Consider the following 44,635-nt stretch of genomic DNA (forward strand, 5'->3'; position numbering starts at 1 on the left):
GCAGGATTTTCATGGAAAAACCGAGACCTTCAGGTTTGATGATGGTTTCGCGGGTCAGGGTTAAATCGAGCGCGAATCTTTGAGACGGAATTTCAGCGGATTGAATGCTGAATTCCGAAAACAACAGCACCAAAAGAACAAGAAAGCCGACTTTTGTCCGCATGAGTCAATTTTAACGGGAAAACACAGCGGTTGTCAAAAGAAATTAAAGTTAAAAATCTGCGATTCTGGAAACAAATTCCGGGTGTACCACGAACGGGTTTCGGTTTTTCTGGTACTGGGCGATCTTAGCGTCGCGCTGAATTTCATAGTCATCCGGCGGATCCTGCTCGTTCCAGGCTTTTAGTATCTTTTCTTCCTGGTCGTCCACAGGTTTGTTGTATCTGATTGCAAAATAAAAGGTAGCTCTTGCGATATCGCCTTTTGAGCTATCCCTAGGTTCGAAAATGTGATTGGCGTATTTGCTGCCGCCCACGCTCCAGGTGGCCTGGGAATCAGGCACGATTCCGAATGGATAATTGGCGCGGACGTTATTGGCTTTGGAGTCAGTGGGCAGAAGATGATGCATATCTGATTTGGCGATCCCGGTAGCGCCTTCGGATTGTGGCCAGACGTGTTCAATGTTCATTACTGTGTCAGGGGGAAGGGTACTGGTTACGATTACCTGCTTGCCTTCGTAATAATCAGTCACAACGCTGTTGGTGTTATCAACTGTGGTGAAGATGATCTTGCGGGCATTTGTGTATGAAACTGAAGTGTAGCTGCGGCCGGTGATTTCGTTGAGTTTGCTTTTCAGGGCTTCGTCTTTGAGACCTGAGCATTCCGAAAATTCATCGCTTGTAACTGCAAGCGGTGTGCTGTCTATGGCTGCTCTGCTGGATTCAAGGGAAAAGAAAACCAGCTGATCGAGTTTTTCCTGAAGCGGAACTGTTTCTGAAAGCGTCAACTTTCCTGATTGAACAAGTAATTCCAGCTGAGAACTGATCTCAGTCTGGAGTTTCAGTTTGTAGCTATCGTTGAAAAATAGTGAGGGATCGGTTTTCGCTGCAGGGTCTGCATTGAGGGAGATTGAAATCAGGATCACTGCGATGATGGTTTTTACTTTGATACTCACAAACATACATTCTCCTTGATACTATAAACTTCATTACACCATACATAATTTTAATCCGGAAACAGACCAGAGTCAAGCAAAGCCGTGTTACAAATTGTTACAAATATGCATTCTAAAAACGATTGACCTGCAACCGATTACGACTATTCGAATTAAAACATTAATCCGAATGGATACGCGTTGCAGCATTTTGTAACTGGAATCTCAATCCCGAATCATAAATGATTGGAACAAGAAAAGGACAATAAGTCCAAAAAAAACTGGAGGAAAAATGAACAAATGGAGTCAGAAGGTGTTGTGCCTAATGCTGGGAGTGATCATGATGTCCGCTGGAATAGTCCATGCCGGGACTTTCACCAGCATAGTAAACGTCACTGTCTGGAAAACCGCGGCCCCGGCCGACACTACTTTCTACACCTATCTTCAGGGAACTTTCGACAGCGAGAAGCAGGCCCTGGAAGCAGCCAAAGCCAATACAGACGCTGCAGTGGATGCTGCAGTAACTCAGGCTATGGTATTGCTCAAGGCAGATGCCGCTGATCTGCAGTATTCTGTAACTTATGCTGCCTCTTTCAGAGCCCCCAAAGCCGCCAGAATGCCGAGCCATCAGCCCGGAGACACCTGGAACAACAACAATCAGCCGGTACATCAGCCGAGCGATAACTGGAATAACGAGCAGCAGCAGTGGGAAAACGGCATCAACCAGTTCCTGAACGGTACGGATGATCAGAACAACGGGAATTGTGGATTCAAATATGAATATCTGAAGGGCCTGTACGACACCGCCCAGCAGGCGCTGGCAGCAGCCGAAGCCAATCAGGCAGCTGCGATCGAAGCCGCCACTCCACAGGCAGTGAAGCAGCTTCACGCTACCGCAGACAAACTGACCTTCACCTGCGCATTCTCAGCAGTACCCAAGGGAACCCCTGACCTGATCCCGAACAATGGCATTAATGGCGGATATCACTATGTTTACAATCACGGGCCGTTCGCCAGCCTGGTGACTGTCTTTGCCAAACTGAAGTAATACTCAGTCCTCTCCTGAACTCAAAATACTTTTGAGACCCGCAAGGGTCTCTTTTTTTTGCTGACCACATCCTCAATCAAAGAAAAAAATAATTATAAATGATCCCGGTCAGGTTGACTGTCGCATGGGCGGCCAGGCAATATCCCAGGCCTTTCCTGATTCTGAAGTAGCCGAGCAGATAGCCCAGATAAAAAACCACCAGCAGCTGACGGAGCGAATAAGGATGGGTGATCGTGAAAATCAGTGCGCTGAGGATGATCGACAGCAGCGGTCTTTTGAACAATTCGTTCAGCGAGTCGATGATCAGACCTCGAAACAGAAGCTCTTCAGCCAGAGGTCCCAGCAGCACTCCCACGATCAGCATGAAGAGGAATTCCGCCGTTGTCTTCGGGATCAGGTAAGCCGGTTCAGGTTCCCGGAACAGGTGCTGGAGTATCAAAAAGGTTGAAACAGAGAACGTGAGCCAGCAGGTCAGATTGAAGAGCCGGCAGATCCTGATCCTGAACTGGGGAAGATATCTTGCCAAGTCACCACTGAATGAACAGAAAATGACAATGCAGAGGCTGCCTGACAGCGAGGAAATGAAATATGCATAAGTTCTGGTAATGCCGGGCAGGAAAAATCCAGGCAGACCTCCTGCCAGCAGGCATAAAAACCAAAGCAACAGCAGTAGAAGGGTCCTGGCCAGACAGTCATTCGAATTAGGCAAATTTGATCCCAGTATTCCGAGAGGCTTTTTCAATCATTTTTTCTGAGAGCCGGTTGGCTTTTTTCGTGACAGAGGCTTCCCTGATATTCACTAATTTTCCGTTTTCCACTACGATTTTCCCGTTGACTATGGTGTACCGCGCAACATGCGAAGCCCCGGCGAAGACCAGGGCTGCAACTGGATCGTTGCTCGACCCGGCATACCAGATCCTGTTCAGGTCGAAAGCCGCGAGGTCAGCGGCAGATCCTGGTTCCAGCCTTCCAAGTTCAGGCGACTGGAAAACTCCGGCCCCGCCTTGTGTGGCTATTTTCAAAGTGTCGTAAGCCGTGATCGAGTCCACACCCCATTTCACTCGATGCGAGAGCAGGCACTGGCGCAATTCACCAAGCATGTCCGAACTGTCGTTGCTGGCAGAACCGTCCACTGCCATGCTGACCGGGACACCGGCTTTCAGCATCTGAGGCACTGGTGCGATGCCTGAACCGAGGCGCATGTTGGAAGTGGGGCAGTGGGCTACTCCAGTGCCGGTTTTGGCCATTTTATTGATTTCCCTGTCATTAAGATGCACACAATGCGCGAACCAGACATCAGGACCAAGCCATCCTACGGATTCCATATAATCCACCGGACGTTTGCCGAATTTCTGCAGGCAGAACTGCTCTTCGTCGATGGTTTCGGCGATATGGGTGTGCAGTAAGACTTTTTTATGTTTGCGGGCGAATTCAGCCGTTTCTCTCAGGCTTCTGGTGGTGATGGAGAAGGGAGAACAGGGCGAGAGATTGATCCTGGTCATGGCGAAGGGTTTAGGATCGTGATATTTCCGGATCAGACGCGCGCAGTCAGCCAGGATAACTTCTTCAGTCTGGATCACATCATCAGGTGGAAGTCCGCCATCTTTTTTGGAGAGAGTCATGCTGCCGCGGGTTGGGTAAAAACGGATGCCGAGCTCTGCTGCGGCCTTGATTTCAGCATCGATCAGCTGCGGGCCGGCTTTCTTGGGAAACAGATAATGGTGATCTGTGGAGCAGGTGCAGCCGGTGAGGAGCAGTTCGCCGAGTCCGACTAATGCCCCGTAGTAAACGCTTTCCTCATCGATTTCCCGCCAGGCTTCATAGAGGTTGATCAGCCAGTCGAAAAGCTTGGAGTTCTGCACTAGCGGGATATTGCGGAACAGAGTCTGATAAAGATGATGATGGGTATTGATCATGCCAGGGATCACGACCAGGTTTTTTCCATTGATCACCCGCTCGACTGGGTCTGTGATTTCAGGAGCGATTTTCTTGATTTTATTTCCTTCGATCAGAATCGAATGGCCTGTGAGAATCTCATCTTTCTGATTCATGGTGACAATTTTCCAGGCGTTTTTTATCAGAATGCTCATCTCCCCTCCCCCAGGGCTTTATTGATAGTCAGTTTCATTAAATTTTAAATATTACAATCCACTACTATTTTACCAAGCCGCCCTCCCGAGCGCCATGGCTTGAAAAAATCAACTTCACACACAGGGTAAAAACCGCTATTTTCAGAAGAAACATCCATGCTGACGGTGGATTGGAGAGGAAAACAACGGAAGCAGCGGCTGCAGTGAGATACCACAGAAAAGGGCAGAGCGGAAAAAAATCAAAGTCCAGGCTGCGGAATTCCCAGGCAGCCAGCCAGGCGATTCTAACCAAAGACGAACAGAGCATGGATAGAATCGGAGCTTGCAGGCCGAAGGGGATGAAATGAAAGCCAAGGTAAATACAGAAAGCTCCTGCGATCATGTCTCCTGTTGCCACAATCAATTCCCTGTCAGGAGAATCTGCAGCCTCCGCCGTTTTCTGATAAAAAATCGAGAGCAGGAAAAAGGCCCCGAGCAGGGCGGTGATGGTTGAAGCGCTGGAATAATTCTCTGAAATCAGGCTGAAGAATTCGCCTGAAAACAGGATGATTGCGAGATGAACTGAAAAAAGCACAGGGAAGAGCTTGAATTGCCTGTCTGCTTTGATTTCCTGCATGACAGGCAGGATCCCCGCCAGCAGGAAAGCGCTGAAATAAATCCCGGTATTTTTCAGCGTCAGAAATCTGGAAACCAGAAGTATCCCGGAAAATGTCAGAGCCCAGTTCCCGAGCGCGCCAGGAAGTGCTGAAAATCGGGGGAACATCCCGATTTTTCCGAAGCGGAAACCGAGCAGACCGTGCCGGATGTAAACGAAAGCGGCACAGGCAGAAGAAAAAAGCGCAGCGCAGATTCCGCCGGCCAGCCAGGCATAAACACCCAGATTCCAGCCTGCCAGCAAAACAATAGTTACTGCTACTCCGGCAATCTTTCCCCAATGAAACGCGGATTGCCCGGATTTATCCAGCCTGGAAACCAAAGTTAAGATCGGAACAATGAAATAAAAGGCATACGGTAATGCCTGGATTTTCAGATATTTGGTGCCAAAGAATGAAAAAACAAAAGCCGCAAGAATCGCGCCTGAAATACCCCAAAACAGCCTGGACCAAAAACAGGTTGAAAATTCAGGCTTATTTTTTTCGGAGATTTCTAAGCCGGGCTGGCAGAACAATCCGGAAAGCAGAGCTGAGATGGAGTAAAAAACCGCGATCATCCCGAATTCCGCAGGCGACAGGTAGCGGATGTAAAAGGGAAGCAGAAAAAGGTCTGAAAACCAAAGGCCAGGGAAAGTTTTCAATTCTTTGATCCTTGTTTAGAACAATGTATAGATATATGGAGCCACAGCCGATCCCTGTGAAAGCGCGATCAGCACTCCCAGGAGCATCAGCATGCATACGATCGGCAGCAGCCAGTACTTCTTGCGCACCTTCAAGAAATCCCAGAATTCCAGGGCAATCGAAAATTTACTCATATTTCCCTCTAATACATTTTATCATAATTAACCGGGTTGTCCTTTTTTTCGATCCAGTAGCTTGAAGCTTTCAGGTCTCGCTTCAAGCTTAGCGGATCGCGGCCAGTGAATCTGGCGATGATCCCCAGCGGAGTGACTACGAGGAAAAAAATGAGGGTGAGAATCAGGCGGGAGATCAGCCAGCCGGCTGCCAGGGAAACTGTCATCCAGGCTTGATGGATGCCTGTCAAAGACAGGGGGGCGAGCAAACCGCAGAGCATCACAAGCATGCTCAGACTCTGGGTTACGATTGCAATTGCCTGATGGTGTCTGAAAAACAGCAGCCCGCTGACTATCATCAGGCCGCAGCCGATCAAAAGAGAGAAATTTCTCAGGGATTCGATTGAATTGTCCAGGGATAGAAGTTCCTTCCTGATTTCCTTAATCCAGTTCATAGACTGTTCTCCAGTCAAGGTTGTCTAAAAACTCCGGCTGAGATTCCTTGTAAAGCACGAAATTTTCCAGCACCAGCACGTCGATCCCTGAGCGCATGAAGCATTTATAAGCATCGAGCGGGGAGCAGACAATGGGTTCCCCGCGCAGATTGAAAGAAGTGTTGATTATCACCGGGCAGCCGGTTTTTTTGAAAAAGGCTGAAATCAGGGCATAGTAATCCGGATTGTCAAGCCTGTTCACGGTCTGGATCCTGGCGGAATAATCCAGATGAGTTACAGCCGGAATGCTTGACCTCACCGCATTCAGTTTGTCGATCCCCAAAAGTTTCTGTTCTGATTCGGTGATCCGACACCGCCTGCCCTGCAGTACATCTGCGGTCAGGAGCATATAGGGGCTTTCCCGGTCGAGATCAAACCAGTTGGAAGTCTCTTCGGCAAGCACTGAGGGAGCGAAAGGCCGGAATCCTTCCCGAAACTTGATTTTGAGATTCAATTTCTTCTGCATTTCAGGATTTCTGGAATCTGCGATGATGGAGCGGCTGCCAAGGGAACGCGGGCCGAATTCCATCCTGCCGTTGAACCAGCCGATCACCTTGCCCTGGATCAGCTGTTCGGAAATCAGGTCAGGCAGATCATTTCCCGCTGCAACATACGGGAGTTTGCGTTCGTCGAGAAATTTACGGATAAAGTCCTGACTATAGGCAGGACCGAGGTAGGATCCTTTCTGCAGATCCCCGTTCTTTGCCGGGGCCGGCAGCCCCAGGTAATGATGGTGAGCAAGAAAAGCCGCTCCCAGCGCTCCGCCGGCATCACCGGCAGCAGGCTGTATCCAGATGTCATCGAAAATACGGGAGCGGAGCAGTTTCCCGTTGGCCACGCAGTTCAGGGCTACGCCGCCTGCGAGGCAGAGCTGCTTCTCCCTTGTCGATTTTTTGACATGCCTGGCCATCCTCAGCATGATTTCCTCTGTGACTTCCTGGATCGAGCGGGCCAGGTCCATCTCCCGCTGAGTGATTTCCGCTTCCGGCTGCCTGGGTTTTCCCCCGAAAAGAGAAGCGAATTTAGCGTTTGTCATGGTGAGCCCGCTGCAATAATCAAAATATTCCATGTTCAGTCTGAACGAGCCGTCTTCTTTCAGGTCCAGCAGATGATCGTAAATCTGTTTTACAAATTTCGGTTCCCCGAAAGGAGCCAGTCCCATGATCTTGTATTCTCCTGAATTCACCTTGAAGCCGCTGAAAAATGTGAAAGCTGAATAAAGGAGCCCCAGGGAATGGGGAAAATGCTGTTCAGACAGGATTTTCAGGCGGTTGCCTTCGCCGGTCCCGAATGCGCTGCTGGCCCATTCGCCGACCCCGTCCACAGTCAGAAAGGCCGCCCGTTCGAAAGGGGAGGGGAAAAACGCGGAAGCCGCGTGTGACTCGTGATGCTCGGCGAAGAGAATCCTTCCGCAGTATCCAGTTTCCCTGCGGATCAGGTCAGACAGCCACAGTTTCTTTGAGATCCATGGTGGAATTGAGGTCAGGAATGAAGCTAGTCCGGCGGGAGCGAAGCAGAGGTAAGTTTCCAGCAGCCGTTCAAATTTGACGAACGGTTTGTCGTAAAACGCGATGGATTCAAGTTCAGCCGGAAGGATGCCGGCTTCAGAAAGGCAGTATTGGATCGCATTTTTCGGGAAATCATGATGATGCTTGATCCGGGTGAAGCGCTCTTCCTGGGCTGCAGCCACAATCTTTCCGTCAGCCAGCAGGCAGGCGGCAGAATCATGGTAAAATGCGGAAATTCCCAGTATGTATTTATTGATCATTTGATAAGTAATTTATCAAAATCAGGCCGGAATTCAAAAGTTTCTCCAATCTGCCAGTTGAATTTTCCGACCAGGATGGGATAAAATTGGTCCTGCTGATAACACGAAAAGGGAGTTTTGCCGAAGGTGCCACTAAAAAAAATTTCAATTTCCACAAAAGTACGGATCGGGATCGGGGAACCGCTGACACTGATTGCCGGACCCTGTGTGATCGAACCGGATGAATTGATTCTCAGGACTGTGGGACTGGAGCTCAAGAAAATCTGCCAGGATCTGGGGATCAACTTCATTTTCAAAACTTCATACGACAAGGCTAACCGTTCCGCCGGTGATGCCTATCGGGGACCGGGTCTGGAAAAATCACTGCCCATCCTGGAGAAACTGAAGAAGGAACTGGAAGTTCCGCTGCTGATAGATATCCATCAGCCGTCTGAAGCGAAAATAATCGCAGCCGTGGCTGATGTACTGCAGATCCCGGCGTTTCTATGCCGCCAGACCGACCTGCTTACTGCCGCCGCGGAGACGGGCAAAGTCGTGAATCTCAAAAAAGGGCAATTCCTGGCCCCCTCGGATGTCAGGCATGCGGTGAAAAAAATCGAAGCCTGCGGAAACCAGCGGATTCTGCTTACTGAACGGGGCGCAAGTTTCGGCTATCATAACCTGGTAGTGGACATGCGCTCGTTTGAAATCATGAAAAAAACCGGATATCCAGTGATTTTCGACGCCACACACAGCGTGCAGCTGCCTGGCGCAGGTGAGTCAGGGACCGCAGGTGAACGTGAATACATCCCGCTGCTCGCGAAAGCAGCCCTGGCTGCAGGAGCCAATGCCCTGTTCATGGAAGTCCATCCCGAACCTGACAAAGCCCTCTGCGACGCATCCAACCAGTTCAGGTTGAGTGAAATGGATAAGTTGTTAAGAAAACTCACGGAGATATACAGGGTGGTAAACAGTGATTGAGCTGGCAAAATCAGTACTGGAAAGCGAATCGCAGGCCATTCTGCGGCTACGCGGTTTCCTGGACGGCAGATTCAATGAAGCGGTCAAAATGATCGACGGATGTGAGGGCACCCTGATCGTCTCTGGAATGGGGAAATCAGGATTAATCGGCCGCAAGATATCTGCAACCTTCGCGTCCCTGGGAGTTTCTTCGGCTTTCATGCACCCCGCCGAAGCCATTCATGGCGACCTGGGAATGATCCGTGAGAAAGACGTGATCCTGGCGCTTTCCAACAGCGGAGAGACACAGGAAGTGATCCGGCTGGTGCCTTTCATCCGCAGACTTGGCGGCAGAATCATCTCGCTGGTCGGCAATCTGGATTCATTTCTTTCCAGAAATTCGGATCTGGCGATTTACTGCGGCGTGGAAAAGGAAGCCTGCCCGCTCAATCTGGCGCCCACTTCATCCACTACCGCCATGCTGGCCATGGGTGACGCCCTGGCGATCGCAGTGGCACGGGTCAGAAACGTCCAGGAGCAGGATTTCGCCAAGTTCCATCCAGGCGGAAGCCTGGGCCAGAAACTGCTGAACCGGGTGCGCGATGTGATGCATACAGGTGACCGCATACCACGCGTAAAATCCAGTCAGCCCCTCTCTGATGCGCTGATTGAGATAACCAACAAAGGTTTCGGATTCACGCTGGTGACTGAAGGAGCGGATCTTCTGGCTGGAATTCTCACTGACGGCGACCTCCGGCGCATCCTGCAGAGCGGAAAATTCGAACTGTCAATGCCGGTTTCCGGATACATGTCCAGAAAACCCAAGAGTATCAAAGGTGAAACTCTGATCGCAGACGCCCTGGAGATGATGGAAAAGTTTTCCATCACTGCCCTGGTCGTTGTCGAGAGAGACACTCCGGAAGGGATAGTGCACCTGCACGACCTGCTGGGGCGGGGGAATATCAGGATTGAATTGTAAAATGTAAAGGTGGAGAATGAAGCCTTCCGGCATGGCAGCAAAATACAAGAAAATCAAAGCCCTGATTCTGGATGTGGACGGGGTTCTCACGGACGGATTACTGTATTTCAGCGATGCCGGTGAGTCGTTCAAGGCTTTCAACGTTCAGGACGGGCTCGGCATAGCAGTCTGGCGCTCAGCCGGATACAAAGTTTTCATCATCACCGGAAGAAAATCCCGGATCGTCAAGCGCAGAGCGGATGATCTTCAGATCGACGGAGTATTCCAGGGTGTCGGCAACAAACTGGAAGCACTCAAACTGATCTGCCGGCAGCACGAACTCAACCTTCAGGAACTCGCCTATGTCGGAGACGATCTGAATGACCTGTCTGCCCTCCTCTGCTGCGGCGTCTCGCTGGCCCCGCGCCAGGCTGTCCCGGAAGTCAAAAACCGTGTGGATCATGTGCTGGCCCGTGCAGGCGGGTCTGGAGCCGTACGCGAAGCCATCGAGCTGATTCTGAAAAAAAAGGGAACCTGGGACAAAGTGCTGGAGCATTTTGAAACCGGGCCGGAAGAGAGGACTGGGAAGTGATCGATCTGCTGACTGAAATATACGGCTGTTTGATTAAACAGCTCCCCCCAGGGCTTGACCCTGCCGTGATCTGTGAAATACCCAAGGCTGAGTTCGGAGATCTGGCAATCCCATGCTTCGTGATGGCCAGAGAACAGAAAAGAAAACCTCAGGAAATAGCTCAGGATCTGATGTCCAGAATGACGACCGATCCCGATATTATGAATTTATGCACCCTGTCCGTTTCCGGCGGATACTTGAATTTCCGTTTTAACGATCTCGTACTTTCCAGGGCGATGATGGAGCAGAACAGGCGTGGCACTGAAATAGGTTTTCTGCCACAGAACGGGCAGCGGGTGGTGATCGATTTTTCCTCACCCAATATTGCCAAGCCTTTCAGTATCGGGCATCTCCGCTCCACTTCGATCGGCAACTCCCTTTCCAGGATAATGACTGCTTCCGGATATGAGGTGATAGGAATCAACCATCTCGGGGACTGGGGAACTCAATTCGGCAAGATGATCTGGGCCTTTCGCAGATGGGGCGACGGGCAAAGACTGGAAACAGAGGGAATCAGATATCTGCTCGAACTTTATGTTAAATTCCATTCAGAAGCCGAACTGGATACCTCGCTTGAAGAAGGAGCCAGGGAAGAATTCAGGAAACTCGAAAACAATGATCCGGATAACCGGATGCTCTGGAAAAAATTCATTGAGATCTCGCTTTCCGAATTCAGGCGCATCTATCAGCGGCTGGGGGTTGAATTCAGCTATTATCTCGGCGAGAGTTTCTATGAGGACAAACTCGCTTCAACAGTGCACAGGCTCGAGGAGCAGGGAATCCTGGTAGAAAGCGAGGGCGCCCTGGTGGTGATGCTGGACGACAAGAATCTGCCGCCGGCCCTGATTAAAAAGAGCGACGGGACCACTCTCTATCTTACCCGCGACCTGGCTTCAGCGCTTTACAGGCACGAATTTCTGCAGGCCGACAAACTGGTCTATGTGGTTGGTTCAGAGCAGAAGATGCATTTTCAGCAACTCAAAGAAGTGATCAGGAAGCTTGGCTGCGACTGGGCCGATCAGGTGGTGCATGTAGACTTCGGACTGTTCCGCTTTGCCGGGGAAAAAATGTCCACCCGCAAAGGCAATGTGATCTTCATGGACGAAGTGATGAATGAAGCGAAGGAAACAGTGCTTCAAATAATAGAGGAAAAAAATCCGAATCTTCCTGACAAAGAGGAGATCGCCGAATCAGTCGGTACTGGAGCGATCATCTTCGGCGACCTGGTCAACGAGCGGATCAAGAATGTGGTGTTCACCTGGGAGAAAATGCTGAATTTTGAAGGCGAGACCGGTCCTTACGTCCAGTATGCCCAGGCACGCTGCCGGAGCATTCTGAGAAAGGCCGGCACCTTCGAGAAGGGTGTGCTGCCTGATCAAATCAATGAATACGAACGGGAACTGTTAAGAGAGATTTTTCTATATACTTTAAAAATCAGCAAGGCTGCCCTGCATTACAAGCCCCACTTCATCGCAGAGGCCGTGATCCTGATCTCCAGAGCCCTGAATCGATTTTATGCCAACTGCCCTGTAATCAAATCAGAAGGCAGATCACGCGATTTCAGGCTGGAACTGATCGAACTGACTGCGAATGCTCTCAAGGGCGGGTTGTATCTTTTAGGCATCAGGGCTCCGGAAGAAATGTAGCAGGCTGTTGAAAAACGCCCATTTGCTTCGTTGTTTAGAGGCTCTTACAAATTGTTTGTTAGAGCCTCTTATGTCTTGCATCTGGTCGTTTTTGAGCAGCCTGTCTATGAAATGACTTAAATTACTTGGTTTCCGCTTGAACAGCGACCGGGGTCAGGCCGGCCCTGACATGTTCCCCTTCGAACACGACCAGGGAAAAATGCTTGGGCACTGTCAGCTGGCAGCCTGAACCGAATTTGATCATCCCGATTTTCTGCCCCTGGCGGATTTCTTCACCCTGGCTTACCCAGCAGACTATCTTGCGGGCGAGGATTCCGGAGATCTGCCTGACAGTAATGGAAAAATTTTCGTTCTTGATCACTGTAGTGTTACTCTCATTCTGTTCGAGAGCTTCCTTTTTAAAGGCCGGCAGGCATTTTCCAGGGACATAGTTTAAGGATTCGACCTGGCCTCTGCAGGGAGCGCGGTTGATGTGCACATCGAACGGGGACATGAAAATGTGCACCAGCCAGCCGTCATCCTGCTCTTTGATCATTGTGATTCTGCCGTCAGCCGGGGAGTAAAGGATATTGTCGTCTGCAAGGGTTTTGCGTTTGGGATCGCGGAAAAAATACAGAATGAAGATGGCGATCAGCCCAAAGATATTTCTGAAAATAAGGCTGAGCCTGGATTTTCCGAAAGCGGACAGGAACAGGAATCCCGCAATCAGAGGCAGGGAAAGTTTGATCCCTTCGCGGTTGATCATCGCTGCCTCTTGATCAGGTCTTTGCCAAGATACGGCCTTAAAACTTCAGGGACTGAGATCGATCCGTCTTCCTGCTGGAAGTTTTCCATCACTGCGATCAGGGTACGGCCGACGGCCAGTCCGGATCCATTGAGAGTATGCACGAATTCCAGCTTTCCGGTGGATTCCCTGCGGAAGCGGATATTGGCGCGCCTGGCCTGGAAGTCGCCGAAATTGCTGCAGGACGAGATTTCACGGAAGCGTTTTTCTGAAGGCAGCCAGACTTCGATGTCATAGCATTTCTCCGCGGAAAACCCCATGTCGCGCGAGCAGAGCAGAGAAACTCTGTAAGGGATCTGGAGCTTTCTGAGTATTTCCTCTGCATCGCTGAGCAGGCTTTGATGCTCTTCTTCGGATTTTTCAGGCAGGGTGAACTTGACCAGTTCCACTTTATTGAACTGATGCTGCCTGATCAGGCCCTTCATATCTTTGCCATATGAACCTGCTTCGCTTCTGAAGCACGGAGTATAGGCGCAGTATCTGATCGGAAGCTGCGAACCTTCCAGAATTTCATCGCGGTGGAAATTGGTGACCGGCACTTCCGCCGTGGGAGCGAGATAGAGATCCCATTTTTCGCATTTGAAGGCATCCTCCGCAAATTTCGGCAGCTGGCCTGTGCCGAACATCGATGAACCGTTGATGAGGAACGGTGGCAGGGTAAGGCGATAGCCTTTGCTCATCTGCTGGTCGAGCATGAAGCGCATCAGCGACCATTCCAGCAGCGCCAGATCGTCGAACAGGATGGAAAAACGGGAGCCTGAAATCTTGCCGGCCCGGTCAAAATCCATCATGCCGAGCTTTCCGCCCAGTTCATAGTGGGGCAGGGGCTCGAATTGAAAGACTGCAGGCGTGCCATGGCTCCTGACGATCTGATTGAAAGACTCGTCGTCGCCTGGTGGAACGTCCGCAGCTGGAATGTTTGGGGTGCTCACCAGCAGGGTGTTAAGATTCTCCTCAGTCACCCGCAGCTCATCGGTTTTCTGTTTTTCCTCTTCACCCAGTCCCTGCATTTTCCCTATGATCGGAGCAGTGTCGCGTCCTTCTTTCTTGCACTTTCCGATTTCCTTGCTGGCCTCGTTTTTCAAGCGCTTGATCTCTTCCACCCTGTAGAGAAGGTCGCGCCTTTTTTTGTCCAGATCCATGATCAATTCAAGCAGCGGGACCTTGATTTCAGGTGCAAGCGAGAGAGCTTCAGCGACCGGGATTTTCTCTTCATACAGGCCACGCTTGAGCCAGCCCAGCTTGAAACGCTCGGGGTTTTCCCTGATATCTTTGAAAGAATGCATGGCAGACCTCTTTACAGTAATTAAGATAATCTTACCAGACCAGGCGAAATGGAAGCAACTGTGGCAAACAGAAGTGAACAGTGAATAGTGATCGGTGATTAGTACGGAATATCTTTTCCATTCACTAATCACTAGAGCCCATTTCATAAGTCTGCATCAGTCGCGTTCGGAGCTCCAAGGTTCAAAAGCTAGGCGCGGTGAGGAAGGAAATGTGGTGCATTTACGACGAGCCGCAACGAAGCTTTTGAATTTTGCAGCCCGAACCCGGAGGGTTGCCAGCACCAGACTGCGCATTTCTTCGTTATCCGGTCTTGATGATGCGCCGCATCAACTGCGACCGGATGGCCTCGAACTGCTTGTCTGTGCAAGGCAACGCGACGATGCAGACTTATGAAATGAGCTCTAATCACCAGTCACTTCTCGTTTGCATTAATCTGCTGGTATCAATATCATAACTTTCAGCAGGGGTGTTCTGATCCGGCTTCGGCCGGGCAGGACTGAGAGTGTCGTAAGACCAACCCTAAGAACCTGATCTGGATAATACCAGCGTAGGGAGCATGATCCATCAATTTCTTCATGCTCTCCTTCGCAAATCGAAGGAGGCTCCATGTTAAAAGAATCTCTGATCAGCAAGGCAATCATTTCCCGCTATTTCCAGAAGCTGCAGAACTGCCTGGAACTGGATGTGGCGATCGCAGGAGGAGGGCCATCCGGCCTGGTTGCAGCCAGATATCTGGCTGAAAGCGGACTGAAAACCGCTCTGTTCGAAAAAAAGCTCTCTGTCGGAGGCGGCATCTGGGGTGGAGGAATGCTGTTCAACGAGATTGTGGTGGGAGATGAAGGAAAAAACATCCTGGAATCAATGGGAGTAACCACAGAGCGATATCAAGCCGGATATCATACTGCCGACTCAGTGGAAGCCACAGCGGCCCTGGTATTTCAGGCCAGGAAGGCCGGGGCCTTTATTTTCAACACAATTGCCGTGGAAGATCTGATTGTCAGGCACGGCAGGGTCTGCGGCTTTGTGATCAACTGGACTCCTGTGGAAATGACCGGGCTGCATGTGGATCCGCTGGCAGTCGAAGCGAAAATCTGCCTGGAAGCTACCGGGCATCCGCTGGAGATCCTGCAGACGCTTGTCCGGAAAAACGACCTGAAGCTCAATACTCCTACCGGCAAAGTGATGGGCGAGCGCTCGATGGAAGCTGAGTCAGCTGAAGCCCTGGTGGTGGAACATACCGGCGAAATCTTCCCAGGTCTTTTTGTTTCCGGGATGGCAGCCAGCGCGGCCTATGGAGCTCCCAGGATGGGGCCGATTTTCGGCGGGATGCTGCAATCCGGGAAAAAGGTGGCTGAATTGATCATCCGCGAGCTGAAAGGGAAAAAAATGGAGGTTTGATTGCTGCAGATCATAGACGCAAATCTGAATCGGCTTCAGGAAGGGTTACGGGTGATTGAAGAATATTACAGATTCCTGGCTCCTTGTGATGCCGCAGGAGGGGAACTGTACCGGCTGAGGCACAGAGTGGCTGTTCAGGCTGAAAAAATCGGATTTTTACCTGCCAGGAACACCCAGCTTGATCCTGGGAAAAATAGATCAGGAGGCAATCGAAAAAGCCTGGCCAGGGTTGTGACCGCCAATTTCAAACGCTGTCAGGAAGCAGCCAGAGTACTGGAAGAATATTGCAAAGTCTGCTCCTGCAACAGTGGATTCTGGCAGAAAATACGCTTCAGCCTTTACGAAATTGAATCGGGTTTCAGGGTAAAAACTTTGATCGACAGGGAGCTGTATCTGATCCTGACCCCGAAGTACTGCAGGGAAGAACCTGAACTGATTGCAGAAAAAGCCTGCCGCGCAGGAGTTGAAATCATTCAATTCAGGCCTAAGCACTGGCCTGATGCCCGCGCCCTGGAGTCTGCCGTCAGAATCAGAAAAATCACTGAAGCATATGGAGTGACTTTTCTGATCAATGACCGGCCGGATCTGGCGATGCTCTCCTGCGCTGATGGAGTGCATCTTGGCCAGGACGACATTCCTGCTGCCGAAGCCAGGAAAATGCTTGGTTATTCCAGGATAATCGGGTTATCAGTCCACAGCATCGCTCAATTGAAATCTGCAGGGGGGGAAGCCGATTACCTGGCTCTGGGACCGGTATTTTCCTGCCTGAGTAAAGAAAAGGCTGAGCCGATTGTCGGACTGCAGGCATTAAATGAAGCAGGGAAACTGGATTTAACTGTTCCCTTGTTTGCAGTCGGAGGAATTTCTGAGCGAAATTTTGAAGAGATTTACAGCCTGGGTCAATTCAGGCTGGCATTCATGACTGCTCTCAGCATGAACATAGATCCTGTGAAATGCATCAGGAAAATTCGAAAAATAAGGAGAAAGTATGAAAGCAAAAGATAATTCGCAGGAAAATGCCCTGAAAAAGATCGCCGTGAAAGAGAATCTTGATTTTCAGACCTTGAAAATGAATTTTCTGGCTGGATCAGTAGTTTATCTGAAAAACCGCCAGCGGCAGATTGAACCTGTGGGAATCGGAAAAAATCTTCCGACCAGGGTTAATGTCAATCTGGGCACTTCCGGAGACCTGAATTGCATTGAAGACGAGTTTTTGAAGCTGGAAGTATGTGAAAAATACGGCGCTGATGCCGTAATGGATCTTTCCACAGCAGGAGACTTGAAAAAAATCAGGCAAGAGATTCTGAAGCGGTCCTCGATCCCTTTAGGGACAGTGCCGATTTATGAGGCATATCTAAAGGCACAAAAAAAGTACGGAGATTTTGCCCTGATGCAGGCGGCTGAAATGCTTGACATTGTAGCCGGCCAGGCCGATGAAGGTGTGGATTTCATGACCGTTCACGCTGGCGTGACGCTGGAAACTGTCAGAAAACTCGAGCTAAAGAGGCGGCTTTTGGGGATCGTCAGCCGCGGAGGCAGTTTTCTGTCGTACTGGATGTCCAAAAACAATGCTGAAAACCCTTTTCTGACTCATTTTGACGAACTGCTGGAGATCATGGCCGGCCGGAATGTAGTGCTAAGCCTGGGCGACGGGTTGAGACCAGGCTGCATTTTCGACGCCACCGACAGGTCCCAGATTTCAGAACTTCTGCTGATGGGGGAACTCAGGGACAGGGCCATCGGGAAAGGAGTGCAGGTGATGATCGAAGGGCCGGGGCATGTCCCGCGCTCTGAAATTAAAGCCAACATGGAACTTGAAAAGAAACTCTGTGGAGGCGCGCCGTTCTATGTGCTTGGTCCGATACCGGCCGATGTCGCCCCCGGTTACGACCATATCTGCGCAGCTGTGGGAGGAGCTCTCGCGGCTGCGGCTGGAGCGGATTTTCTCTGCTGTGTCACTCCTGCGGAGCACCTGAGGCTGCCTGACCTTGGCGACATCCGCGAAGGATTGATGGCTGCAAGGATCGCGGCACAGATCGGAGACCTGGAGAAGGGTGTCCGGAAAGCCTGGGATAGGAATCTCATGATGGATCAGGCCAGAGCGGCATTTGACTGGAAAAAACAGGAGAAATTCGCCCTTGATCCTGTGAAGTTCAGGGATTACCGTGAAAGCGTGCAGCTTGCCGACCGCGAGACCTGTTCGATGTGCGGTGAACTCTGCGCGCTGAAGATATATGGAAAATCAGGCGGAACAAAAAATAAGATCTGATATAATGAATTCATGCCTTTTAAATGCCGGTGCCCGCACTGCAGTTCGGAATTCCATATTTTTAATTTCCGGGAAACTGATTTTCTCTGCCCGGTCTGCCGGAAAAAGATTCTCTCCCGGAAATTTGACAGGGAGAAAGTCAAACAGCTTCCCTGCAGAAACTGCGGGGCTTGCTGCAGATTCGTGCCTGAACTTACAGCTTCGGATCTTGCGAGATTCAGGAAGAAGTTTCCTGAGCCTGATGAATATTTGTACGAAAAGAAGGGGAAGCTCTACTTCTATCTTCTGGATGAGAACAGTCAGCGCAGGCTGAGCAGCACCAAACTGGCAGGCTGCTACTGTATTTTTTTCGACCGCAGGACAGGGTTCTGTGCGATCCATACCTTCAAACCAGCGCAATGCACTGCTCTGGAAGCGAGCTTTGCCTGCAGAGGCGAGCAAAAGCCGGAAGTGGATTTTTCGAAAATCTGATATAATGCTGCCATGGAGACTCCGGCAGTCATCGCAGAAAACATCAGGAAGATCCAAGCTGTAATTGCCGCTTCAGCGAACCCTGAGGCGATTCTGGTTGCGGTCTCTAAAAACCAGACAGTGGAAGCCATCAAGGCCGCTTATGATTGCGGGATCAGGGATTTCGGAGAAAACCGGGTGCAGGAATTCCAGTCGAAATACCCGGTTCTGCCGGCAGACATCCGCTGGCATTTCATCGGGAGCCTGCAGAAGAACAAGGTCAAATACATCTGCGGCAAAGTGTTCCTGGTGCACTCAGTGGACAGTCTCAGCCTTGCCTGCGAAATCGACAGACGGGCAGGCCAATCCGGCTTGACTGTGAAAGTGCTGCTTGAAGTCAAGACTTCCCCTGAAGAAGGGAAACAGGGTGTGGAGACCGCTGCTGCCCCCTTGCTGGTCTCTGAAATCCTGAAACTCGAACATCTCGATTTTCAGGGATTGATGACAATGGCTCCGTTTGTTGAAGACAGGGAACCGATCATTTCCTCTTTCAGGGCTTTGAAAAAAGTTAAGCAGATTATTGAAGATACGGGAGAGACTGCTGTAAAATATCTTTCAATGGGAATGAGCGACGATTTTCAGATCGCTCTCAATGAAGGTACCAGCATTATAAGAATCGGACGTGGAATATTCGGTGAAAGGAGAGGGTAAGTGAACAAGTTTCTCAAAAAAGTCTGGGATTTTTTCACTTTTGAGGATTATGAAGAGGATGAGCAGGAGGAACCTGCCGAAAATAAACCCGCTCCACCGAAGCTCAAGCTCGAAGTCAGCGTGCTTGCGATTGCCAATTATGATGAGGTGGTCAAGATTACTACCAGGCTCAAGGAACAGCAGGGAGTGATCGCTGATCTGTCCAGGCTGACCTCAGACGAGCGCAAAAGGGCGATCGATTTCGTCTGCGGTACGATTTATGCCCTCAACGGCAACCTGCAGAAACTTTCCGAAAACACTTTCTTTTTCGCTCCCTCCTTTGTCAGTTTCAAAGTTGAACGGGGAAAACCGGAAGAAGAAATCTTCGGTAAGGATTGATGGAAAGGCTGATCGTAGCGGTATTTATCAGCTTCCAGGTGCTGATCGGGATCAGAGTGGTCCTCTCCTGGCTCGGCCAGGAACGGGGGAACAGTTTTTCCGATTTTGTCCATGATTTCACTGAACCATTATTATCCCGCCTGAGAATTGTACTGCCCATGAACGGCATGGGGATCGACCTTTCCCCGGTGATCGCCTTTTTTCTGCTGAATCTCCTGATGGAGGTTGTGATCAATCTCCTGAGGATGGGATGAAGTGCAGAGATCCAAAATGTTGAATGCTGAATGCTGAATTTTGAATGGAGAAAAAATCAAGATGGCGTGTCAAATCTGTAATTTAAAATTCAAGATTCAACACTTGAAATTCTGCCTTTCAATCCGGCTGCAAGACATCATGAAAAGGAAGACGATATGATTACCCCAATTGAACTGTCCAGGATCAAGTTCAATCAGTCGTTCCGGGGTTATGATGTCCACGAGGTGGAAGAATTCATCATCCGCATCTCCCAGGATTATGAGAAGCTTTTCGCTGAAAACCAGGCTCTTAAAAAGAAGCTCGGCCTGATGGAAAACAAGCTCGCAGGCTATGCGGAAATGGAAACAAACCTGAAAAAGACCCTGGTTTCAGCGCAGAAAACCTCGACCGAAGTCCGGGAGGACGCTGTCCGGAAATCCGACATCATTCTGCGCGAGGCTGAATTGAACGCAGAGCGTGTAGTGGAGGAAGCCAGGCAGGAAGCCAGGGAACTCACCAACAAGATCAGGATGCTGAAGCGGCAGAAAAAACTGGTGCGCGACGAACTCCTGGGCGTGATCAAGCGCTATCATGACCTTCTGGAGACTGAAGATGACGAACGCAAGGAAAGATCTTAAAACCTTTTATTTCGAAGATGGGACCCTCTTTCTCCTCAATCAGTTGAAACTTCCCCTGAAAATCGAGTACATCCCCTGCAGAACCGTGAAACAGGTGGCACGGGCGATCAGGAAAATGATCGTCAGAGGGGCTCCTGCGATCGGTGTGACTGCAGCCTATGGGATGGCTCTGGCAGCACGGGAATTTGAGGGTAACCGCGCCTTTGTAAAAAAAATGGAGCGCTCAGCCGAGCTTCTGCGCAGCACCCGGCCGACAGCCGTGAATCTGGCCTGGGCGCTGGAGCGGATGAGAAAACTCTATTCCAACTCAGCATTGCCTTCCTTGGAGATAGCGATACTGATGCTCAGGGAAGCGGTCCGGATCGATTGCGAGGATCTGAGCCTCTGCAGAAAGATCGGCGCAGCAGGTGCTGAACTGATCGCCCACGGTGACGGGATACTGACCCACTGCAATGCCGGGGCTCTAGCCACAGCCGGCTGGGGGACGGCTCTGGGAGTGATCCGGTCAGCCCATGAATCCGGGAAAAAGATCCGGGTTTTCATCGATGAGACCAGACCTTATCTCCAGGGAGCCAGAATCACGGCTCTGGAAATAATGAAAATGGGGATCGAATGTTATCTGATCTGTGACAATATGGCCGGATATATGATGAAAAAAGGTGAAATCCGGAAAGTGATTGTAGGCGCAGACCGCATCGCGGCAAACGGGGACACTGCGAATAAAATCGGCACTTATTCCCTGGCTGTGCTGGCTTCGTATCACAACATCCCGTTTTTCGTGGCAGCCCCTGTCTCCACTTTTGACCTGACCTTGAAATCAGGCGAGCTGATTCCGATCGAAGAGCGGCCGGAGTGCGAAATCACCACTATCAGAGGGAAGAGAATCGCTCCCCTGGGCGTGAAAGTCAAAAATCCGGCCTTTGATGTGACCCCGGCAGAGCTGATCAGCGCGATCATCACAGAGCACGGGATTGTAAGGCCGCCTTTTCAGGGCAAACTGGCCAAACTGGAACCGGTTCTAAAGTAAAAGAGAGAGCTTTTTTAGTGCTCTCTCTTTTTCAGGAGGGTAACCGAGTAATAGTGTTAAGTTAGACCATCAATCATGGCGCTTGTGTCATGTCTCCAGTACTGATTGAGCGCGAGCCGCTTTCCACAACTGCAGTAGACCAGGTGGTAACCTGGAAAGTATGGGCTTCGGTTGTGGTGACGGTCGTACTGTATGAATATGGGGGTGCTGTAGTAGTATCCCAGTACATGATCCAGTCAGGTTTGATCTCAGTGTCTACCTGATCCACATTGAACCCTGAGACATGCGCGTCATTCATAGCATCAACGTCAGCACCCAATGCCGTCGTCCACTGCAGCTGAACCAGTCCGGATGCCTGATGGTATGTGGCGGAAACAAATACCGGCGCAGGTGGAGCAAGCAGGAGCGTGAAGGAACGCCACTCAGACCAGGCGGTTGGAATATTGTGGGCTACAGACCCTGCAACTCTCCAATAATAAGTACATCCACGGGTGAGCGACACTGTTCCGGTATAGGTTTTATTGATGGCAATCACGTTATTCAACAATACATCAGTAAATTGCCAGAAAACAGATTTTACAATCGAACCGTTGACTTCAGGAGTGGAAGCCAGTTCCAGCACATACTGATTGCAGCCTGAGCTCATTGACCAGGAAAAGTTCGGATTCAAACTGGCTATGTAGCTGCCGTTTTCAGGCGAGATCGGCTGTGGCGGCGTCATCTTCCTCTTCACGAATCTAAAGACCGAACTGGGGGACTTCCATGAGATTACTTCAGCCCTTACACACCAGAAATACCGGGTGTTTTCCTTGAGCGCAGGGATATTTCCCGTATAAATACCGAGAGTGCTGGAATTGTAAACCAGAGGTGTGTCCTGATTGATCTGGGAGTAAATAATAGATGTCGAGTTTTTGATGATTGACTGCCAGACGATCGGGTCTGAGGGTTCGTACGAATCATCATTGTCGACATCTTCTGCAACGACCAGTTCGTATTTCGAGGCTCCGCTGACTGATTCCCATGAGAAGATCGGAGTTTCCTCATAGACTTCGCTGGTGTTGGGAGGGCTGACTAGATTAGGAATCGTAGCCACTGAATTCTGGGATGCCGGGAAAATTTCCACAAGTGTTGTTTCGCCTGCTTTGACGTTGATATCGTCCCCTGCCACATTTTCCTGGAGCCCGGTGGCATTGTTGAGGATGCTGAGCTTGATCCTGTAATGCGTCTTCATCTGATATTCTTCGGTCGACCCGTCCGGGTGCATCACTTTTTTTATGTATTCGACTGTTTCAGGCAGATTCTCAAATTTGAAGTTTCCTGCAACATAGCCCTTTGGGGGAAGAATAATCTGCATGGTTGGGGTGCTGGAGACTTCGAGCCCGTCTTGAGTCAGATAATTGGACAGGACGATTTCTTTGACATTGGCTGCTGCTGACGGCAGATCATTGTTTCCATTGTAATGTGCGCTGATCACGCCCAGGTTGGTGGACAGGTTGTTATAGACTTCTGCCGTGAAGAAAGTATTTTCATTCTGGATCTGAAGCAGGAAGTCCTTCTCCATGTAACCGGCTTTATTCATTTTAACAGTATAGACGTCGCTGACCATGCTGCTGACCATGAAATTGTATGTCAGAATCGAACCTGAAGTTCCGAATGTCACTTCTTTAGTTTCGGATTTTGTCTGAGCCTGATAGATCAGAGACGAGTTGTTCACTGAAGTCATCTCAATCATCACTCCGTTGATCGGAATGCCGTAATTATCGGTGACTATCCCGTAAACATCCGCATATTTCTGAGCGGTCTGGGTGCTGGTGGTCGTGGTGTTGGTGACTGTGGTGGAAACCACTCCCGGACTAGAGGTGGCAGTCGTGAATTTGCTGGCCAGCGTATCTTTTCCATCCCCGTTGCAGCTTGCGATTATGAACGAAAGAACTCCGAGCAGTGTAAAAAACAGAAGCTTCCGCATTTCCCCTCCTTAAAAGTTCATGCTCAGCCCGAACACGGTCTTGCTGCCGCCGGAAATCGGGAGGAGAGCAAGGTTGTCGGCTTTCTGGATCACGTCCATATCAATGGCGAAATTTCCTTCGGAATATCTGAGCCCGTAACTGTAAAAATCCCCGTTGAAATCCATCAGGGCCTGCAGATTGTCGGACAGTTTGAAGCTGCTTCCCGCCAGGAAGAAGCCTCTTTGAGAATCGCTGGAGTTGGCACTGCCGAAATGCGCGAAACAATTCTTTTTTCCTGTATTGATGCCGCCACCCAGGGTATAAGAGCATTTGGGAGTGTCCTGACCCCAGGCGAAGTAATATGAATTTTTGTACTTAATGTCATCCTTAAGCGAAGAAGTGTCCAGAATGCCGCCCAGGATAAAATCTTCCTTCAGCCTCGCCTTGAAGCTGAAATAAGGGTCGAGGTTAGACATTCCCGAAAGGGTGGTGAAGCATTTGGTTGCCCCGAATTCGAAGTTTTCATTGAATCCATAGTTGAATTTCATGTATTCAGCCAGGCGATCTTTGCCCTGGCTGGAAGGATAATATACATGCATTCCGGCATTGCAGGTCTGGGTGTTGAGCAGTTTCTGGGTGGGAACTGTGATGTATCCGCAAGGACCGATCACTGTGGCGAAGACATCCCCGCCGCTGACCGTGGCTTCTTCCTCTGAGGGCTTTATCTCTTTTGTGGCAGCTGCCTTTTCCATCTTTTTTTGACCGGGCTTCTGCAGATCCGGTTTGCCCTGCTCTGGATTGTAGTTCTTGAATCCCATCTGTTCCAGCACTTTTTCCTGATCATTATTGACCTCGCTTCCCAAAACCAGCGTGGCGATCAGGCTGAGAAGCGCTAAAAAGACGAATTTTTTCATATTTTCTCCCGGCAAGAGTTCTTTTAAGGAATTATCGAAAAAAGCGAGAAAATCCTTAACTATTTCCGCCGGATTTGACTGAATACCGCTTTTCAACTAGAGTTTAGGCATGAATGTACTTGGCGTGGAAACCTCCTGTGATGACACTTCCCTGGCTCTGGTCAGGGATGGACGGCTGGTCGGCTGCCTGACTTCTTCACAGACAGTCACCCACCAGCGTTTTGGAGGGGTAGTTCCGGAAGTGGCTTCCCGCGAGCATCTGAAGGAGATAATTCCCCTTTACCACCGTCTGCTTTCTGAAACCGGCGTCCTGACTTCAGATCTGGACCTGATCGGCGCTACTTTCGGCCCCGGCCTTTCAGGATCGCTGCTGGTGGGTGCCCAGTTCGCCTCAGGCCTCTCAGCCCATCTTGGCTGCCCCTGCCTGCCGGTGAATCATCTGGAAGGCCATGTTTTCTCAGTATTCCTGGATGGTTCGCCGCTGCCTGCTTATCCCTGGCTGATCCTGCTTGTTTCCGGCGGGCACACGGCTCTGATCCTGGCTCTGGGTCCTCACAGTTACCGTATGCTTGGCGAAACGATCGACGACTCGGTGGGGGAATGTTTTGATAAAGTGGCCCGGTTTCTTTCGCTGGATTATCCCGGCGGCCCGCAGATCGAACAGAAAGCCGAGGGCGGGGCGGTTCTCTATCAGTTCCCCCAGTCTTTCCTGAAAGAAAAGGATTACAGATTTTCTTACAGCGGGCTCAAGACTGCAGTCTGCAGCTTCACTGAGCGGAACAGTTTCCGGTTGAATGACATCTGCTGCTCTTTTCAGACTGCCGCGATCAACCCGCTGCTTGTCAAAATCAAGCAGGCCCTGACGGAATTTTCAGCAAAAGTCTTGCTGATTGCGGGAGGGGTGTCTGCCAACAACTTTCTGCGCAGCGGTTGTCTGAAGATCGGAGAAAAGCATGGAATTCAGGTCCTGATGCCTGAGCGGAAATGGGCGATGGACAATGCCGGCATGATCGCGCTGGCGGCTTACCACATCCATAAATCCGGAAAAGGACTGCAGCGGCGAAGCATCGATCCCGGGTGGACCCTTTGCTGAACGCGAGATTCAGGTACTGCGTGAACCTGGAAAATATAGTAGAATAATTACATCAATCTTGAAAGGTTTTCTGAGATGGGTAAAATCATTCGCCTGAACGACGAACTGATCAATAAGATCGCAGCAGGCGAGATCATTGAACGTCCGGGAAATGTAGTCAAGGAACTGGTGGAAAATTCCCTTGATTCAGAGGCTTCCAGGATCTCGATCGAGATCAAGGATGGCGGCTCCAAAGTGATTCAGGTCGCTGACAACGGCTGCGGGATGCAGGATGAAGATCTGCTGCTGGCCTTTGAGCGGCATGCCACTTCCAAACTGGGCAGCGAGGAAGATCTTTACAGGATCAACACTCTTGGTTTCAGGGGTGAAGCGCTTCCATCGATCGCAGGTGTCTCCAAACTGGATGTATACAGCAGGGAGCATACTTCCACACTGGGAAATTATCTGCGGATCGAGGGCGGACAGCTGAAAAAGATTCAGCAGATGAGCTGTAATGAAGGCACTTCAATCACAGTCAGAGATTTGTTCTATAATACTCCTGCCAGAAAGAAGTTCCTGAAATCCGCACATGCCGAGAGCCACGGGATTCTGGAAATTCTGCTCAGATATGTGCTTGGATTTCCAGAAGTGGCTTTCACACTTGTCAACAACAGCCGGGTGCAGCTCAAAACTGCAGGCAACCTGAGCCTGCAGGAAGTGCTGGGAATCGCCCTTGGCAATGAAGTCCGCGACAATGTCGTGGAAGTTAATCATGCTGCCGGAGATTATCCGCTGAAAATAAGAGGGTTCGTTGGAAAACCGAATCTGAGCTATCCCAGAAGCGGCAGTATTTATTTCCTTGTGAACAGGAGATACATACGGAGCAATTTTCTGCTGGCCGCTCTGCTGGAAGGATACCGCGGTTACCTGATGGTTAATAAATATCCAGCCGCCGTATTGTGCCTCGAAATCGCCCCAGAACATTTCGACATTAATGTCCACCCGTCAAAGCTTGAAATCAAGTTTGTCCATGAAAAGACAATTTTCGGCGAAATCGTCAAAGCCGTTTCCCTGGCACTGACCTGCAGTCATTCTTATAATCCGGGCGGCACTTTGGAGCGGGAAAGGATTGAACTGACAAGAGAAACGGGGCCGGTCACAGGGTCACTGTTTCCTGAGGACAGGCCAAATAATTCCGGCGAAGCCGTGTTCCCTTTTTCGCTCAGCCCGGAATTCAAGCCTGAAATTGTCAGCGAACGTTTCAATTTTTCAGAAGCCAGGATCATTGGACAGTTCAATAACTCTTATCTCCTGTGCGAATGGAAAGACGAACTGATCCTGCTCGATCAGCATGCTGCTCACGAGAAAGTCCTGTTCGAAACATTGCGGGAAATGTATCTGGTCGGGTTGACTTCCCAGCCACTCTTGATTCCTGTGGTGCGGGAACTTCCCCCACCCGCTAAGTACAGTCTGCTTGAACGAAGGGAAGCGTTTGCCAAAGTCGGGATTCAGTTGGAGGATTTCGGAGGCAATACCATCAGGATCACGGAAATTCCTGCCTTTGTAAATCAAAAGGAAGTCGAACAGTTGTTTGAGGTGATGAAACAGTCAGGTTCAGACAATTACGATTTCCTGAAAGAAGAGCTGATCAAAAAGATTGCCTGTCACAGAGCGGTCAAGAACGGCGATCCCCTGCGGCCGGACGAGATGATTTCACTGCTCAAGGGGTTGGAGAAGCTCAAAAATCCATTTTTCTGTCCCCATGGACGGCCTGTGATGATCAGAATCGGGGTCCGTGCACTGGACAAAATGTTTCGGAGGATTTGATGAAACGAATCTTTATCCTGCTGCTTCTCTTCACTTCAATCTTCTGCCATGCGGATGGAATCATCGTGATCCCGGACAGGATCGACACCGAACCACCTTATCTCAAGCTGGAAAAGCACCTGGTGGATGTGCGGATAGTGGAAAATCACGCCACAACTTCGGTGGACGAGATCTTCAGGAATCCCACTAACCGGCGCATCGAAGGACTTTACATTTTTCCGCTTCCAGTGGGCGCAAGCATCAGCGAATTTTCTTTTGAAATCGGTGGAGTGCTGCAAAAGGGCGAGATTCTGGAGCGAGAGAAAGCAAGAGCGATTTTCGAGGAAATAGTCAGGAAAATCCGTGATCCTGCTCTGCTGGAATTTTACGGGCAGGGTTTGTTCAAGGTCTCGATATTCCCGATCGAACCCCGCGAGGAAAAGCGGATTGTACTGAAATATAACGAGATTCTGAAGGGTGATGCCAGGACTTTCAGGTATTTCTATCCTCTGAAGATCGAACACAACGCCGGGGACAATATCCCGCTTTTGAGGATCAGCCTGGATGTGAAGCAGAAGAGACGCATCGCAGGACTGTATTCCCCTGAATTCAAGCTGGACCGGGTTGATGTAAAAGGCGGGCTTAAAGCCTCTTTCGAAGCCCGGAATTTCGAAGCGACTCACGATTTCACGGCATATTTTACTCTGGGCGAGGAACTTTCCTCCTCACTCATTTCCTATCGGGAAGGAGCGGACGATTATTTTCTGCTGAGCATTTTCCCGCCTGATCAATCGAATGTTCAGGCAGTGACCAAGGAGATCATCTTCGCACTGGACACTTCCGGCAGCATGGTCGGGAAAAAACTTGACCAGGCTCGGAAAGCACTGAATTTCTGCCTGAAAAGTCTGAAGGCCGCTGACAGCTTCAACCTTCTCACCTTTGCCACTTCGGTGAAAGCCTTTTCAGAAAAGGTACTGCCGGCCGATCCGGAAAACATCAAGAATTCCTGCGAATTTCTGGACAAAATCAGTTCCCTTGGAGGCACCAATATTTCCGGAGCCCTGGAGCAGGCGCTGAATTCTTTTTCCAAAGCTGAACTTCCCCATTATCTTGTTTTTATTACAGACGGCGAACCGACCCTTGAATTGACGGAACCAGGTGAAATCCTCAGAAAAACCAAGGAACTCAATCAGATCAGATCCAGGATTTTTACACTGGGTATCGGAGCTGATCTTAATTCATACCTTCTTGATAATCTCTCCTCTGATAATGGCGGGGCGAGCGATTATCTCTCCGAAGAGGAGGAAATGGAACTGAAGATTTCATCTTTTTATCAGAAGATCAGTTCCCCGGTTCTCACCGGGATCTCACTTTCCTTCAAACCTTCAGATGTAGAACATTACCCCGGTGCAATTCCTGACCTTTTCGCGGGCAGCCCCATGCTGCTTGTAGGGAAGTGCCAGAAGTGCAGCAAGCTGGCGCTGGTCTTGAACGGCAGGCATGGCGATGAAAAATTTACCGGCGAATATTCGTGGGATCTTGGCGGATCCGACATGGAAGAGAGCTTTCTGCCTCTCCTTTACGCACAGAGAAGGGTAGCCTATCTGCTGGATCAGATCAGGAAAAACGGCAGCAATCGCGAACTAATCGATGAAATCAAAAAGCTCGCCCTGAAATACGGGATTGTCACTCCGTATACCTCATTTCTGGTGGTGGAAGACCAGAAATTCGAGCGGGAGCGTGAAGTGCTTCAGTCCAGGATGGATGCGACAGGGGCAGGAGCGGTAGCCCTCAGCAAGAGCCTGAACGAGCTTTGGGGAGGCGGAATTGCCGGTGAGAGCAGAAAGGAAGCCGAAAAAATAGGCATCAAGGCTGTCGGGGGAAGGACTTTTATTAAAAAGGGTGAATTCTGGCAGGACACACAGTACAAAGAAGGCCTGAAAGAAATATTGATCAAAGTATTCAGTTCGGAATATTTTGCCCTGATCAAGGAAAACCCCTCGCTGGCAGCGTTCCTGTCTTTAGGAGACAAGATGATCCTGGTGGTTGGCGAGAAGGCTTATCGCATTGAATAACCTGATTCCCGTAATACTGGCAGCTGGCGAGTCCAGGCGCATGGGAAAACCTAAAATTCTTGCTGAATTGGCAGGCAGAAGATTCGGTGACCTGATCATTGATAATCTTAAATCAGCAGGATTTCAGCGGATTCTGCTCGTACTGGGCTGCGATTACGATTTGTTGCATCCGATTTATTCCAAGCTCGATCTGGATCTGGTCAGGAATGAGGATTTTCAGGCAGGTCCGCTTTCATCCCTGAAGAAAGCGTTGAATTTCCTCGGGGATCCTGTCCCGATCATGCTTTATCCTGTCGATCACCCGCTGGTCAAAGTGGATACTCTGATCCGGCTGAAAGAAGTTCACGGGGAAAATCCTGACCTGATCCTGATCCCCACTTACAAGAAAGAAAAAGGACACCCTGTGGTTTTCGGGAAAGGGTATTTTGGTCCACTTCTGGGAGCTTCGCTTGAGATTGGTGCCAGAGAGGTCGTCTGGAAAAATCTGGAGAAAGTGCTCACAGTTGAAATCAATGACCCTGGTGTGGTAAAAAACATTAACAGACCTTTGGATTTGTGATGGATTTATTATAAGCAAGCTAGAACCTGTAGTTTTAAGCCCTACAGGAAATTTCGGAGGGCTAAAGTGGCTGACTGGTCCAATGTGAATGTGGAAAGCGCTGAGCTGCGAAGGCGCAAGCGCACCCAACGGGTAAAAGTCGAAAAAAAAGAAAAAGAGCAGGAAAGCAAGAAAAAGCAGTTCCGCCTGATGATGCTTTCTCTGACGATTTTCCTGTTCGTGATCATCGGCTTCAGCATGATGATCTATTTTAAAGCTTCGGCGAGCAATCAAAAAACTACAGTAGAGCGCATGTGCGGGTCGTTTGAAGGCATCATCGGCAAAGTGGAACTTTTCAAGAAAGACACGGGATTTTACGATAAACTCGACCCGAACCAGAAGTTTGCAGAGAATGACAAACTCAGGACCAGCGACTCCGCGGAAGTCGTTGCCAAGTTTCCTGATCTTAGCTATGTCAAGCTGTTCGGGCAGACTGAAATTGGATTGACAGGCATTTCCCTGGCTGAATCCGATAATCCTGAATACTCGGCATTGAATTTAAAGATAGATTTTCAGAGCGGGGAACTGGTGGTCTGCCTTCCGAAAGGCAAGGGCGGGATGGAGATCAATACTCCGCTCGGTAAATTAGTACTGGAAAACCTGGTCCGAACCATGGTCAAGATTGACAGTATCCATGCCTCTGATGATTTCAAAGCCAACCACCCGATCCGGATAGTTGTTCAGAGCGGGGCCTTGAAATTCACTGATAAACTCGGGATCAAGGATATTACACTTAAAAACTTTCAGGAAGTCTATATCTGGGACCAACAGGGACAGCTCAGAAGCAGCAAGCAGAAGGAAATCAACCCTGCAGCCGAGCGGTTCTGATTCTTCTTTTTTAACATTCGTTTAACTGGAATATCTTGCCTTGCCGGGCATAAAATGATATGTTTTAATTCGATTTCGAGGAGGTTATTATGGATTACGGCGATACATTGAATCTTCCCAAGACCGATTTTCCCATGAAAGCGAGCCTTCCTGAACGCGAACCTGAGATTCTGAAATACTGGAGCGAGATAAAACTTTATGAGAAGGTCATGTCCAGAAACCGCCTGAATCCCAAGTTCATTTTCCACGACGGACCTCCTTATGCCAACGGACACATCCATATCGGAACTGCCTTGAACAAGATACTTAAGGACATAGTAGTCAAGTACAAAAGCCTGCGTGGCTTCCATGTGCCGTATACACCCGGCTGGGATACCCACGGCCTCCCGATAGAACTCAAGGCCATGGAACAGCTCAAGGGAGAAACTGATCCTCTGAAGATCAGGAAAACATGCAGAGAGTATGCCTCTAAATTCCAGAAAATCCAGCAGGAGCAGTTTGTCAGGCTGGGTACGCTTGCCGACTATGCGAATCCATATCTCACTTTCCTGCCTGAATACGAAGCAAAGGAACTTGAAGTATTCCTAAGGCTGGTTGAACGTGGCTTTGTTTACAAAAACCGCAAGCCGATACACTGGTGTCCCCATTGCGTCACTGCGCTCGCCGAAGCAGAGATTGAATATGAAGACCACAAATCCCCCTCGATTTTCGTGCGATTCAAGCTGAAAGACAGCTTCCGTGACCTGCCGGCTGAAACCTACTTCGTGATCTGGACCACTACGCCCTGGACACTTCCAGGTAATGTGGCGATCTGCCTGCATCCGGACTTCGACTATGTTTCTTTTGCCTATGAAGGCGCTGTCTACATAGTAGCTGAAGGACTTTACAGCTCATTCCTGGCGGGAGTGAACTTTGAACCAGGGAAAGCACAGATCACGGGTAAATACAAAGGCAGGGACCTGGAAGGGCTGAAAGCAGCCCATCCATTTATTGAACGTGAATCCCTCGTGATCCTCGGGGGGCATGTGACCCTGGAGACAGGTACCGGATGTGTGCACACGGCACCCGGCCATGGATCTGAAGATTATAGCGTTGGGCAGAAATACAATCTGGAAATTATTTCTCCGGTGGATGAACGCGGCAGGTTTGACGACGGTTTTCCTTCTCTGAAAGGGAAGCATGTCGAAGCCGCCAATCCGGATGTTGTAAAGATCCTGGCAGAAAAATCGGCATTGCTTGGATCTGCTGAAATTGTCCATCAATACCCACACTGCTGGCGCTGCAAGAAGCCTGTGATTTTCCGTGCCACCCCGCAATGGTTCATCCGCGTGGAAGAAGGAAACCTCAGGAATGATGCTTCGAAGGCCTGCGAAACAGTGCGCTGGATCCCGGAAATAGGGTATACCCGCATCACTTCAATGATCGCCAATCGTCCGGACTGGTGCATTTCCAGGCAGCGTGTCTGGGGAGTGCCGATCCCGGCTGTATATTGCGAGTCCTGCGAAGAGGCCATCCTGGACCCGGGAATCATCGGCAATGTGATCGCCAGGGTAAAAAAAGATGGCTGCGACTGCTGGTGGACCGAATCTGCTGAAAGCTTCATCCCCAAAGGATTCAAATGCCCGAAATGCGGTGGAATCAAGTTCCGCAAGGAGCGGGACATCCTGGACGTCTGGTTTGATTCGGGAACTTCTCACTGGGCGGTGCTCAACCAGTGGCCGGACCTGTCCTGGCCTTCAGATCTCTATCTGGAAGGTTCAGACCAGCACAGGGGCTGGTTCCAGACTTCGCTGCTGACTTCGATGGCGGCCTTTGACAAACCGCCTTACAGGAATGTGCTTACCCATGGTTTTGTAGTGGACGGGGATGGCAGGAAGATGTCCAAGTCGCTGGGGAATGTGATTGCCCCCGAAGAAATGATAAAGCAATATGGAGCAGATGTGCTCAGACTCTGGGTGGCTTCCAGTGACTATCAGGAAGACATCCGGATCTCCAAGCAGATCATGGCTCAGATGGCTGACTCCTATCGGAAGATCCGCAATACCGTGCGATTTCTGCTCGCCAATCTTTACGACAAAGCAGCTAACCGCTATTTTGACCGCTCGGATGCAGTCCCTCTGGATGAAAGGGAGGAACTGGACCGTTACATCATGTATAGATTGAAGGATCTGACTGAGAAAGTGACTGCCTGCTATGAATCCTATGAGTTCTACAAGATCCTGCAGCTTCTCAATAATTTCTGCGCCCTGGACCTGAGTTCGTTCTATCTGGACATCATCAAGGACAGACTTTACACTTCTAAGACCGATTCCAGGAAAAGGCGCAGCGCGCAGTCATCTATCTACGAGCTTTTAATGACCCTGAATACGATCATCGCGCCGCTCCTTTCCTTTACAGCTGAGGAAATCTGGCGGCACATCCCGGGCGAAAAAACAGAAAGCGTCTATCTTTCGAACTGGCCTCTACTGGATTTTCAGGTGGATACCGGTTTGAAAGCCAGATTCGATCTGCTGTCGTCCCTGAAAATATCCGCTGCCGTAGCTCTGGAAGCCGCCCGTACTGAAAAACTGATCGGACATTCACTGGACGCCGAAATCCTGATCTATTCGGAAGAACACAAAGCCCTGCTTGAACGCAATCTGGACTGCCTCAGAGAAATCCTGATCGTATCTCAAGTTTCGCTCAGGACAGAACCAGGGACTGAAGAAAAGGCGATCTGGGACGAGGGCAGGAAAAATCAGTTTCTGGTGAGAAAAGCTCCAGGCGACAAGTGCCCACGCTGCTGGCAGTATAAACAGCTGAACGGAAAAGAGATCTGCCCCAGATGCCTCGGTGAACTTGGTGCATGAAACGGGTGCTGCTGTATATTCTGCTCGGACTGGTCGTAATTATCGGTTTAGTCTCAGTCTGGCCTTTTTTTGTACTCAGGAGATCAGTCAGGATAGTTCGCCGGGGATTTATATCTTATCTTCCTGCCCTCCTGCTTTTTGCAGGGGACTGGTACACTAAGCGGATCGCCACTGACCAGCTCTGCGGGCTTCTCCCGAAGCCATTGCTGGGCAGCCTGCTCGGACTGGAATATACCAAGAATTTCGGCGCCGCATTCGGGATTTTCCAGCGCCAGCAATGGCTGTTCATCGCCGTGGCGCTGAGCGCCATCATCATCCTCTTCATCCTCAGTTGCGACTGCAGTCATAAACCTGCCTACCTGAAGTTAGCCTATGGCTGTTTACTTGGAGGAGCGCTTGGAAATCTGGCTGATCGCCTGTCATGGGGCTATGTGATTGATTTTATCCATCTCAGGGGATTTCCGATCTTCAACCTGGCAGATCTGTCCATTGACATTGGACTTGTGCTCATTTTCTGGTATATCCTGAGAGAGAAAAAAGAGGTGAAGTTTGCATCAGATCCTGTTTAAACTGGGACCGATCACCCTGTATTCCTATGGCCTGATGATTGCCCTGGCATTTCTGGCCGGGATCTATCTCAGTAGGCGCATCTTCGTGCGCATGAACAAGACTGTGGACCTGGTTTACGATCTGGCACTGGTGATCATTGTCAGTTCGATCCTGGGAGCCAGGATTTTCTATGTATTGAACAGCGGGAGCTATTTTCTGGACAATCCTCTGGAAATTTTCAAAATTTACAAAGGCGGACTGGTCTTTTACGGCGGTTTCATCGGAGGTCTGATCGGAGGATATTGTTTTGCGCGGCTCAGGCATTACGATTTTTTCGAGCTTGCCGACGCGGTGGTCCCGGTGGTGGCACTTGGCCAGTCCATCGGCCGGATCGGCTGTTTCCTGAACGGCTGTTGCTATGGTCAGGTATCTGATACTTACGGGATCGTTTTTCCTGAGCTGCGGGACGGGCTTCTTCGCCTGCCGACTCAGATTTTTGAAAGCGCCGGGGATCTTCTGATCTTCGTGATTCTGTACCGGATGCTCTGGAAACGCCGCTTCCACGGCGAAAACTTCAGCCTTTATCTGATCCTGTACGGCATACTCAGATTCATGATCGAATTTCTGCGCGGTGATCCGAGGGGAAGCGTTTATTTCGGCTGTCTGTCCGTCGGCCAGCTGCTCAGCCTGGTCGGAGTGCTGACTGGAATGACGATTTATCTGTTGGGATTCCGGAGCAGGCAGACCGGCCGGAAAGGATGAGATGAGATCACTGATAGGACGGATTCTGATTTGCCAGACACTTTACACCCTGCTGCTTTATTTTTTCATTGTTCATCCCCCGCTCAACATCTCCAAGCGCATCTGGCTGAGAAGCCTTCCCGACAAAGTGAAAAAAGTCCAGCAGTTCGTGCAGAGCCGCAGGCTTTTCAGACCTGGTTTTCAAAATATGCCACCCTCGGCACTTTCCCAGTTTGATCAGCTTTTTCTGATAACCGACAGTGAAGAAGCGATGACTGATCTTTTGAATCGGGATACTGCTGAAAAGCTGGCACTTACTGCTGGAGTCAGGAAAATACTGGAAAAGAACAAGGATAAGCTGGAAAAACGCAAGGAATTCTTCGATTTCGACAAAAGCGGAACCGATGTTAGGCTGCATTATTTCAGGATGTTCGGAAAAGACCGCAACATTTTTTATTACAACACAGTGATTCCGCAGGGAGAACTGGACCTGATCAAGCCATATTTCACCTACGTGTTTCTGATCTATTTCATGCTGAGCGCTGTGACCCTGGTTCTGCTGATCAGCATGGAGACCGAGAAAGGCATCGAGCGGCGGCATGAAAAGGAGCTTGAGTACAATGAACGGATCAAGGAATGGCAGCTTTTGTCAGCCGGAGTGGCACATGAGATCAAGAATCCGCTCAGCTCAATTTCCATGTTTGCAGAGCTCCTGTCGCGGAAAGTGGAGAATCGAGAGCCTGAGGCTGAATATCTGGGATATATATTCAAGGAAGTAAAGCGTTTAAATGCAATAGTCAGCAATTTTTTGAGTTTTTCCAGACCGCCCCAGCTGACCCCTGAAAAACAGGATCTGAACAGGCTGCTCAGGGAAGCGGTCGCTGAATTCGGAAAATCTTATGAGAAGATCGAATTTAATTTTCAGGCCTCAGCCATTGACGAATTCTACTTTGATCCGGCCAAGATCAAGCAGGTGATTTTGAATGTGATCAAGAATTCGGTGGAGGCCATCATGGAGAAGAGCATTGATGGAAAAATCCTGATCCGGACCGAAGTGGCAGGGAAGCAGGTGAAGGTTGTGTTCGAGGACTCAGGGCCTGGGATCAGAGAATCACAGGACAGAGTACTGCAGCCATTCTTTACCACTAAATCCCAGGGTTCAGGGTTGGGATTGTCGATTTCCTATCAGATCATGAAATCACATCTGGGTGACCTAGCGATCAGCAATCTGGAGAACAACGGCTGCAGGGTGGAACTTACCCTCCCATATCAGAGGTTTGTATGAGCGAATACCGGATTCTGATCGTGGATGACGAAGAGAATCTGCGGAGAGCCATCCGCTACGGCTTGTCAGGCAGGCGATTTTCTGTGCTGGAGGCTGCGAGCGGACGCCAGGCTTTGGAGGTTCTGGAAAAGGAACAGGTGGATCTGATTGTTTCGGACCTGAAAATGCCCGAAATGGACGGACTGAGCCTGTTGTCGGCCTGCCATGAAAAACATTTCCAGATCCCGTTCATAATCCTGACTGCGTTTGGTACTGTCGAGACAGCCGTGGAAGCGATGCGCAGCGGGGCGATTGATTTCCTGATCAAACCTTTTCCACTCACCGAACTGGAACAGAAAATCAGTGGGGTACTGATGGCTCAGTCCGGTGCTTTAAAAGTGAATCCTGCCATAGAGGATTTCATCGGAGAAAGCCTGGAAACAAAGACCCTGCTTTCTCTGTGCGGAAAATTTGCCAGGGCACCCAGTCCGGTGCTGTTGACAGGCGAATCCGGTACAGGTAAGGAAATCACGGCGAAGCTGATTCATAAACTGTCCGGCCGGACCGGTAAATTCCTGGCCGTCAACTGCGGAGCCCTGCCTGAAAATCTGCTGGAGTCTGAACTGTTCGGCTTCCGCAAAGGTGCTTTTACCGGCGCAATGCGGGATCATCAGGGTTTTTTCGTGGAAGCTGAAGATGGAACTCTGCTTCTGGACGAGATCGGGGAGATATCTCCCAGGATGCAGGTGGCGTTGCTGAGAGTGATTCAGGAGCATGAATTCCATCCACTGGGATCCGCTAAAAACCTCAAGTCCAATGCCAGGGTGATCACTTCCACCAACAGGAATCTGGAACAGATGACGAAAGAAGGCCGCTTCAGGGAAGATCTTTATTACAGGCTGAAAGTTTTGGAAATCGTGATCCCTCCGTTGCGCAAACGAAGAAGCGATGTGATGCCCCTGGCCGAGTATTTCCTGAATTCATTCTCAGTCAACTCCGGGAAAAATGTCCGGAAATTTTCCGATTCAGCTTTGTCGGCATTACAGACATATTCTTTCCCTGGAAATGTTCGTGAATTGAAAAACATGGTGGAGCGGGCGGTCTGGCTCTGCGAGGAGGGCGAGATCGGATTGCAGGACCTGGGGCTTTCCGGAACCGAGGGCAGGCTTGAAGACGACAATCGGCTTGAATTCAAAGACCGTGTCGAGAGTTACGAGCGTAACCTGATCAGGGATGCAATCGTAAAATTCGGCAACAACAAGACCCAGCTTTCGGAAAAGCTTGGCTTGAATCGGACAGCCCTGTTGTATAAACTGAAAAAATACGGACTGCTCCAGGAGGATTGATGTTGCAACCGATTCTGATTTACAATCTTTTTCCCAGACTGCTCGGTTATATTGAAAACTGGTCCGCTCACTCCAAACGAGCCGCGGAAATGGGATTCAATGTCATTTACGTAAATCCGATCCAGTACGCCGGGTTATCAGGCAGCCTCTATGCCATCAAGGAATATTACCAGTACAACCCGCTGTTTTTCCGCACTGCTGATGTCAGATCCCAGGAGGCTGAATTGAGGGCGTTTTTAAAGCAATGCCATGATCAGGGAGTGAGGGTACTCATCGATCTGGTGATCAACCATACCTCGATCGACAGTCCTCTGACAGTCGAGCACCCGGACTGGTACCATCACGAAAAGGACGGGAGCATTACCCATCCCGGTGCATACAAGGAAAAAGTAAAAATCGTGGAATGGGGGGATCTGGCCGAACTTGACAACCTCCATTCCCCTGACCGTAAGCACCTGTGGGAATACTGGCGCGATTTCGTGCTGCACCTTCTTAAACTCGGATTCGACGGCTTCCGCTGCGATGCTGCTTATCAGGTACCTTCCGGTCTCTGGGAATACCTGATCTCAGCCGCGAAATCCGAGAAACAGGATCTGATCTTCGTGGCAGAGACTCTCGGCTGCACCCCTGTCGAGGCGGCAAAGACAGCCCGGGCGGGGTTTGACTATATTTTCAACAGCTCCAAGTACTGGGATTTTGTGGAACCATGGTGCCTTGTGCAATACAACCGCTTCCGCAAATTCACGAGCACGATCAGCTTTCCGGAAAGCCATGATACTCCCAGGCTGTATCGTGAACTGTCGGGGAATGTGCAGGAGATCAAAAAAAAGTACCTCTTTGCCGCCACGTACAGCAGCGGATTGATGGTGCCGATCGGATTTGAATATGGTTTCAAGAATCAGCTGGATGTTGTTTCCACTACTCCATTCAACTGGGAAACCATGAATTTTGATTTTACCGGTTACATCCATTCGGTGAATTCACTCAAGCTTAAGTATCCCATCTTTCATCACGATTCCGAGCTGGTGGAAATCAAGAGCGAAGATCCTCAAGTTTACTGCTTTATGAAGCATTTCAAGAAGCAGCACGCCCTGATCGCGATCAATAAGAATCCGAACAATCATTCCAGGTTTTACATGCGCAATCTGTATGAAATCATGGATGCCAGGATTATCCAGGATGTTTCTCCTGAATGGGGCGGAGAACCGGTGCCGCCTGATTACGACTATTACCTGCGTCCGTCACAGGTCAAGGTGCTGGTGACTGAATCAAGATAAATATGCAGGGGCAGACCCTTGTGTCTGTCCTTGTTTTCCACGGCCGCGTCAGGAGTATTCATGGATCTGCTTAAAATCACAGGGGCGCGTGAGCACAATCTTAAGAACATCAGCCTGGAAATCCCGAAGAACAGGCTGATCGTTTTCACTGGTGTTTCTGGGTCAGGGAAATCATCCCTCGCTTTTGACACGATTTATGCGGAGGGGCAGCGGCGCTACATCGAGTCTCTCTCGGCTTATGCCAGGCAATTCTTAGGCAAGCTTGAGAAACCTGAAGTGGAATCCCTGGAAGGACTTGCTCCCGCGATTGCGATCGAGCAGAAAAAAGCCAGCAACAATCCCCGTTCCACAGTGGGAACGATCACCGAAGTCTATGATTTTCTAAGGGTCCTGTTCGCCCGGATCGGTGAACCGTATTGCCCTGACTGCAACATTCCGATCAAAGGGTATACGCTGGACGAGGTCGTGGAGCGGGTGCTGTCGCATCCTGAGGAAAAGGCAATTTTCCTGTCTCCTGTTGTGCGCGAACGCAAAGGCGAATACAGGAAACTCTTCGAAACGATTAAGCGTGACGGTTTTCTCAGGGCCAGAGTGAACGGGGAAATCATTAATCTGGAAGACGCGATCCCTGAACTGGACAAGAAGCGCAAGCATTCCATCGAGATCGTGATCGACAGGCTCAGGATCAGGGCCGATGACCGTGCCAGGATTGCAGAAGGAGTCGAACTGGCCCTTAAAAAAGGGCATGGCAATTTCATTTTGAGGCTTCCTGATAAAAGCGAAGAACTGCTGTTTTCCGAGCATCACAGCTGCCCTGAATGCGGCTTTTCCTTTCCTGAACTCAATCCACAGCTGTTTTCCTTCAATTCACCGCTCGGAATGTGCCAGCGCTGCCATGGACTCGCTTACATCAAAAAATTCGACGTGGAGAAAGCGATCGCAGATCCCGGTCTTTCTCTGCATGACGGCGCTCTGCGTTATTTCGGCAAGCTTAGGGACAAAAAGGATTCCTGGTACTATCGTCTGCTGTCGTCGCTGGCCGGGAAGATCGAATTTTCGATGGATACGCCATACAGGCAGCTTTCGGAAAAAGCCAGGCAGGCCATTTTTTACGGAGACCAGAAGGTGGAGATCACCTGGGGAAAGGGGAAAGAACGCACCACACTTCGTTACGAGGGCCTGGCCAATTCCATCTACAGGCTTTATCACGAGACAAGTTCCGAGGAAAATCGGGAATTCTACGACTCATTCCTGGAAGAGGAGATCTGTCCTGACTGCAGGGGAGCCAGGCTCCGCAAGGAAGCGCTGGCGATCAGGATCTGCGGGAAAAACATCCATGCTCTGACTGACCTTTCAATTGACAAGCTGCTTTCGTATTTCAGGGAGTTGAACCTGTCGGAAGAGAAAACCAGGATCGCCCAGGTGATACTCAGGGAGATTACCGGCCGGTTGTCGTTTCTGACAAATGTCGGCCTGAATTATCTCACCCTGTCCAGGCGTGCACCGTCACTGTCGGGTGGCGAAGCCCAGCGGATCAGACTGGCCAGCCAGATCGGATCAGGCCTGACCGGAGTGATTTATGTGCTGGACGAACCAAGCATCGGACTGCACCAGAAAGACAATAAAATGCTGCTTGACACTCTGAAGAAACTGCGTGATCTCGGCAACACTGTGATCGTGGTGGAACATGACGAAGAGACGATGCGTGAGTCGGATTTTCTAGTGGATTTCGGCCCGGGTGCCGGTGAACTGGGCGGTTATATTGTGGCTGCCGGGACACCCGAAGATGTCATAGGTGTAGAAAAATCCGTCACAGCAAAGTATCTGAGGGGGGATCTGAAAATCGAGTCCGGATCTGGAAAAGATCTCAGTTTCAAGAGAGGTTTTCTTTCTTTTACGGGCGCAGCGGAGCACAATCTTAAGAACATCGATGTCCGCTTTCCGCTGGGAAAGATATCGGTAATCACTGGAGTTTCCGGGTCAGGCAAAAGTACTCTGCTTTACGAGATTATCTATAAAGGACTGAAACGCAAAATATCCGGCACAGGCGAAAAGCCGGGCAGATTCAAGCAAATTACCGGGAGCAGCGGCATCCAGAAGATTTTGAACATCGACCAGGACCCGATCGGACGCACACCGCGCTCCAATCCCATCATCTATACCGGCGGCTTTACAGGGATCAGGGATATTTTTGCCTCTCTGCCTGAATCCAAAAAAAGAGGATACGGACCAGGCAGATTCAGCTTCAATGTCCGCGGCGGACGCTGTGAGGCCTGCCAGGGGGGCGGACGCAAACGGATCGAACTTCTGTTCCTGCCTGATGTCTATGTTACCTGTGAAGTCTGCAAGGGACGTCGTTTCAACAGCGAGACCCTGGCCGTATCCTTCAAAGGGAAAAACATCAGTGAAATCCTGGAAATGTCAGTGGACGAGGCCTGGGAACTTTTCCAGCCCTTCCCTAATGTAAGGCGCTATCTGGAAACGCTGCGGGAAGTGGGACTCGGTTACATAAGACTGGGTCAACCGGCAACCACCCTTTCGGGCGGTGAAGCCCAGCGCATCAAGCTGGCCCGTGAATTGACCAAAGTTTCCCGCGGTGATACCATTTATCTGCTGGATGAGCCGACCACAGGCCTGCATTTCGCCGATGTAGACAAGCTGATTAAAGTGCTTCAGAAACTTTCGGAAAAAGGCAACACCCTGATCATCATCGAACACAACCTGGACGTGATCAAAGTGGCCGACTACATTCTCGATCTTGGTCCTGAAGGCGGCGAGGCGGGAGGACAGGTTGTTTTCAACGGTCCGCTGCCAGGCATACTCTCGGAAAAAAAGTCCTTCACCGGGCAATTTCTGGAACGGCATTTGAGGAGAGAAAAATGAATCAAAACGATTCTGTCAAAGCTTATCTTTCCGGTAAAGTCCAGCGTGATGAATTGCGCAGCATTCCAGAACAGGAACTGATCCGGATCCTGATCGGCCATTTTACTGATCCGGACTGGGAAATCAGAAAAAAATCAGCTGAGACACTGTCAGGATTTTCGACGAACGAGATCTTCGCAGCCCTTAAAGATTCATTGAATCTGAATCACCTGGACCATGCTTTCTGGTCTTTGAGAGTTTCCAGGTATCTCCTGAATCCACAAGCTCTGGCACTAGTGTCGGAATACCTGAAAAGCCCTGATAAGAACATACGCATCTATGCCCTGGATACCCTGGAGGAACTTCAGGTCCCGGAGCGAATTCCACTGCTAATTGACCTTTTGGGAGACCCGAAATGGTCTGTGCGGAAAAAATCTGCGGATATCATTGTGAAGATTCCGGAAGCCGCGAAACTGCTGGTCAAGAACTTCCGCCATTCCAATGAAGACAAGTCATACTGGATCATCAGGATACTGGGGAAGCTCCTGGCTGAGCGCGAACTGGACCTGCTCCTCAAATTTTTAAAAAGCAAGAAGCATAAGGAGAGATATTTCGCAATCATGGCGCTGGGCGAGCGGAAATCAGTCAAATCCATCCCTGAACTGATCCATTGCCTGTCCGACGATCTCTGGGTGATCCGCAAGCAGGCTGCCGAAGTCCTTGAACATTTCGGGCAGGAGGCTGTGCCCTTCCTGGAGAACGAGCTGGTCAAGACCTCTCATAATGACATCACATACTGGTGCTCCCAGATTCTGGCCAGGATCGGGCAGCAGGAGATACTGCCTTTTTTCAGCGAATTATACGATAAATCCAGCGATGACGTAGATCTGCGCAACTATCTCGTGATGGCGCTGAATCGCATAGATTCCGAGAAAATATTTTCTCTGCTGATCCGCGCCTTTGACGACAACTACTGGCTGATCCGGAAACAGGCTTATGAAATAGCAGTCAGCAAGGGGCAGCTGGCGATCGCGCCGCTCGTTTTAAGCCTTGACAAAGCTCTCCGCGATGACAATGAAAACATCTGCCACTGGAGCATCAAGGTGCTGTTGAAACTCAAGGGGCTGGCACTGGAACCGATCAAGCGTTTCATGAAGGGCGACAATCTCAGCATCAAAACACTGATCATGATGCTGTTCTATGAATTCCGCGATCCTGCTACTTTTGAGATCCTGAATGAGGCTCTGGAGGACGGAAACTGGGCGATCCGCAACCAGGCGGCCCGTACTCTGGTAGAAATCGGGGGAATCGTGCTCAGAAAACTGGCTGAGGATTTTTCCAGGCATACTCCACCGATAGCCTCGGATCGCTGTTACTGGTGCAAAAAAATATTTATGGAATCCAGTGAAGAGGGCAAAAAAATCTATCAGAATCTTCTGCTTCAGTTCAATGTGGATGACTTGATGAAACTGGCAAAAGACGTCACCTACGATGGAAACATCCAGCTGCAGAAGGAACTGAGCGCCTTGCGTAACCGGGAGGAAGCCCAGGTGGAACCCGTGAAAATAGCTGAAGATGAACGCAAACTCAGGGACAAGGTGGAGAAGATTTTTGCTGATCTGCAGGCCCAGTTCGACGAGGTGCGGACGATCGCCCTTAACACGCTACTGAGTCTGGGGGACCTGCCTCCCGGAATCCCGATCATGATAGAGAAGCGTCTGTCAGTGATGAATTTCATCATGGAAGATGATTTCAAAGCCTCCATTGAAGACACGTTGAACAAGTTCAGGGTTAAATACTCACTCAGACCGCTGGATCCGGATCCCGACGAATTGAAGGGACGGAGATGGAGTCAGGTCGCGGATCGCTGGGAGAAGCTCAATTTCATCTACCTGGTGAATCTGTTCCATGCCGAGCAGAACAAGCGGGACCTGCTGGACGCATTGGAACGTGAGCGGGATGTGATCGTGCTGCGGGCAGCATTAAAGGCAGCACCGAATTATTCTGATTCCCTTATTTCCGAGAGGCTTGCTCAAATCCTGATGCGGGAACTGCCTGAACCATTGAAGCTTTTGTGCATCAAGATGCTCGGGAAAGTTAAAGTGACTCGCAGCGCGGCTGTATTGATCCCGCTGCTTGGTACAAAATATAAATACTCTGCGATGTCCGCCATGGTCGAACTGGGAGAGGAGCTCTGCGGGAAAGCTTTGAAGGACCTGACCTACCTCCAGGAAAAAAAAGACTGGCTGCTCGCTCTGCAGCTCATGGAAGAAGTCAGTCTGGACGAAAGCAGGGCCACGCTGCTCTGCGGGCTTGAACTCAAAGACCGTGATCTTGTGGAGAGGCTGATCAATGTCTTCACCCGTTATCTTGATGAGCGGCTGCTTTCACTGTATGAACTGCACAAGACCAAACTGCGCAAAGAGATTCTTGAAAAGACCGAGGAGATAGTAAAACTTTTCTATCAGAGTAAAATCGCGCCATTGGTTCCCAGAAATCTTGAAAAGTGGAAGGAGTTCCTTGATCTACTGGAAAACAAGGAAATCACATACCAGAAAAAGCGGGAATTGTTCAGGAAGAATCAGGCAGAGTCTTTGCCTGATTCGTCAAAATCCACAAGCGAAGAAAAGCCACCCGTAGCAGACATCGGAGAGGATCTCGAACTGACCACTAAGATCGGTGAGAAAGCTTATGAATACCTGAAGGAAAAAGTCTGGGATTTCCCGGAAGCTACGGAAGAATTTCTGGAACTCATGAAAGTCGATGACTCCATCGACCGGAGGAAAGATTATATTTTCAAACTGCAACAGGATCTGACTCCCCGCTCGGGAGGATTCCTGGAGCGGATCAAGGAGAGGCAGGCCAGACAGGAAGAGATTGAGCTGACTGAGCGGATGATAGTTCATCTGTTGCAGAAGCGGAGTGAAAAGATCGAAAAGCTGGGGGAAAGAATTTTGAAAAATGCGGTGGATCTCAAGAACCCTCCTGCTGAACTGATCAAACTCGTGAAAAAATTCGGGGGGAATGATACCTGAACCGAGGGACTTTTTCCTGAAGCTGGAAGGATTGTGCGGAGGCGGAGCCTCCAGGAGTTTGTGATGGAAATTATTTATGGAATCAATCCTGTGCTGGAAGCTATCCGTTCAGGCAGGCGTCCGCTGGAGGCGGTGCTGCTTGCGCGGGAGCGCGAGGAAGGCGGCAGGTTTCGCGAAATCTTC

General features: G+C 50.1%; 39 protein-coding genes and 1 riboswitch (1 of these 40 running past the window's edge). Of the genes, 27 read left to right on the forward strand and 12 right to left on the reverse strand.

What is annotated here, in order from left to right:
• Together PHW04_03065 and PHW04_03070 are read right to left on the reverse strand one after the other, a co-directional pair.
• Nucleotides 1-163, reverse strand: the start of a protein-coding gene (locus PHW04_03065) for an NHL repeat-containing protein (GenBank protein ID MDD2714857.1). Its footprint begins 1,034 nt before the window's first position; 163 of the gene's 1,197 nt are visible here — the first part of the coding sequence; it begins with the start codon at nucleotides 161-163; its stop codon lies beyond the left edge, outside the window.
• 48 nt (nucleotides 164-211) lie between these two features.
• Nucleotides 212-1,120: an endonuclease gene (locus tag PHW04_03070; protein ID MDD2714858.1), complete on the reverse strand. Its 909-nt coding sequence runs from the start codon at nucleotides 1,118-1,120 to the stop codon at nucleotides 212-214.
• 265 nt (nucleotides 1,121-1,385) lie between these two features.
• Here PHW04_03070 and PHW04_03075 point away from each other — a divergent pair, with 265 nt between their 5' ends.
• Nucleotides 1,386-2,141, forward strand: coding sequence for a hypothetical protein (locus PHW04_03075; GenBank protein ID MDD2714859.1), 756 nt, complete (start codon nucleotides 1,386-1,388; stop codon nucleotides 2,139-2,141).
• Between the two features lie 76 nt (nucleotides 2,142-2,217).
• Here PHW04_03075 and PHW04_03080 read toward each other — a convergent pair whose 3' ends face one another.
• From PHW04_03080 to PHW04_03105, 6 genes are all read right to left on the reverse strand, one after another.
• Nucleotides 2,218-2,850 (reverse strand): CPBP family intramembrane metalloprotease, encoded by a 633-nt coding sequence (locus PHW04_03080; protein MDD2714860.1) that lies wholly within the window; start codon nucleotides 2,848-2,850, stop codon nucleotides 2,218-2,220.
• A complete protein-coding gene (locus tag PHW04_03085) occupies nucleotides 2,843-4,231 on the reverse strand; it encodes an 8-oxoguanine deaminase (GenBank protein MDD2714861.1) in 1,389 nt (462 codons plus the stop codon). Before PHW04_03085 ends, PHW04_03080 begins: the two co-directional genes overlap by 8 nt.
• 64 nt (nucleotides 4,232-4,295) lie before the next feature.
• Nucleotides 4,296-5,525, reverse strand: coding sequence for a hypothetical protein (locus PHW04_03090; protein MDD2714862.1), 1,230 nt, complete (start codon nucleotides 5,523-5,525; stop codon nucleotides 4,296-4,298).
• Nucleotides 5,526-5,540: 15 nt separating this feature from the next.
• Nucleotides 5,541-5,699 (reverse strand): DUF5989 family protein, encoded by a 159-nt coding sequence (locus tag PHW04_03095; GenBank protein ID MDD2714863.1) that lies wholly within the window; start codon nucleotides 5,697-5,699, stop codon nucleotides 5,541-5,543.
• 8 nt (nucleotides 5,700-5,707) lie between these two features.
• The gene (locus PHW04_03100) at nucleotides 5,708-6,133 is read right to left on the reverse strand and encodes an SxtJ family membrane protein (protein ID MDD2714864.1); all 426 of its coding nucleotides are present in this window, start codon (nucleotides 6,131-6,133) and stop codon (nucleotides 5,708-5,710) included.
• Complete coding sequence (locus tag PHW04_03105) at nucleotides 6,120-7,940, reverse strand: carbamoyltransferase (GenBank protein ID MDD2714865.1); 1,821 nt, start codon at nucleotides 7,938-7,940, stop codon at nucleotides 6,120-6,122. The genes PHW04_03100 and PHW04_03105 overlap by 14 nt, the downstream gene beginning before the upstream one ends.
• Nucleotides 7,941-8,066: 126 nt before the next feature.
• Between PHW04_03105 and kdsA the strand changes: the two genes are divergently transcribed.
• Genes kdsA through argS form a run of 4 tightly spaced genes read left to right on the forward strand, consistent with a single transcriptional unit; the run spans nucleotide 8,067 to nucleotide 12,114 of the window.
• Nucleotides 8,067-8,900, forward strand: a complete 834-nt coding sequence (gene kdsA / locus PHW04_03110; GenBank protein ID MDD2714866.1) for a 3-deoxy-8-phosphooctulonate synthase — start codon at nucleotides 8,067-8,069, stop codon at nucleotides 8,898-8,900.
• Nucleotides 8,893-9,858: a KpsF/GutQ family sugar-phosphate isomerase gene (locus tag PHW04_03115; GenBank protein ID MDD2714867.1), complete on the forward strand. Its 966-nt coding sequence runs from the start codon at nucleotides 8,893-8,895 to the stop codon at nucleotides 9,856-9,858. The genes kdsA and PHW04_03115 overlap by 8 nt, the downstream gene beginning before the upstream one ends.
• 16 nt (nucleotides 9,859-9,874) lie before the next feature.
• Nucleotides 9,875-10,429: an HAD-IIIA family hydrolase gene (locus PHW04_03120; protein MDD2714868.1), complete on the forward strand. Its 555-nt coding sequence runs from the start codon at nucleotides 9,875-9,877 to the stop codon at nucleotides 10,427-10,429.
• Entirely contained in the window at nucleotides 10,426-12,114 is a 1,689-nt protein-coding gene (gene argS / locus PHW04_03125; protein ID MDD2714869.1) for an arginine--tRNA ligase, read from the forward strand. Before PHW04_03120 ends, argS begins: the two co-directional genes overlap by 4 nt.
• Nucleotides 12,115-12,235: 121 nt before the next feature.
• On the opposite strand, the gene PHW04_03130 is transcribed toward argS, so the two are convergent.
• Complete coding sequence (locus PHW04_03130) at nucleotides 12,236-12,859, reverse strand: phosphatidylserine decarboxylase (protein ID MDD2714870.1); 624 nt, start codon at nucleotides 12,857-12,859, stop codon at nucleotides 12,236-12,238.
• Entirely contained in the window at nucleotides 12,856-14,184 is a 1,329-nt protein-coding gene (serS, locus tag PHW04_03135) for a serine--tRNA ligase (protein ID MDD2714871.1), read from the reverse strand. The genes PHW04_03130 and serS overlap by 4 nt, the downstream gene beginning before the upstream one ends.
• Nucleotides 14,185-14,637: 453 nt before the next feature.
• A riboswitch (TPP riboswitch) is annotated at nucleotides 14,638-14,756 on the forward strand.
• Nucleotides 14,757-14,791: 35 nt separating this feature from the next.
• Between serS and PHW04_03140 the strand changes: the two genes are divergently transcribed.
• The 9 genes from PHW04_03140 to mtnA all read left to right on the forward strand — a co-directional run bounded on the left by PHW04_03140 (nucleotide 14,792) and on the right by mtnA (nucleotide 21,290).
• Complete coding sequence (locus PHW04_03140; GenBank protein MDD2714872.1) at nucleotides 14,792-15,583, forward strand: sulfide-dependent adenosine diphosphate thiazole synthase; 792 nt, start codon at nucleotides 14,792-14,794, stop codon at nucleotides 15,581-15,583.
• Nucleotides 15,584-16,588: a thiamine phosphate synthase gene (gene thiE, locus PHW04_03145; GenBank protein ID MDD2714873.1), complete on the forward strand. Its 1,005-nt coding sequence runs from the start codon at nucleotides 15,584-15,586 to the stop codon at nucleotides 16,586-16,588.
• On the forward strand, nucleotides 16,572-17,852 hold the full coding sequence (thiC, locus tag PHW04_03150; GenBank protein ID MDD2714874.1) for a phosphomethylpyrimidine synthase ThiC: 1,281 nt from the start codon (nucleotides 16,572-16,574) through the stop codon (nucleotides 17,850-17,852). The genes thiE and thiC overlap by 17 nt, the downstream gene beginning before the upstream one ends.
• Nucleotides 17,853-17,864: 12 nt before the next feature.
• Nucleotides 17,865-18,323, forward strand: coding sequence for a YkgJ family cysteine cluster protein (locus PHW04_03155; protein MDD2714875.1), 459 nt, complete (start codon nucleotides 17,865-17,867; stop codon nucleotides 18,321-18,323).
• A 12-nt stretch (nucleotides 18,324-18,335) separates the two neighbouring features.
• Nucleotides 18,336-19,013, forward strand: a complete 678-nt coding sequence (locus PHW04_03160; GenBank protein MDD2714876.1) for a YggS family pyridoxal phosphate-dependent enzyme — start codon at nucleotides 18,336-18,338, stop codon at nucleotides 19,011-19,013.
• Nucleotides 19,014-19,391, forward strand: a complete 378-nt coding sequence (locus PHW04_03165) for a cell division protein SepF (GenBank protein ID MDD2714877.1) — start codon at nucleotides 19,014-19,016, stop codon at nucleotides 19,389-19,391.
• Nucleotides 19,391-19,645 carry a YggT family protein gene (locus PHW04_03170; GenBank protein MDD2714878.1) on the forward strand — a complete coding sequence of 85 codons (255 nt, stop codon included), beginning with the start codon at nucleotides 19,391-19,393 and terminating at the stop codon, nucleotides 19,643-19,645. The genes PHW04_03165 and PHW04_03170 overlap by 1 nt, the downstream gene beginning before the upstream one ends.
• A 156-nt stretch (nucleotides 19,646-19,801) precedes the next feature.
• Entirely contained in the window at nucleotides 19,802-20,263 is a 462-nt protein-coding gene (locus PHW04_03175; protein ID MDD2714879.1) for a DivIVA domain-containing protein, read from the forward strand.
• Nucleotides 20,238-21,290, forward strand: coding sequence for an S-methyl-5-thioribose-1-phosphate isomerase (mtnA, locus tag PHW04_03180; GenBank protein ID MDD2714880.1), 1,053 nt, complete (start codon nucleotides 20,238-20,240; stop codon nucleotides 21,288-21,290). Before PHW04_03175 ends, mtnA begins: the two co-directional genes overlap by 26 nt.
• Before the next feature lie 73 nt (nucleotides 21,291-21,363).
• Here mtnA and PHW04_03185 read toward each other — a convergent pair whose 3' ends face one another.
• Together PHW04_03185 and PHW04_03190 are read right to left on the reverse strand one after the other, a co-directional pair.
• Nucleotides 21,364-23,256 carry a hypothetical protein gene (locus tag PHW04_03185; protein ID MDD2714881.1) on the reverse strand — a complete coding sequence of 631 codons (1,893 nt, stop codon included), beginning with the start codon at nucleotides 23,254-23,256 and terminating at the stop codon, nucleotides 21,364-21,366.
• Nucleotides 23,257-23,265: 9 nt separating this feature from the next.
• On the reverse strand, nucleotides 23,266-24,150 hold the full coding sequence (locus tag PHW04_03190; GenBank protein MDD2714882.1) for a hypothetical protein: 885 nt from the start codon (nucleotides 24,148-24,150) through the stop codon (nucleotides 23,266-23,268).
• Between the two features lie 109 nt (nucleotides 24,151-24,259).
• Here PHW04_03190 and tsaD point away from each other — a divergent pair, with 109 nt between their 5' ends.
• The 13 genes from tsaD (at nucleotide 24,260) to PHW04_03255 (ending at nucleotide 44,452) form a co-directional block, all read left to right on the forward strand.
• Nucleotides 24,260-25,243, forward strand: coding sequence for a tRNA (adenosine(37)-N6)-threonylcarbamoyltransferase complex transferase subunit TsaD (gene tsaD, locus PHW04_03195; GenBank protein MDD2714883.1), 984 nt, complete (start codon nucleotides 24,260-24,262; stop codon nucleotides 25,241-25,243).
• A gap of 75 nt (nucleotides 25,244-25,318) precedes the next feature.
• Nucleotides 25,319-27,049: a DNA mismatch repair endonuclease MutL gene (gene mutL / locus PHW04_03200; GenBank protein MDD2714884.1), complete on the forward strand. Its 1,731-nt coding sequence runs from the start codon at nucleotides 25,319-25,321 to the stop codon at nucleotides 27,047-27,049.
• A complete protein-coding gene (locus PHW04_03205) occupies nucleotides 27,049-29,103 on the forward strand; it encodes a VIT and VWA domain-containing protein (GenBank protein ID MDD2714885.1) in 2,055 nt (684 codons plus the stop codon). Before mutL ends, PHW04_03205 begins: the two co-directional genes overlap by 1 nt.
• Complete coding sequence (locus PHW04_03210; GenBank protein ID MDD2714886.1) at nucleotides 29,096-29,662, forward strand: nucleotidyltransferase family protein; 567 nt, start codon at nucleotides 29,096-29,098, stop codon at nucleotides 29,660-29,662. Before PHW04_03205 ends, PHW04_03210 begins: the two co-directional genes overlap by 8 nt.
• A gap of 66 nt (nucleotides 29,663-29,728) precedes the next feature.
• The gene (locus tag PHW04_03215; GenBank protein MDD2714887.1) at nucleotides 29,729-30,529 is read left to right on the forward strand and encodes a hypothetical protein; all 801 of its coding nucleotides are present in this window, start codon (nucleotides 29,729-29,731) and stop codon (nucleotides 30,527-30,529) included.
• Nucleotides 30,530-30,618: 89 nt separating this feature from the next.
• The gene (ileS, locus tag PHW04_03220) at nucleotides 30,619-33,378 is read left to right on the forward strand and encodes an isoleucine--tRNA ligase (GenBank protein MDD2714888.1); all 2,760 of its coding nucleotides are present in this window, start codon (nucleotides 30,619-30,621) and stop codon (nucleotides 33,376-33,378) included.
• Complete coding sequence (lspA, locus tag PHW04_03225) at nucleotides 33,375-33,947, forward strand: signal peptidase II (protein ID MDD2714889.1); 573 nt, start codon at nucleotides 33,375-33,377, stop codon at nucleotides 33,945-33,947. Before ileS ends, lspA begins: the two co-directional genes overlap by 4 nt.
• The gene (gene lgt / locus PHW04_03230; GenBank protein ID MDD2714890.1) at nucleotides 33,928-34,689 is read left to right on the forward strand and encodes a prolipoprotein diacylglyceryl transferase; all 762 of its coding nucleotides are present in this window, start codon (nucleotides 33,928-33,930) and stop codon (nucleotides 34,687-34,689) included. The genes lspA and lgt overlap by 20 nt, the downstream gene beginning before the upstream one ends.
• 1 nt (nucleotide 34,690) lies before the next feature.
• Complete coding sequence (locus PHW04_03235) at nucleotides 34,691-35,953, forward strand: histidine kinase dimerization/phospho-acceptor domain-containing protein (GenBank protein MDD2714891.1); 1,263 nt, start codon at nucleotides 34,691-34,693, stop codon at nucleotides 35,951-35,953.
• Nucleotides 35,950-37,278, forward strand: a complete 1,329-nt coding sequence (locus PHW04_03240) for a sigma-54 dependent transcriptional regulator (GenBank protein ID MDD2714892.1) — start codon at nucleotides 35,950-35,952, stop codon at nucleotides 37,276-37,278. Before PHW04_03235 ends, PHW04_03240 begins: the two co-directional genes overlap by 4 nt.
• The gene (locus PHW04_03245; GenBank protein ID MDD2714893.1) at nucleotides 37,278-38,555 is read left to right on the forward strand and encodes an alpha-amylase family glycosyl hydrolase; all 1,278 of its coding nucleotides are present in this window, start codon (nucleotides 37,278-37,280) and stop codon (nucleotides 38,553-38,555) included. Before PHW04_03240 ends, PHW04_03245 begins: the two co-directional genes overlap by 1 nt.
• 60 nt (nucleotides 38,556-38,615) lie before the next feature.
• The gene (gene uvrA, locus PHW04_03250) at nucleotides 38,616-41,438 is read left to right on the forward strand and encodes an excinuclease ABC subunit UvrA (protein MDD2714894.1); all 2,823 of its coding nucleotides are present in this window, start codon (nucleotides 38,616-38,618) and stop codon (nucleotides 41,436-41,438) included.
• Nucleotides 41,435-44,452 (forward strand): HEAT repeat domain-containing protein, encoded by a 3,018-nt coding sequence (locus PHW04_03255; GenBank protein MDD2714895.1) that lies wholly within the window; start codon nucleotides 41,435-41,437, stop codon nucleotides 44,450-44,452. The genes uvrA and PHW04_03255 overlap by 4 nt, the downstream gene beginning before the upstream one ends.
• The last annotated feature ends 183 nt before the right edge of the window (nucleotides 44,453-44,635 follow it).

It is taken from the genome of Candidatus Wallbacteria bacterium (assembly GCA_028687545.1).
GTDB lineage: Bacteria > Muiribacteriota > JAQTZZ01 > JAQTZZ01 > JAQTZZ01 > JAQTZZ01.

Coding starts and splice junctions, on each gene's coding strand:
- PHW04_03175 (MDD2714879.1), top strand. CDS start 19,802: ATGATTACCCCAATTGAACTGTCCAGGATCAAGTTCAATCAGTCGTTC.
- PHW04_03120 (MDD2714868.1), top strand. CDS start 9,875: ATGAAGCCTTCCGGCATGGCAGCAAAATACAAGAAAATCAAAGCCCTG.
- PHW04_03160 (MDD2714876.1), top strand. CDS start 18,336: ATGGAGACTCCGGCAGTCATCGCAGAAAACATCAGGAAGATCCAAGCT.
- PHW04_03240 (MDD2714892.1), top strand. CDS start 35,950: ATGAGCGAATACCGGATTCTGATCGTGGATGACGAAGAGAATCTGCGG.
- PHW04_03185 (MDD2714881.1), bottom strand. CDS start 23,256: ATGCGGAAGCTTCTGTTTTTTACACTGCTCGGAGTTCTTTCGTTCATA.
- uvrA (MDD2714894.1), top strand. CDS start 38,616: ATGGATCTGCTTAAAATCACAGGGGCGCGTGAGCACAATCTTAAGAAC.
- PHW04_03085 (MDD2714861.1), bottom strand. CDS start 4,231: ATGAGCATTCTGATAAAAAACGCCTGGAAAATTGTCACCATGAATCAG.
- PHW04_03155 (MDD2714875.1), top strand. CDS start 17,865: ATGCCTTTTAAATGCCGGTGCCCGCACTGCAGTTCGGAATTCCATATT.
- PHW04_03205 (MDD2714885.1), top strand. CDS start 27,049: ATGAAACGAATCTTTATCCTGCTGCTTCTCTTCACTTCAATCTTCTGC.
- PHW04_03170 (MDD2714878.1), top strand. CDS start 19,391: ATGGAAAGGCTGATCGTAGCGGTATTTATCAGCTTCCAGGTGCTGATC.
- PHW04_03105 (MDD2714865.1), bottom strand. CDS start 7,940: ATGATCAATAAATACATACTGGGAATTTCCGCATTTTACCATGATTCT.
- PHW04_03095 (MDD2714863.1), bottom strand. CDS start 5,699: ATGAGTAAATTTTCGATTGCCCTGGAATTCTGGGATTTCTTGAAGGTG.
- thiC (MDD2714874.1), top strand. CDS start 16,572: ATGAAAGCAAAAGATAATTCGCAGGAAAATGCCCTGAAAAAGATCGCC.
- PHW04_03070 (MDD2714858.1), bottom strand. CDS start 1,120: ATGTTTGTGAGTATCAAAGTAAAAACCATCATCGCAGTGATCCTGATT.
- PHW04_03100 (MDD2714864.1), bottom strand. CDS start 6,133: ATGAACTGGATTAAGGAAATCAGGAAGGAACTTCTATCCCTGGACAAT.
- PHW04_03140 (MDD2714872.1), top strand. CDS start 14,792: ATGTTAAAAGAATCTCTGATCAGCAAGGCAATCATTTCCCGCTATTTC.
- PHW04_03075 (MDD2714859.1), top strand. CDS start 1,386: ATGAACAAATGGAGTCAGAAGGTGTTGTGCCTAATGCTGGGAGTGATC.
- PHW04_03190 (MDD2714882.1), bottom strand. CDS start 24,150: ATGAAAAAATTCGTCTTTTTAGCGCTTCTCAGCCTGATCGCCACGCTG.
- mtnA (MDD2714880.1), top strand. CDS start 20,238: ATGACGAACGCAAGGAAAGATCTTAAAACCTTTTATTTCGAAGATGGG.
- PHW04_03245 (MDD2714893.1), top strand. CDS start 37,278: ATGTTGCAACCGATTCTGATTTACAATCTTTTTCCCAGACTGCTCGGT.
- serS (MDD2714871.1), bottom strand. CDS start 14,184: ATGCATTCTTTCAAAGATATCAGGGAAAACCCCGAGCGTTTCAAGCTG.
- tsaD (MDD2714883.1), top strand. CDS start 24,260: ATGAATGTACTTGGCGTGGAAACCTCCTGTGATGACACTTCCCTGGCT.
- lspA (MDD2714889.1), top strand. CDS start 33,375: ATGAAACGGGTGCTGCTGTATATTCTGCTCGGACTGGTCGTAATTATC.
- PHW04_03235 (MDD2714891.1), top strand. CDS start 34,691: ATGAGATCACTGATAGGACGGATTCTGATTTGCCAGACACTTTACACC.
- ileS (MDD2714888.1), top strand. CDS start 30,619: ATGGATTACGGCGATACATTGAATCTTCCCAAGACCGATTTTCCCATG.
- PHW04_03255 (MDD2714895.1), top strand. CDS start 41,435: ATGAATCAAAACGATTCTGTCAAAGCTTATCTTTCCGGTAAAGTCCAG.
- mutL (MDD2714884.1), top strand. CDS start 25,319: ATGGGTAAAATCATTCGCCTGAACGACGAACTGATCAATAAGATCGCA.
- PHW04_03130 (MDD2714870.1), bottom strand. CDS start 12,859: ATGATCAACCGCGAAGGGATCAAACTTTCCCTGCCTCTGATTGCGGGA.